General features: G+C 59.0%; 58 protein-coding genes (2 of these 58 only partly in view). 19 read left to right on the forward strand and 39 right to left on the reverse strand.

Annotation, left to right across the window (positions count from 1 at the left end; all coding sequences use genetic code 11):
• Window positions 1–240, reverse strand: the start of a protein-coding gene (locus AKG12_RS20745) for a methyl-accepting chemotaxis protein (protein WP_052820270.1). The gene continues 1,788 nt to the left of window position 1, outside the view; only the first 240 of its 2,028 coding nucleotides appear in the window; its start codon is at window positions 238–240; its stop codon lies beyond the left edge, outside the window.
• A gap of 352 nt (window positions 241–592) precedes the next feature.
• Here AKG12_RS20745 and rpmH point away from each other — a divergent pair, with 352 nt between their 5' ends.
• Genes rpmH through yihA form a run of 4 tightly spaced genes read left to right on the forward strand, consistent with a single transcriptional unit; the run spans window position 593 to window position 3,599 of the window.
• Window positions 593–730 carry a 50S ribosomal protein L34 gene (rpmH, locus tag AKG12_RS20750; RefSeq protein WP_003493611.1) on the forward strand — a complete coding sequence of 46 codons (138 nt, stop codon included), beginning with the start codon at window positions 593–595 and terminating at the stop codon, window positions 728–730.
• Window positions 731–766: 36 nt separating this feature from the next.
• Window positions 767–1,150, forward strand: coding sequence for a ribonuclease P protein component (gene rnpA, locus AKG12_RS20755; protein ID WP_052820271.1), 384 nt, complete (start codon window positions 767–769; stop codon window positions 1,148–1,150).
• On the forward strand, window positions 1,150–2,949 hold the full coding sequence (gene yidC / locus AKG12_RS20760; RefSeq protein WP_052820272.1) for a membrane protein insertase YidC: 1,800 nt from the start codon (window positions 1,150–1,152) through the stop codon (window positions 2,947–2,949). The genes rnpA and yidC overlap by 1 nt, the downstream gene beginning before the upstream one ends.
• Window positions 2,946–3,599 carry a ribosome biogenesis GTP-binding protein YihA/YsxC gene (yihA, locus tag AKG12_RS20765; protein ID WP_046799364.1) on the forward strand — a complete coding sequence of 218 codons (654 nt, stop codon included), beginning with the start codon at window positions 2,946–2,948 and terminating at the stop codon, window positions 3,597–3,599. The genes yidC and yihA overlap by 4 nt, the downstream gene beginning before the upstream one ends.
• Window positions 3,600–3,618: 19 nt before the next feature.
• Here the strand turns inward: yihA and AKG12_RS20770 are convergent, their stop codons facing one another.
• The gene (locus AKG12_RS20770) at window positions 3,619–3,996 is read right to left on the reverse strand and encodes a hypothetical protein (RefSeq protein WP_052820273.1); all 378 of its coding nucleotides are present in this window, start codon (window positions 3,994–3,996) and stop codon (window positions 3,619–3,621) included.
• Window positions 3,997–4,353: 357 nt separating this feature from the next.
• On the opposite strand from AKG12_RS20770, the gene argB reads away from it, so the two are divergent.
• Window positions 4,354–5,238: an acetylglutamate kinase gene (argB, locus tag AKG12_RS20775; RefSeq protein WP_052820274.1), complete on the forward strand. Its 885-nt coding sequence runs from the start codon at window positions 4,354–4,356 to the stop codon at window positions 5,236–5,238.
• 48 nt (window positions 5,239–5,286) lie between these two features.
• On the opposite strand, the gene AKG12_RS20780 is transcribed toward argB, so the two are convergent.
• Window positions 5,287–6,204, reverse strand: a complete 918-nt coding sequence (locus tag AKG12_RS20780) for an EamA family transporter (RefSeq protein WP_052820275.1) — start codon at window positions 6,202–6,204, stop codon at window positions 5,287–5,289.
• Window positions 6,205–6,309: 105 nt separating this feature from the next.
• On the opposite strand from AKG12_RS20780, the gene AKG12_RS20785 reads away from it, so the two are divergent.
• Both AKG12_RS20785 and AKG12_RS20790 read left to right on the forward strand, forming a co-directional pair.
• On the forward strand, window positions 6,310–7,023 hold the full coding sequence (locus AKG12_RS20785) for a pyrimidine 5'-nucleotidase (protein ID WP_046799360.1): 714 nt from the start codon (window positions 6,310–6,312) through the stop codon (window positions 7,021–7,023).
• Between the two features lie 126 nt (window positions 7,024–7,149).
• Window positions 7,150–7,740: an EF-hand domain-containing protein gene (locus AKG12_RS20790; protein WP_498757965.1), complete on the forward strand. Its 591-nt coding sequence runs from the start codon at window positions 7,150–7,152 to the stop codon at window positions 7,738–7,740.
• A gap of 41 nt (window positions 7,741–7,781) precedes the next feature.
• Here AKG12_RS20790 and AKG12_RS20795 read toward each other — a convergent pair whose 3' ends face one another.
• Window positions 7,782–8,039: a BQ00720 family protein gene (locus AKG12_RS20795; protein WP_003493591.1), complete on the reverse strand. Its 258-nt coding sequence runs from the start codon at window positions 8,037–8,039 to the stop codon at window positions 7,782–7,784.
• Window positions 8,040–8,095: 56 nt separating this feature from the next.
• Window positions 8,096–8,521, reverse strand: a complete 426-nt coding sequence (locus tag AKG12_RS20800; protein WP_046799358.1) for an Hsp20 family protein — start codon at window positions 8,519–8,521, stop codon at window positions 8,096–8,098.
• A gap of 206 nt (window positions 8,522–8,727) precedes the next feature.
• On the opposite strand from AKG12_RS20800, the gene AKG12_RS20805 reads away from it, so the two are divergent.
• On the forward strand, window positions 8,728–9,672 hold the full coding sequence (locus AKG12_RS20805) for a nucleoside hydrolase (protein ID WP_046799457.1): 945 nt from the start codon (window positions 8,728–8,730) through the stop codon (window positions 9,670–9,672).
• Between the two features lie 71 nt (window positions 9,673–9,743).
• Here the strand turns inward: AKG12_RS20805 and AKG12_RS20810 are convergent, their stop codons facing one another.
• Both AKG12_RS20810 and AKG12_RS20815 read right to left on the reverse strand, forming a co-directional pair.
• On the reverse strand, window positions 9,744–12,077 hold the full coding sequence (locus AKG12_RS20810) for a methyl-accepting chemotaxis protein (RefSeq protein ID WP_052820308.1): 2,334 nt from the start codon (window positions 12,075–12,077) through the stop codon (window positions 9,744–9,746).
• A gap of 165 nt (window positions 12,078–12,242) precedes the next feature.
• Window positions 12,243–13,109, reverse strand: a complete 867-nt coding sequence (locus AKG12_RS20815; RefSeq protein WP_404801030.1) for an LOG family protein — start codon at window positions 13,107–13,109, stop codon at window positions 12,243–12,245.
• Window positions 13,110–13,246: 137 nt separating this feature from the next.
• Here AKG12_RS20815 and dapD point away from each other — a divergent pair, with 137 nt between their 5' ends.
• The 3 genes from dapD to AKG12_RS20830 are packed head-to-tail and all read left to right on the forward strand — an operon-like array spanning window position 13,247 to window position 15,892.
• Window positions 13,247–14,101: a 2,3,4,5-tetrahydropyridine-2,6-dicarboxylate N-succinyltransferase gene (gene dapD / locus AKG12_RS20820; protein WP_046799357.1), complete on the forward strand. Its 855-nt coding sequence runs from the start codon at window positions 13,247–13,249 to the stop codon at window positions 14,099–14,101.
• 14 nt (window positions 14,102–14,115) lie between these two features.
• Window positions 14,116–15,312, forward strand: a complete 1,197-nt coding sequence (gene dapE, locus AKG12_RS20825; protein ID WP_052820277.1) for a succinyl-diaminopimelate desuccinylase — start codon at window positions 14,116–14,118, stop codon at window positions 15,310–15,312.
• Window positions 15,296–15,892 (forward strand): hypothetical protein, encoded by a 597-nt coding sequence (locus tag AKG12_RS20830; RefSeq protein WP_052820278.1) that lies wholly within the window; start codon window positions 15,296–15,298, stop codon window positions 15,890–15,892. Before dapE ends, AKG12_RS20830 begins: the two co-directional genes overlap by 17 nt.
• Window positions 15,893–15,907: 15 nt before the next feature.
• On the opposite strand, the gene arsC is transcribed toward AKG12_RS20830, so the two are convergent.
• From arsC to def, 4 genes are read right to left on the reverse strand one after another with little or no spacing between them, the layout of a single operon-like run.
• Window positions 15,908–16,315 (reverse strand): arsenate reductase (glutaredoxin), encoded by a 408-nt coding sequence (gene arsC / locus AKG12_RS20835; RefSeq protein ID WP_052820279.1) that lies wholly within the window; start codon window positions 16,313–16,315, stop codon window positions 15,908–15,910.
• Window positions 16,293–17,099, reverse strand: coding sequence for a tRNA pseudouridine(38-40) synthase TruA (gene truA / locus AKG12_RS20840; RefSeq protein WP_052820280.1), 807 nt, complete (start codon window positions 17,097–17,099; stop codon window positions 16,293–16,295). The genes arsC and truA overlap by 23 nt, the downstream gene beginning before the upstream one ends.
• On the reverse strand, window positions 17,099–18,034 hold the full coding sequence (gene fmt / locus AKG12_RS20845) for a methionyl-tRNA formyltransferase (protein WP_052820281.1): 936 nt from the start codon (window positions 18,032–18,034) through the stop codon (window positions 17,099–17,101). The genes truA and fmt overlap by 1 nt, the downstream gene beginning before the upstream one ends.
• A 50-nt stretch (window positions 18,035–18,084) precedes the next feature.
• Window positions 18,085–18,597: a peptide deformylase gene (gene def / locus AKG12_RS20850; protein ID WP_052820282.1), complete on the reverse strand. Its 513-nt coding sequence runs from the start codon at window positions 18,595–18,597 to the stop codon at window positions 18,085–18,087.
• Window positions 18,598–18,746: 149 nt separating this feature from the next.
• Between def and AKG12_RS20855 the strand changes: the two genes are divergently transcribed.
• Both AKG12_RS20855 and AKG12_RS20860 read left to right on the forward strand, forming a co-directional pair.
• Complete coding sequence (locus tag AKG12_RS20855) at window positions 18,747–19,940, forward strand: DNA recombination protein RmuC (RefSeq protein WP_046799350.1); 1,194 nt, start codon at window positions 18,747–18,749, stop codon at window positions 19,938–19,940.
• A 53-nt stretch (window positions 19,941–19,993) separates the two neighbouring features.
• Window positions 19,994–20,893, forward strand: a complete 900-nt coding sequence (locus tag AKG12_RS20860; protein ID WP_046799454.1) for a ribokinase — start codon at window positions 19,994–19,996, stop codon at window positions 20,891–20,893.
• Between the two features lie 12 nt (window positions 20,894–20,905).
• On the opposite strand, the gene trmB is transcribed toward AKG12_RS20860, so the two are convergent.
• The 27 genes from trmB to sppA all read right to left on the reverse strand — a co-directional run bounded on the left by trmB (window position 20,906) and on the right by sppA (window position 50,181).
• On the reverse strand, window positions 20,906–21,604 hold the full coding sequence (trmB, locus tag AKG12_RS20865) for a tRNA (guanosine(46)-N7)-methyltransferase TrmB (protein WP_046799349.1): 699 nt from the start codon (window positions 21,602–21,604) through the stop codon (window positions 20,906–20,908).
• A 111-nt stretch (window positions 21,605–21,715) separates the two neighbouring features.
• Window positions 21,716–22,978 (reverse strand): methionine adenosyltransferase, encoded by a 1,263-nt coding sequence (gene metK / locus AKG12_RS20870; protein WP_046799348.1) that lies wholly within the window; start codon window positions 22,976–22,978, stop codon window positions 21,716–21,718.
• 188 nt (window positions 22,979–23,166) lie between these two features.
• Window positions 23,167–23,586: a helix-turn-helix domain-containing protein gene (locus tag AKG12_RS20875; protein WP_052820310.1), complete on the reverse strand. Its 420-nt coding sequence runs from the start codon at window positions 23,584–23,586 to the stop codon at window positions 23,167–23,169.
• Window positions 23,587–23,719: 133 nt separating this feature from the next.
• On the reverse strand, window positions 23,720–25,309 hold the full coding sequence (gene lnt / locus AKG12_RS20880) for an apolipoprotein N-acyltransferase (RefSeq protein WP_052820283.1): 1,590 nt from the start codon (window positions 25,307–25,309) through the stop codon (window positions 23,720–23,722).
• A 221-nt stretch (window positions 25,310–25,530) separates the two neighbouring features.
• Window positions 25,531–26,676 carry a hemolysin family protein gene (locus tag AKG12_RS20885; protein WP_052820284.1) on the reverse strand — a complete coding sequence of 382 codons (1,146 nt, stop codon included), beginning with the start codon at window positions 26,674–26,676 and terminating at the stop codon, window positions 25,531–25,533.
• A 15-nt stretch (window positions 26,677–26,691) separates the two neighbouring features.
• Complete coding sequence (ybeY, locus tag AKG12_RS20890; protein WP_046799345.1) at window positions 26,692–27,198, reverse strand: rRNA maturation RNase YbeY; 507 nt, start codon at window positions 27,196–27,198, stop codon at window positions 26,692–26,694.
• Window positions 27,199–27,208: 10 nt separating this feature from the next.
• Complete coding sequence (locus tag AKG12_RS20895) at window positions 27,209–28,264, reverse strand: PhoH family protein (RefSeq protein ID WP_046799344.1); 1,056 nt, start codon at window positions 28,262–28,264, stop codon at window positions 27,209–27,211.
• A gap of 40 nt (window positions 28,265–28,304) precedes the next feature.
• Entirely contained in the window at window positions 28,305–29,708 is a 1,404-nt protein-coding gene (miaB, locus tag AKG12_RS20900) for a tRNA (N6-isopentenyl adenosine(37)-C2)-methylthiotransferase MiaB (protein WP_046799343.1), read from the reverse strand.
• Window positions 29,709–29,774: 66 nt separating this feature from the next.
• Window positions 29,775–30,569: a lyso-ornithine lipid O-acyltransferase gene (gene olsA / locus AKG12_RS20905; protein WP_052820285.1), complete on the reverse strand. Its 795-nt coding sequence runs from the start codon at window positions 30,567–30,569 to the stop codon at window positions 29,775–29,777.
• 30 nt (window positions 30,570–30,599) lie between these two features.
• Window positions 30,600–31,028, reverse strand: a complete 429-nt coding sequence (locus AKG12_RS20910; RefSeq protein ID WP_046799341.1) for a Fur family transcriptional regulator — start codon at window positions 31,026–31,028, stop codon at window positions 30,600–30,602.
• A 70-nt stretch (window positions 31,029–31,098) separates the two neighbouring features.
• Window positions 31,099–31,593 carry a GNAT family N-acetyltransferase gene (locus AKG12_RS20915; protein ID WP_052820286.1) on the reverse strand — a complete coding sequence of 165 codons (495 nt, stop codon included), beginning with the start codon at window positions 31,591–31,593 and terminating at the stop codon, window positions 31,099–31,101.
• Between the two features lie 68 nt (window positions 31,594–31,661).
• A complete protein-coding gene (gene tsaB / locus AKG12_RS20920) occupies window positions 31,662–32,330 on the reverse strand; it encodes a tRNA (adenosine(37)-N6)-threonylcarbamoyltransferase complex dimerization subunit type 1 TsaB (protein ID WP_052820287.1) in 669 nt (222 codons plus the stop codon).
• A 21-nt stretch (window positions 32,331–32,351) separates the two neighbouring features.
• Window positions 32,352–32,915, reverse strand: coding sequence for a NifU family protein (locus tag AKG12_RS20925; protein ID WP_052820288.1), 564 nt, complete (start codon window positions 32,913–32,915; stop codon window positions 32,352–32,354).
• Between the two features lie 142 nt (window positions 32,916–33,057).
• A complete protein-coding gene (locus tag AKG12_RS20930) occupies window positions 33,058–33,549 on the reverse strand; it encodes a universal stress protein (protein ID WP_046799337.1) in 492 nt (163 codons plus the stop codon).
• Between the two features lie 114 nt (window positions 33,550–33,663).
• Window positions 33,664–34,728: a tryptophan--tRNA ligase gene (gene trpS, locus AKG12_RS20935; protein ID WP_046799336.1), complete on the reverse strand. Its 1,065-nt coding sequence runs from the start codon at window positions 34,726–34,728 to the stop codon at window positions 33,664–33,666.
• 103 nt (window positions 34,729–34,831) lie between these two features.
• A complete protein-coding gene (locus AKG12_RS20940; protein WP_046799335.1) occupies window positions 34,832–35,236 on the reverse strand; it encodes a VOC family protein in 405 nt (134 codons plus the stop codon).
• Entirely contained in the window at window positions 35,236–36,825 is a 1,590-nt protein-coding gene (gene murJ, locus AKG12_RS20945; protein WP_052820289.1) for a murein biosynthesis integral membrane protein MurJ, read from the reverse strand. The genes AKG12_RS20940 and murJ overlap by 1 nt, the downstream gene beginning before the upstream one ends.
• A gap of 7 nt (window positions 36,826–36,832) precedes the next feature.
• The gene (locus tag AKG12_RS20950) at window positions 36,833–39,661 is read right to left on the reverse strand and encodes a [protein-PII] uridylyltransferase (protein WP_052820290.1); all 2,829 of its coding nucleotides are present in this window, start codon (window positions 39,659–39,661) and stop codon (window positions 36,833–36,835) included.
• 146 nt (window positions 39,662–39,807) lie between these two features.
• The gene (mutS, locus tag AKG12_RS20955; RefSeq protein ID WP_082178983.1) at window positions 39,808–42,459 is read right to left on the reverse strand and encodes a DNA mismatch repair protein MutS; all 2,652 of its coding nucleotides are present in this window, start codon (window positions 42,457–42,459) and stop codon (window positions 39,808–39,810) included.
• Between the two features lie 180 nt (window positions 42,460–42,639).
• On the reverse strand, window positions 42,640–43,521 hold the full coding sequence (olsB, locus tag AKG12_RS20960) for a l-ornithine N(alpha)-acyltransferase (protein WP_046799331.1): 882 nt from the start codon (window positions 43,519–43,521) through the stop codon (window positions 42,640–42,642).
• A gap of 97 nt (window positions 43,522–43,618) precedes the next feature.
• Window positions 43,619–45,862, reverse strand: coding sequence for a hybrid sensor histidine kinase/response regulator (locus tag AKG12_RS20965; RefSeq protein WP_052820292.1), 2,244 nt, complete (start codon window positions 45,860–45,862; stop codon window positions 43,619–43,621).
• A 55-nt stretch (window positions 45,863–45,917) separates the two neighbouring features.
• On the reverse strand, window positions 45,918–46,406 hold the full coding sequence (gene lspA / locus AKG12_RS20970) for a signal peptidase II (protein WP_046799329.1): 489 nt from the start codon (window positions 46,404–46,406) through the stop codon (window positions 45,918–45,920).
• Window positions 46,406–47,266 (reverse strand): TrmH family RNA methyltransferase, encoded by an 861-nt coding sequence (locus tag AKG12_RS20975; protein ID WP_046799328.1) that lies wholly within the window; start codon window positions 47,264–47,266, stop codon window positions 46,406–46,408. Before AKG12_RS20975 ends, lspA begins: the two co-directional genes overlap by 1 nt.
• Window positions 47,263–48,396, reverse strand: a complete 1,134-nt coding sequence (locus tag AKG12_RS20980) for a class I SAM-dependent rRNA methyltransferase (protein WP_052820293.1) — start codon at window positions 48,394–48,396, stop codon at window positions 47,263–47,265. Before AKG12_RS20980 ends, AKG12_RS20975 begins: the two co-directional genes overlap by 4 nt.
• A gap of 92 nt (window positions 48,397–48,488) precedes the next feature.
• A complete protein-coding gene (locus AKG12_RS20985) occupies window positions 48,489–48,830 on the reverse strand; it encodes a LapA family protein (protein ID WP_046799326.1) in 342 nt (113 codons plus the stop codon).
• A 65-nt stretch (window positions 48,831–48,895) separates the two neighbouring features.
• Window positions 48,896–49,225 (reverse strand): integration host factor subunit beta, encoded by a 330-nt coding sequence (locus AKG12_RS20990; protein ID WP_225245141.1) that lies wholly within the window; start codon window positions 49,223–49,225, stop codon window positions 48,896–48,898.
• 2 nt (window positions 49,226–49,227) lie between these two features.
• Window positions 49,228–50,181 carry a signal peptide peptidase SppA gene (sppA, locus tag AKG12_RS20995; RefSeq protein ID WP_046799324.1) on the reverse strand — a complete coding sequence of 318 codons (954 nt, stop codon included), beginning with the start codon at window positions 50,179–50,181 and terminating at the stop codon, window positions 49,228–49,230.
• Between the two features lie 247 nt (window positions 50,182–50,428).
• Between sppA and lptC the strand changes: the two genes are divergently transcribed.
• From lptC to ptsN, 6 genes are all read left to right on the forward strand, one after another.
• Window positions 50,429–51,094, forward strand: coding sequence for an LPS export ABC transporter periplasmic protein LptC (lptC, locus tag AKG12_RS21000; protein ID WP_046799323.1), 666 nt, complete (start codon window positions 50,429–50,431; stop codon window positions 51,092–51,094).
• A gap of 13 nt (window positions 51,095–51,107) precedes the next feature.
• Complete coding sequence (locus AKG12_RS21005) at window positions 51,108–51,671, forward strand: LptA/OstA family protein (protein WP_046799322.1); 564 nt, start codon at window positions 51,108–51,110, stop codon at window positions 51,669–51,671.
• Between the two features lie 33 nt (window positions 51,672–51,704).
• Window positions 51,705–52,490 carry an LPS export ABC transporter ATP-binding protein gene (gene lptB / locus AKG12_RS21010; RefSeq protein WP_052820294.1) on the forward strand — a complete coding sequence of 262 codons (786 nt, stop codon included), beginning with the start codon at window positions 51,705–51,707 and terminating at the stop codon, window positions 52,488–52,490.
• 153 nt (window positions 52,491–52,643) lie between these two features.
• The gene (rpoN, locus tag AKG12_RS21015; RefSeq protein WP_046799320.1) at window positions 52,644–54,194 is read left to right on the forward strand and encodes an RNA polymerase factor sigma-54; all 1,551 of its coding nucleotides are present in this window, start codon (window positions 52,644–52,646) and stop codon (window positions 54,192–54,194) included.
• A 234-nt stretch (window positions 54,195–54,428) separates the two neighbouring features.
• Window positions 54,429–55,001, forward strand: a complete 573-nt coding sequence (gene hpf, locus AKG12_RS21020; RefSeq protein ID WP_052820295.1) for a ribosome hibernation-promoting factor, HPF/YfiA family — start codon at window positions 54,429–54,431, stop codon at window positions 54,999–55,001.
• An 82-nt stretch (window positions 55,002–55,083) separates the two neighbouring features.
• Entirely contained in the window at window positions 55,084–55,545 is a 462-nt protein-coding gene (gene ptsN / locus AKG12_RS21025; RefSeq protein WP_046799318.1) for a PTS IIA-like nitrogen regulatory protein PtsN, read from the forward strand.
• Between the two features lie 81 nt (window positions 55,546–55,626).
• Here the strand turns inward: ptsN and grpE are convergent, their stop codons facing one another.
• Window positions 55,627–56,146, reverse strand: the 3' portion of a protein-coding gene (gene grpE, locus AKG12_RS21030) for a nucleotide exchange factor GrpE (protein WP_046799317.1). Its footprint extends 116 nt past the window's final position; only the last 520 of its 636 coding nucleotides appear in the window; its start codon lies beyond the right edge, outside the window; the stop codon is at window positions 55,627–55,629.

Consider the following 56,146-nt stretch of genomic DNA (forward strand, 5'->3'; position numbering starts at 1 on the left):
ATCCGCGAAGGGTGCGGCCTTTGCGATATCGGGGGCAGCGTAAACCCCGCGCGCCTCCATCACAACCGCGGTGACCAGCCGGTTGAGCGCCTCGCCCTTATAGGCGCGCTCTGCCGCCTTTTCATATGCGACCGTACGCACCCGGAATTCGCTGACCGCATAGATGGACAGTCCACCGATAGTACAGGCCACGAGGCTCATCAGCCCGACAAGAAGATTGATACGACCGCGAATTCTCAATTTCGTTCCCCCAACACAAGCCAGCCGCACGACGGAAAACAGGAAGCTGGCATAACTTTTCGCATCACAACATTTATCAATGCTGCGTTAAGAAAGAATTTCGGATTTTACCGATTGCCCGTTGGAATCAATCTCTATTGGCAGTCGGCGAAGGAGATGGCGGTGCGTTTTCCGCAAAAGGTGAACCGCGAAAACCCCTTCGGCAATTGACTTTGTTCGGCCTATGCCCTTATAAGCCGCGCACGCTCGGCCATTGAAAGCTCGCCCAGGCGGGGTTAGCCGTGCAAAAAACGAAACGCTCTTGCAAATAATTGCAAATTCAAGAAGGGCCGCACACCGCGGTATTAAATAAATGTCGAAGCGTACCTACCAACCGTCCAAGCTTGTTCGCAAGCGTCGTCATGGTTTCCGTGCCCGCATGGCTACCGCTGGCGGCCGCAAGGTTCTCGCAGCCCGCCGTGCGCGCGGCCGCGCACGTCTGTCGGCTTAATTGCCGAGCCTGTGGCCCGATGAAAGTCGCGGGCACATGAGCGAGACTAAAAAACACCCCGGCCGGCTTAAAAACCGGTCGGAGTTTCTTGCCGTTCAGGCAGGGGAAAAACGACGGGGAGGCACCTTTCTTCTGGAAGTGCTTGATCGGAAGACCCCGGAAACCGAACCACGGGTCGGTTTTACCGTAACAAAAAAACAAGGCAACGCGGTCGAGCGAAATCGCATGCGCCGCCGTCTCAAGGAAGCCGTCAGGCTTTCTGCCGGGGTCGCAATGAAGCCCGGTCATGACTATGTGATTGTCGCCCGCAGGGACGTGCTCAATACGGCCTTCCCGAAACTTCAGTCTCTCCTTACCGAGCGCATTGAAGGAACGGCGAAACCGAAACGGTCCCAGGAGACCCGCTCCAGGAAAGAATGATGGAAAAGAACCGCAATTACTTCATCGCGATAGCCCTTTCGGTTGTCATCGTCCTCGCCTGGCAATTCCTTTACATGAATCCGCGCATCGAGCAGCAGCGCCGCGCCGAAGAGGCCCGCCAGGCGCAGCAGCAGACGACGCAGCAACAGCCGGCACCCGGTGCCGCACCCGGCGCAACCGTAGAAGGCGCACCGCCCGCATCCTCCACGCAGGCCGCCGCCACGGCGACCCGGGAAGAAGCGATCGCCAAGACCCAGCGCGTCGCCATCGACACCAACGCCATTGCCGGTTCGATCAACCTGACCGGCGCCCGCTTCGATGACATCCGGCTCAAGGGCTACCATGAGACCGTCGATGACTCGAGCCCGATCATCACACTGTTTTCGCCCTCCGATACCAAGGACGGTTACTTCACCGAGCTTGGTTACGTCGGCGCTGCGGAAGTCGGCGGCGTTCCCGGCCCGACGACGGTCTGGACGCTTGCGAGCGGCGACAAGCTGACGGAAACCACACCCGTCACGCTCACCTATACCAACGAAAAGGGCGTCGTTTTCTCCCGTACGGTGTCGATCGACCCACATTACATGATCTCGGTCGCCGACAAGGTCGAGAACCCCGGCCAGGCGGCTATTTCCTTTGCCACCTACGGCCGCGTGACGCGCAACAACAAGCCGGCGATCCCGCCCGTCTTCGTTATCCATGAAGGCTTTCTCGGTGTCTCCGGCAAAGACGGCAGCCTGACGGAAGAGAAATACAAGGACGTTGAAGAGGCGCCGGTAACGGTTGCCAAGGCGACCGGCGGCTGGCTCGGCATCACCGACAAATACTGGGCCGCGGCCATCGTTCCGCCGCAGACGACGCCGTTTGAAACCCGCTATTCGCATATCACGGGCAATCAGCCGAGCTATCAGGCCGATTTCAAGAGCGACACGATGACGGTCGAACCCGGCCAGTCCATCGAGCTGAAGAGCCTCGTCTTCGCCGGCGCCAAGGAAGTGCCGCTGGTTGACCGTTATGAAACCGAATATTCCATTCCGAAGTTCGACCTTCTGATCGACTGGGGCTGGTTCTACTTCATCACCAAGCCGATGTTCAAAATGATGGATTTCTTCTTCCGTTATTTCGGCAATTTCGGCGTGGCGATCCTGCTCACCACCATCGTCGTCAAGGCGCTCTTCTTCCCGCTGGCCAGCAAGCAATATGCTTCCATGGCGAACATGAAGCGCGTACAGCCGAAGATGGAAGAGCTGAAGGCCAAGCATGGCGATGACCGCATGGCCATGCAGCAGGCGATGATGCAGCTCTACAAGGAAGAGAAGATCAACCCTGTGGCCGGCTGCTGGCCGATGCTGTTGCAGATCCCGGTGTTCTTCGCGCTCTACAAGGTCATCTACGTCACCATCGAAATGCGGCATGCACCGTTCTTCGGCTGGATCCATGACCTTTCCGCGCCCGACCCGACATCGCTGTTCAACCTGTTCGGCCTTCTGCCCTACGACGTGCCGCACTTCCTGATGATCGGCGTCTGGCCGTTGATCATGGGCATCACGATGTTCCTGCAGATGCGCATGAACCCGACGCCGCCCGATCCGACACAGGCGATGATCTTCACCTGGATGCCGCTGATCTTCACCTTCATGCTGGCTTCCTTCCCGGCTGGTCTGGTCATCTACTGGGCGTGGAACAACACGCTGTCGATCTCCCAGCAGGCCCTCATCATGAAGCGTCACGGCGCCAAGATCGAACTGTTCGATAATCTCAAAGGGCTGTTCAAGCGAAAGCCGGTGCAATCGAAATGAGTGAAACCGGCCCGGCAACCGAAAAGCCCCTTTTCGGGCGACCCTGGATATTCATTCGCGGCGTTCCCGCGATGAAATTCCTGCCGCCCGAAGGTCCGCCGGAGATTGCTTTTGCCGGACGTTCGAATGTTGGCAAGTCCTCGCTCATCAATGCATTGGTGGGCCACAAGGGACTTGCCCGCACCTCCAACACGCCCGGCCGCACGCAGGAACTGAACTATTTCGTTCCGGAAGGTTATTCCGGCGAGCCGGGCGACCTGCCGCCGATGGCGCTGGTTGACATGCCCGGTTATGGCTATGCGCAGGCACCAAAGGACCATGTCGATGCCTGGACGAAGCTCGTCTTCGACTATCTGCGTGGCCGCGCGACACTGAAGCGCGTTTACGTGCTGATCGATTCCCGCCATGGCATAAAGAAGAACGACGAAGAGGTACTGAGCCTGCTCGACAAGGCGGCTGTTTCCTATCAGGTCGTGCTGACGAAGACGGACAAGATCAAGGACGTCGGTGTTCCCCGACTGATCGGCGAGACGCTGGAGAAAATCCGCAAACGCCCCGCCGCCTATCCTGAAGTTCTCGCCACGTCGTCGGAAAAATCCTTCGGGCTGGACAGCCTGCGCGCCGAGATCGTCAGAACCGTCTCGCTGTAAGAGGCTTCCGCCCTTATCCTCAGGCGATGGTAAAAAGCAGAACGGCGGTCCACAGCATCGCCGTCAATGCCAGAAGCCGCCAGAAACGCACCGAATGCCAGACCTCCAGAAGCATGGCGGCGAACATGCTGCCATTGCGCAGAGGCTGGCTTTTGAAAGGCAGGCCTGATCGGGTTGGATCCCTTTCAAGCAGCGCAGCGACCGTCGCCTTTTCCCGATACTCGGTTTCCGCCAGATTATCCCGCCAGCGCCTGACCATGGCGGCGAACTGGCGGTCGCGTTTGACGCGTTTGGCAAGCTCCGCCATGCTTTCCGGCGGCAGGGCACCCAGCACATATTCGCCTGCGAGCACTTCGTCCCGCAAACCGCTTTGCTTGTCTCGATCCTGTGCCGTCATAGGTCTTCAAACTCCTCGGTCGTCCGGGCAGCATCGTTTCACGATGCGCGACACGTCCCTGTCGCCCTGCTGAATAACCCCTCCCCTGCTGCGAACAAGGCTGGTCCGATTGGTGCTTTATGTCAATCTTATTACGCGTTTTGCGCCGCTCAAAAACGGAATTTTACCAGGGGCAGACACAATAAGGCCCGGAGGTTATTTCATTCGTCAAAAGCAGACATCCGCCTGTCCTTGCAAACGTGCCGGCATGTCCAATCCATGCATCCTGCACTGCAAAAATCGATTCCGATTTCTGCACCGATGCTGTAGAGCGATGAAAGGCTCTTTTGGGCCGCAACCACAGACCGAGGTTTTTCCATGACTTCTTCCGAAAGCGAAACTCAGGCGCGGCTGCTTGCACAGGCTCTGCCCTTCATGCAGAAATATGAGAACAAGACCATCGTGGTAAAATATGGTGGTCACGCCATGGGGGATTCGACACTCGGCAAGGCTTTCGCGGAAGATATCGCCCTGTTGAAGCAGTCCGGCATCAACCCCATCGTCGTGCATGGCGGCGGCCCGCAGATCGGCGCGATGCTGACGAAGATGGGTATCGAATCGAAATTCGAGGGCGGCCTTCGCGTCACCGACGCCAAGACGGTCGAGATCGTCGAAATGGTTCTGGCCGGTTCGATCAACAAGGAAATCGTCGCGCTCATCAACCAGACGGGCGAATGGGCTATCGGCCTTTGCGGCAAGGACGGCAACATGGTCTTCGCCGAAAAGGCGAAAAAGACCGTCATCGATCCCGATAGCAATATCGAGCGTGTTCTCGATCTTGGTTTTGTCGGTGAAGTCGTGGAAGTCGACCGAACACTGCTCGATCTGCTCGCCAAGTCCGAGATGATCCCGGTCATCGCCCCCGTCGCTCCCGGCCGCGATGGCGCCACCTACAACATCAACGCCGACACCTTTGCAGGCGCCATTGCCGGCGCGCTCAATGCGACGCGGCTTTTGTTCCTGACCGACGTGCCGGGCGTTCTCGATCGCAACAAGGAACTCATCAAGGAATTGACGGTTTCCCAGGCACGCGCGCTCATCAAGGATGGCACGATTTCCGGCGGCATGATTCCGAAAGTCGAGACCTGCATCGAGGCCATCAAGGCCGGCGTGCAGGGCGTGGTGATCCTCAATGGCAAGACCCCGCATTCCGTGCTTCTGGAAATATTCACGGAAGGTGCCGGCACGCTGATCGTGCCCTGATGCGATTTAATGTGGCGGACGGCCAGCCTGTCCGCCACAGACGACGTTTCAGCCGAACACCAGAAGCGACAAGACCCCGACGACAATTAACAGGCAGCCGGAAAGTTCGAGCCTGTTGATCTTCTCCTTGAAGAACAGCACGGTCGAGGCGAAGGCAAAAAGCATTTCCACCTGCGCCAGCGCCTTGACCACGGCGGCCTGCTGCAAGGTCATCGCGGTGAACCAGCCGAAAGACGCCGTGGCGCCCACGAAACCGACAGCAAGCGACGGTTTCCACGCCTTTGCGATGCGCCGCAGCTCGTCCCTCTGCCGCCAAACGATCCACAAGAACATCGACACTGTCTGCATCACGATAACGATGACGAGGGTATAGCCCGCCTGAACCACCGCATCCGGCGTCGGCAGGCTGGGCGCGAGCGCCAGTGACGCCGAACGATAGGCAACCGATGACAGGCCGAAAAATGCACCCGAAGCGAGCCCGATACCGGCGGTACGGCTGAAGATGGAGGTGAGAATGGAAGCAGGCGTCACTTCCGTACGGGCCACCGAAATCAGCATGACTCCGGCCACCGAAACCGCAATGGCCGCTAATGTGCCGCCATTGACACTTTCCCCGATGAAAATGAGCGCAAACAGCGCAGCCTGCGCCGGCTCGGTGCGGGAATAGGCCGTGCCGACCGCGAAGTTGCGGAAGGAAAACAGGTGTACCAGCAGGAAAGTTGCGGCGATCTGCGCCATGGCCCCGACCGTCGCCCACACGGCGAAAGACATGTTCGGCACCGGCAGCGGCCGGCCTAGCCCAAAATGCAGAAAGGCGAGATAGGCAAGAGCAAAGGGCATTCCGAACACGAAGCGCACAAAGGTTGCGCCCGTGGTGCCCATCATGCCCTTGAGGTGCTTTTGCAGGGTCGAGCGCAGGTTCTGCAAGAACGCGCTTGCAAAGGTTATGCCTATCCAGAGTTCCATGGTTTGGCGGTATCATGCGCTGCAGGCCCCAGCCAAGCCCGATTTTCTCGCCAATCGTCGTCTTTTCGATTTTCTTCGGCATTCGAAACGGGCATAAAGCAGGCCATGGACACAAAGCCGAAAAACCTGCCGGATGCCGCCGATTTCGCCCATGTGAGCGAATGGGTCTTCGATCTCGACAACACGCTCTATCCGCATCACGTCAATCTGTTTTCACAGATCGACCGCAACATGACGGCCTATGTGGCGGAGCTTTTAAAGCTCGATCCCGAAGAAGCCCGTGTGCTGCAGAAGCGTTATTACCATGATCATGGCACCACGCTTCAGGGGCTGATGATCAATTACGGCATCAGCCCGGACGAGTTTCTGGAACGCGCGCATGCCATCGATTATTCGGCGCTGAAACCCCATCCGGAACTCGGCGAGGCGATCAAGGCGCTGCCAGGCCGCAAGTTCATACTGACCAATGGCAGCGTCAAGCATGCGCAGGCGGCCGCCGGCGCTCTCGGCATTCTCGACCAGTTCGAGGATATTTTCGATATCGTCGCTGCCGGTTATCTGCCGAAGCCGGCCAGCGCGACCTATGAGAAATTCGCAGCACTTGCGAAACTCGACACGAAAAAAGCAGCCATGTTTGAAGACCTGCCGCGCAATCTTGCGGCACCCAAGGCGCTCGGCATGAAAACCGTGTTGCTCGTTCCCTCCAATCTCGAGGGTGTCATCATGGAGCGCTGGGAAATTCCCGTCGAGACCGATGCGCATATCGACTACATCACCGACAATCTGACCGGCTTCCTGACGCGAACCATCGCCGGCTGACCGCGATAGCCGAGTTACGTCGCAACATTACCGAAGCTTCATCCACCTTACCGATGTTTAAGTGGTGAGGTTCGGTTGAGATCATTATCTTTTCTTCAGGGACACCAAAGAAAGGTAATGACGATGATGACCACGCGAAAAATCGCCCTCTCTGCTCTTGGCGCAGCCCTTGTGCTCAGCACGGCCGCAACGGCGAGTTTCGCCGCACCCGGCAAAGGCCATAAGGATCGCATGCCGATCCGCCAGGAAGCTGCCTTCGTTCACCTCCTGAAGGTTGCCGATACCAACAAGGACGGCAAGATTTCGAAGGAAGAATTCGCCACACGACAGGAAGCGCTTTTTACCGAGATCGACAAGGATAAGGACGGTTCGATCACGCCGAAGGAAATGCGCGAATATCGCCAGGCGAAAATGGAAGCTTTCCGCGCCGCCAATCCGCGCCCCGAGCGTGAGGACGCCAAAGCCGAAGAGGGCAAAGGCCCCGAGGGCAAGCGCGCCGAACGCGAACATGGCGGACGTCCTGGTCATCAGGGCTGGGGCAAGCATGGTGGCAAGGGTGCGGGCCTGGGGATGATCCGCTGGGCCGATACCGACGAGAACGGTCAGGTCAGCAAGGCCGAATTCACCGCAGCCGGCGAGAAAATGTTCGAGCGGCTGGACAAGAACAAGGACGGCGTCATTTCGATCGACGATATGCCGGACCGCCCGTTCCTTTGATCCATCAAGGAAAAAGCCCGCTCAAAAGCGGGCTTTTTTATTCAATGCAGGCTGACGGTCTTGAGATCGTCTTCCGCAGCCTTGAAAAACGTACTTGAGCGGTTGTCGGTCAGGAGGATCGGCGTACCATCCGCACCAAACAGCGCCCAGAGATCCAGTTGCGGATCGAGATCAGGCGCTTCCGGGAAACAGCGGCTTACGTCTTCCGCACGGATCTTGCGGATATATCCCACTTCTCCCTCGCCGATATGGGCGAGCTGGGATCGGGTGAGACGCGCATGCGCTTCTTTTAAAAGCATATTTCAGCCTCCTTCTTCACGCCGAGCGATTCATGTCCGATTCCGGCGTTCACGTTCTACTCTGAGACGGAAATATTAATTTTCTTTACCACGTTCGAAATTTCAGGCCGCACCAGATCGATGGAAAGAAGGCCGTTGCGCATGCGCGCTTCCCTGACCTGCATGCCATCGGCAAGCACGAAGACCCGTTGGAACTGGCGCGCTGCGATGCCCCTATAAAGGAAATCCCGCTTTTCCTGCTCCTGCTGGCGACCGCGAATGACAAGCTGGTTGTCGGCTGTCGTCACATCCAGATCATCCTGCGAAAACCCGGCAACAGCGATGGTGATGCGCAGGCGCTCCGGCACGTCTTCGGCCCCGGGCAGGCGTTCGATGTTATAGGGAGGATAGCCGTCATTGGCCTTCGCCATGCGCTCCAGCGTTTTTTCCATGGCATCAAAACCCAGCAAAAGCGGGTGGGTGAATGGCGTCATGCGGCTCATATCTTTTCTGTCCTTGCAACCAAGCGACGTTTTGCGGTCCCGCTTCCGGCAACCTTGCCGGTCAATCGTACCGGCTGAAACAATATGGGAAGCCAAACCGCGATGCGCAAGACGCGAGACCGGCGCGAAGGGGGCGCCGAGGAATGAGCTTGACAAGTGAGCATCCGCCGCTCGAAAAAAGCGCTCATCTCAACGGCGGGCAAGACATGGCAGAACGCAGAAAAATCATCATCGACACCGATCCGGGCCAGGACGACGCGGCGGCAATCATGCTCGCTTTCGCAAGCCCTGAAGAAATCGACATTCTCGGATTGTGCGCCGTCGCCGGCAACGTCCCGCTGAAACTAACCAGCCGCAACATCCGCATCATCTGCGAATTGTGCGGCCGCACCGATATTCCCGTCTATGAGGGCGCAGAGAAGCCGCTGGTGCGCAAACCCATCACTGCCGAGCATGTTCACGGCAGCACCGGTCTCGACGGCCCTGTTCTCGATGAGCCGACGATGGAGGCGCAGAAGCAGCATGCGGTCGATTTCATCATCGAAACGCTGATGCGAGAGCCCGCGGGCACGGTGACGCTCTGCACGCTCGGCGCGCTCACCAATGTAGCGCTGGCGCTCCTGAAAGCGCCTGAGATCGCCGACCGCATCAAGGAACTGGTGATGATGGGCGGCGGCTTCTTCGAGGGCGGCAACATCACGCCCGCGGCCGAATTCAACATCTATGTGGATCCGCAGGCTGCCGATATCGTCTTCCGTGCCGGCATTCCTGTTGTCATGATGCCGCTGGACGTCACCCATAAGCTCCTGACCACCAAGGCGCGGGTCAGCCGTATTCGCGACATCGGCACGCGCCCGGCCATCGCCATGGCGGAAATGCTGGAATTCTTCGAACGTTTCGACATCGAGAAATACGGTTCGGACGGCGGCCCGCTGCACGATCCGTCCGTCATTGCCTATCTCATCAGACCCGAGCTGTTTCAGGGTCGCGAGTGCAACGTCGAAATCGAGGCCACTTCCGAACTGACCATGGGCATGACGGTGGTTGACTGGTGGCACGTGACCGAACGCGCCGCCAATGCCCGTGTCATGCGCACTGTGGATGCGGACGGGTTCTTCGAATTGCTGACGGAACGTTTTGCCCGGCTCTGACCGTAACGCAGACATGAAAAAGGCCGCTGGCGATATGCCGGCGGCCTTTTTATTTGAAGCGGGAAAACCCGTCAGAATTCCGTCCAGTCATCCTGCGCCAGTGCGTTTGCACCGCTGGTTCTTGGACGTGGACGCGATGCTGTCGAGCGGGCTGTGGCTGCGGCCGGAGCCGAAGGTGCACGCATTGCAGCAGCCGCGGAGCGCAATTGCTGGCTGGGTTGGCCACCGGACACGGCGAAACCGGCGACAAGCGATTTCAGCGTTTCGGCCTCGCCGTTCAGCGTCACGCTGGCCGCGGTGGTTTCTTCCACCATCGCCGCATTCTGCTGGGTGACCTGATCCATCTGGGTAACGGCAGAATTGATTTCCTTGAGACCTACCGCCTGTTCGCTGGCGGAAGCGGAAATCTGCCGTATCAGCTGGTTGATCTGCAAAACCTGATCAGCGATGTTCTTCATCGTCTCGCCGGCCTTGCCCACCAGCTGGACGCCCTCGCCCACCTGGGTGGCCGATGTGTTGATCAGTCCCTTGATCTCCTTGGCAGCGGTTGCAGACCGTTGCGCCAGTTCTCGCACTTCCTGTGCAACGACCGCAAAGCCCTTGCCGGCATCACCCGCGCGGGCCGCTTCCACACCGGCATTCAGCGCCAGAAGATTGGTCTGGAAGGCGATTTCATCAATCACGCCGATGATGCGGGAAATTTCCGCCGAGGATTGCGCAATACCCTGCATGGAGTTGACGGCCTGCTGCACGACCTCGCCCGACTTGCCGGCGTCATCGCAGGCATGGCTGACGGCACCGGCGGCCTGCGCGGCATTTTCCGCGCTGGAATTAACCTGTGCGGTCAGCTGGTTGAGGGCGGCGGCGGTTTCTTCCAGACTTGCGGCCTGCTGTTCGGTACGGTGCGAAAGATCACTGGCGGCGCGGGTGATCTCACCGGTGCCATTGCCGATGGTGACAACCGTCGCATTGACGGTGGAGACGGTTTCCTCGAGGCTTGCGAGCGCCGAGTTGAAATCACTGCGCAGCTTCGCATAGTCGCCCGGGAACTCATCCTCGATCCGGTAGGTCAGATTGCCCTGCGAAAGCGCGTTGAGCCCGGAGCCAAGCACGCTGACGATGTGTTGCTGCACGCGGCTGTTTTCCGTGCGCTCGGATTCCGACCGCTGACGCGCCGTTTCCGCATTGCCACGCTGGACAGCGGCGTCCGCCTCCATTTCACGGATGCCGGCGAGTTTTGCGCGGAAGCCTTCCAGCGCGGTGGCCACAGCCCCCGTTTCATCCCGGCGGTCCTGCCCGGACACCGGTTCATCGTAACGGCCTTCGCTAAGCGTCCGCACATCCGAGACCAACGAGGCGAGCGGGTTGCCGACGAAATGACGCACGGCGAAATAAAGCGCGGTGATGACTGCGGCGAGAATGACGAGCGCACCGATGATCATCATATAGGTCTGCTCTTCCACCGGCGCGTTCAGCGCCTGGTGCGGAATATCCACCAGAACCACCCAGGTGGCATTGAGGCCGGGGACCGCAAAGGGATAGACGAGGCGGTTATAGGGCGCGTCGGTATCGAGGCCGAGGTTTTCGATCAGGCCCTGCTTGCCGGAAGCGAGCGCCGCTTGAACGGCGCTGGCGCCGTCTCCGTCATAGGCCTTCATGTTCTGCTCGGGCGTCGGCGGCACCAGCCATTGGCCGCCCTGCGACACGAGCGTCACGCGGCCGGTCTCGAAAGGACGCAGCGCCTGCAGCTTCTGCGACAGCGAGGCCAGCGAAATATCGACGCCGGCAACGCCAATCATCTTGCCGTCCGACATGACGGGATAGGCAAGCGAGGTCATGGTGGTGGGCACTTCCGTACCCTGCGCCAGATATGGCTGGGTGATGGCGCCCTTGCCCGTCTTGGCGGCGAGCGCCCACCATTCAGCGGCGTAGTCATTATCGAAAGTCGAGAACTGGATGTCACCCTTCTGGGTCTTCGACCAATAGGGGGCGAAGACGCCATTTTTATTGGTGCCGAGATCGAGCCTGTCGGCAATCTCCGTGCTCTGTCCGTCGAAAAGGCCGAGCTGCTCGCAGAACCAGCTTCCGAAAGCGAAAGCATTCTGCTCGACATTGGCCTTGAGGATGTTGACGATGCCAGGACGATCCATCGATTTCGCCTGATGCGCACGGCCGATGACACCGGCCATGGAACGCGCGGCGCTGCCGAGTTCGCCGACGTCGGCGGCGATGACGTTGGCGATGGCGCGCGCCTCGGTATTGGCCTGATCCATGGTCAGCGCGTGGACACGGTCGCTGGTCTGGGAAATGAGGAAGGAATTCGATGCGACAAGAACCGTGGTGATGGCACAGCCGGTCACGAGGATAAGCTTGGTCGCAAGCGACTTCACTTTGAAATTGAACATTTTGGCCTCGATCAAATCGTCTGCCGGGAGGCTGACGTCAACGGATGATAAATCTCCGTCATGGAGGCCCGTCCGCATGGACAGTGCGCTGCAGCGCGACGTGGCAAAATTAGAGTATGTTTGCTAATTAAGCCCTAAAATTTACTTCGTCGCGCCAAGCAAAAATCAGTGTTCGTAATAGGCCGAGATGATGTCCCATGCATCGTCAGCCGTTTCGGCGAAATGAAGCAATTCCATATCTTCCGGGGCGATGGTGCCGAAATCCGCCAGGAATTCGAAATTGACCACCGAGCGCCAGAATTTCTCGCCGAACAGGATGAGCGGAATGGGTGCCATGCGCTTGGTCTGGATAAGCGTCAGCGTCTCGAAGAGCTCATCGAGCGTACCGAAACCACCGGGGAAGATCACCACGGCCTTCGCCCGCATCAGGAAATGCATCTTGCGGATGGCGAAATAGTGGAAATTGAAGCTCAATTCCGGCGTGACATAGGGGTTGGGCGCCTGTTCATGCGGTAGAACGATGTTGAGACCGATCGACGGGCCGCCCACATCGGCAGCACCACGATTACCCGCTTCCATCACGCCGGGACCGCCGCCAGTGACCACGACATATTCGAGATGATCGGATTTCGCGGCATAATCGGTGCATAGCCGGGCGAACTTGCGCGCCTCATCGTAATAGACCGAGGATTGCTCCAGGTTGCGCTTCTGCGTCTCGTTACGCGCCGCCCAGGCCTCGCCACCGGGTTCGGGAATGCGGGCGCCGCCGAACATGACGACGGTGGATTTGATGCCGCGCTCGGTGAGCGCCATTTCCGTCTTCAGAAGTTCCAATTGAAGCCTGACGGGACGCAATTCCTCACGGCAGAGGAAATCCATGTCCACATAGGCAAGCCGGTAGGACGGGGAATCCGATTGCGGTGTCTTGGGAACGACCTCGGCCTGCTGCTTGTCCGCAGAGCTGCGCTTCAAAGGGTCCCATACCCCATCCTTACGCCGCAATTTGCCATTTTTCAGTCGTGTCATTTCCATGCCTTTCGTCTGACGCGCCAAATCACCCAAATCACATTGACGCCTTTCCAACACTCCCTTAGATCAAATGGCCAAAGCCTTCCAGCGGCGCGGGACCAGCCGTGACCACGACCACACGCGACTTTAAGGAATTTTCCATGAGCCTTACGGATCTCACCTCCCTCGAAACCATCATCGAAACCGCCTTCGACAACCGCGATGGCGTGAACGTATCGACGAAGGGCGAGGTTCGCGATGCGGTGAACACATCTCTTCAACTTCTCGATAGCGGCAAGGCGCGCGTGGCTGAAAAGCAGGCGGATGGCAACTGGAAGGTGAACCAGTGGCTGAAAAAGGCCGTGCTCCTCTCCTTCCGCCTGAACGACATGGAGATCGTGACCGGTGGACCGGGTGAATCCACCTGGTGGGACAAGGTGCCTTCGAAATTCGAAAACTGGGGTGAAAACCAGTTCCGTGCCGCCGGTTTCCGCGCCGTGCCGAACGCCGTCGTGCGACGCTCCGCCTATGTCGCCAAGAACGTCGTGCTGATGCCCTCCTTCGTCAATCTCGGCGCTTATGTCGATGAAGGCACGATGGTCGACACCTGGGCAACCGTCGGCTCCTGCGCGCAGATCGGCAAGAATGTGCACCTTTCCGGCGGCGTCGGCATTGGCGGCGTTCTGGAGCCGCTTCAGGCCGGCCCGACCATCATCGAGGATAATTGCTTCATCGGCGCCCGCTCGGAAGTCGTCGAAGGCTGCATCGTGCGCGAAGGCGCCGTTCTCGGCATGGGCGTGTTCATCGGCAAGTCGACCAAGATCGTCGACCGCGCTACCGGCGAAATCACCTATGGCGAAGTTCCGCCCTATTCCGTCGTCGTTGCCGGCACCATGCCGGGCAAGCCTTTCCCGAACGGCGAGCCGGGCCCGAGCCTCTATTGCGCCGTCATCGTCAAGCGCGTCGATGAAAAGACCCGCTCCAAGACCGGCATCAACGAGCTTCTGCGCGACTGATAAAAGCGACTGATATGACCACGACCGATCCCGTTGCCAATCTCGCCGCCCTCATCCGTTGCCCATCGGTGACGCCTGCGGAAGGCGGTGCGCTTTCCCTGCTCGACACCCTGCTTTCACCGCTTGGCTTTGCGGTTGAGAAGATGGTGGCGCGCGAGGCGGGAACGCCTGATGTGGAAAACCTCTATGCCCGGCTCGGCACGGAGGGTCCGCATCTGATGTTTGCGGGCCATACGGATGTCGTTCCTGTGGGTGACGAAGCCGCGTGGAGCCATCCGCCCTTTTCGGCAGAGATTGCCGGCGGGGAAATGTACGGTCGGGGTGCGGTGGACATGAAGGGCGGCATCGCCTGTTTTGTCGCCGCCATTGCCCGCCATATCGAAAAACATGGCAAACCGCAGGGCTCCGTTTCCTTCCTGATCACCGGCGATGAGGAAGGCCCGTCGATCAACGGCACCTCCAAGCTTCTGGAATGGGCGGCCGGCAAAGGCGAAACATGGGATGCCTGCGTGGTGGGCGAACCGACCAATCCCGACCAGCTGGGCGACATGATCAAGATCGGTCGCCGCGGATCGCTTTCCGGCCGGATCACCGTCCATGGCGTTCAGGGCCATGCCGCCTATCCGCATCTCGCCGACAACCCCATTCGTGGGCTGCTGCAGCTCACCCATGCGCTGATGCACCCGCCATTCGATCACGGCACGGATAATTTCCAGCCATCCAATCTGGAAGTCACGACCGTCGATACGGGCAATGTCGCTACCAATGTCATCCCCGCACGGGCGACGGCGTCCTTCAACATTCGTTTCAACGATACCTGGACAGTGGAAAGCCTGCGGACGGAAATCATCCGCCGTCTGGATGCCGCCGCAGCCGAAGGCGAGCTTCGCCCTGACCGCAGTCCGGTCAAATATGAGATCGTCTGGGCGGACCGACCGGCTCACGTTTTTCTGACGCGCAACAATGCGCTCATCTCGTCGCTCTCAGGCGCGGTTGAGGCCGTTACCGGTCAGGAACCCAAGCTCTCGACCACCGGCGGCACCTCGGATGCCCGCTTCATCAAGGATTATTGCCCGGTGGTGGAGTTCGGTCTCGTCGGACAAACGATGCATATGGTCGATGAGCGCGTGGCGGTTGCCGATCTCGAGACACTGACGCGTATCTACGAAACCTTTATCGAACGCTGGTTCGCCCATGCCGACGGCAAGTGAGATAAGGCTTTATCTGAAGGGCCTGTGGCTGCTGCTGCTCGGCGACCATACCGGTGCGCGCTATCTGGACCTGTCCGAGCGTGGCATGTGGCGCTCCTTCTATTCCGCCCTCTGGTGCCTGCCCGCCATGCTGGTGTCCTGGCTGTGGCTGCGCGCGGCCTTCCTTGCCGGTTATCCGCCGGGTACCGAAACCGGGCTGATCTTCTTTTTCCGTCTGGCAATGGTCGAAGCCATCTGCTGGATCGTGCCGCTGCTGTTGATCGGAATTCTACTCTTCGCTTTCGGCGCACGCGAAAAATTCGCGCCACTGGTCACCACCATGAACTGGCTGTCGCTGCCATTTTCTTACGCCTATGCGGCTCTGATCCTGATCGCGTTCTTCCTGCCGCCCCTGCAGGGGCTGATCGCCATTCTGTGGCTGGCACTGCTCCTGTCGCTGGTCTTCGCTTTTTCGCGGATCGTGCGGTTCTTCATCCGTGACCAGTCGCTGCTCGTCTCGGCCATCGTCATGACGCTGCTGGTGCCGGGCATGCTTCTCTCGGAGGCGCTGCAGCGTTTTCTTGGCGTCTACCCCGCCTAGCCTTTGCAAAACGCTTCACGAGCCGGAGCGGACGACCTCTCCGTCTTCCTTCACGAATTCACCTATGTCCGGGTTGGGCAGAATTTCCAGCACGACCTCTGAAGGCCGGCAAAGCCGCACACCCCTGGGCGTCACCACGATCGGGCGGTTGAGCAGGATCGGGTGGGCTTCGATAGCATCCAGCAGCGCATCATCCGGAATGGTTTCATCCTGCAGCCCCAGCTCCGCATAGGGCGTTCCCTTTTCGCGCAGCAGGGCCCTGAGCGGAAGCCCGATGCGTGTGGCAAGATCACGTATCTCTTCTCGTGCAGGCGGCGTTTTCAGATATTCTATCACCACGGGCTCAACACCGGAGGCCCGGATCATCGCAAGCGTGTTGCGCGAAGTTCCACAGGCGGGATTATGATAGATCGTCACCGTCATTGCTCATCTCCATGCGCAGGCGCCTAGGCTCAATTACGTCGGGATAATCGACCTGCATGAAATAGAGACCGTCCGGCGGGGCAACGGGGCCGCAGGCTTTGCGATCCCGCGCCTCCAGTGCCGCACGCACATCCTCCGGCGTCATGGCGCCTTCACCGGCCATTTTCAGCGTACCTGCGAAAGAGCGTATCTGGTTATGCAGGAAACTCTGCGCCGTCGCGCGGATTTCGATGAGGTCGCCGTTGCGCGTCACATCCAGCCGGTCGAGTGTCCGGATCGGGCTGTTCGCCTGACAATGAACCGAGCGAAAGGTCGTGAAATCATGCCGACCGACGAGCATCTGCGCTGCCGCGTGCATAAGCTCATGATCCATGTCTTTCGACACCCACCATGCGCGCTTGTGCTCCAGCGCCAGCCGCGATTTCCGGCAAATGATGCGATAGAGATAATGGCGGCGGGTGGCGGAAAAACGGGCGTCGAAATCTTCCGTTACGGCTGCGACGTCAAGAACCGAGACGGCCTCCTTGGCCATTGCCAGATGGGCGTTCAACGCATTGCGAAGCTTGTAAGGCTGCCAATCGCGAGAAAGATCGGCATGGGCCACCTGCCCGACGGCATGCACGCCGGAGTCGGTACGGCCCGCACCGCGAATGGAAACGTTTTCCCCTGTCAGCGACCGGACCGCAGCTTCCAGCGCGCCTTGAACCGAGGGGCCGTTATCCTGTCTCTGCCAGCCGAAATAGGGTGAACCGTCATATTCGACGATCATGCGGAAGCGTGGCATCAGCCGAGCCTCGTTGTGACGGGAACGGGGGTGCCGCGAACGAAATCGGCGGCCGACATCGGTTTGCCGCCCGCCTTTTGCAGGCGGGTGAGCCGAACGGCATCGCTGCCGCAGGCGATGGTGAGGGCTTCGTCCAGCACGGTGCCCGCTTCTCCCATGCCGCTCGCCAGCTCAGAGGCCAGAACCTTCACACGCTCCGCCTTGCCGCCAATATCCATTTCCAGCCATGCACCGGGAAAAGGCGAAAGGCCGCGAATATGGTTATGGACATCCTGTGCAGGGCGAGAGAAATCGATGCGGGTCTCACCCTTATCGATCTTTGAAGCGTAAACAACACCCTCTTCGGCCTGTGTGACGAGGGACAGGTCGTCTGCTTCCAGTCTGTCCATCGCCTGCCGCATCAGCCGCGCGCCTGCGAGCATGAGACTGTCGTGCAATTCGCCGGCGGTCATATTCTCGCCGATCGCGACCTTTGCGGTCAGCGCGACGGGGCCGGTATCGAGCCCCTTTTCCATTTTCATGACCATCATGCCGGTCTCGGCATCGCCGGCCATAATCGCACGCTGGATGGGGGCCGCACCCCGCCAGCGCGGCAGCAAGGAGGCGTGGCCATTATAACAGCCAAGGCGCGTGCCAGTGAGGATCGCTTCAGGCAACAGCAGCCCGTAAGCCACGACGACCGCCACATCTGCGTTGAAGGCCTGAAACTGCTGGCGATCTTCCTCGGCCTTGAAGTTCACGGGCGTCAGCACGGGCAGGCCCAAAAGTTCGGCCGCCTGATGCACGGGAGACTTCTGCAGATCAAGGCCACGACGACCGCCGGGGCGCGGCGGCTGGGTATAAACGGCAACGACCTCGTGACCCGCTTCCACCAATGCACGCAAGGTGGGAACGGAAAAATCCGGCGTGCCCATGAAGATGATGCGAAGAGCCATCGTCGCCCCCTGCCCTTTCTGCTGGTCGGTCTCTAGCTAAAGAGGACGGATCAGACCTTTGCGCGGGCCGCCTTGGTGAATTTCTTGATGACCATGTCGCGCTTCAGTCGCGAAATATGGTCGATGAACAGAACACCGTTCAGGTGGTCGATCTCGTGTTGCAGGCACGTGGCCAGAAGCCCGTCCGCCTCCACGGTCTGCTGCTTGCCGTCACGGCCGACATATTGCACCGTCAAAGAGGCTGGACGCTCGACTTCGGCGTAATAGTCGGGAATGGAGAGGCAGCCTTCCTCATAGGTCGAAATATCGTCCGACACCCTGAGGATTTCCGGGTTGATGAAGACGACTGGGGTCTTTTCCTCGCCCTCACGCGCAAGATCCATCACCAGCATTCGCCGCGCTACGCCGACCTGGATGGCGGCAAGGCCAATGCCCGGCGCATCATACATGGTTTCCAGCATGTCGTCGGCAAGGCGCAGCACTTCGGCATCCACCTGTTCGATGGGTTTCGATTGCTGGCGCAGCACGGGATCGGGCAAAATGATAAGCGGTTTGATAGTCATGGCTTCCCATAACGTATCTCTTGCGCGGAGGAAATAAAAAACACGAGCGGTCAAACCGCACCGGGCTTCCGCTCTCCCGGACTCATTTCCGCCGCAGGAATGTTCTTGTTTTGATCTTACGAATCACAAGAAATCTGCTAGATTTAATCATGAGCATAGATTTATCCGTTCTCCTCGATCCAGCATTGCGGGCCGGTTCCGTCGATATCAGCTTCGGCGCGCTGCTCGCGGCTCTGGTTTTCGCTCTCGCGATCACATGGCTGGTCACGACGAACCGCGTGAAAAAAGCGGGAGCCGACGGTGAAATTTCCGACCTCCTGAAAACCCAGTCCGAACTGCACGGCCGTATTGCCGCCATGGCGGAGACGCTTGGCACACGCCAGACCGAGATGAGCCAGACGCTTAACCAGCGCCTCGACGGCATGTCGCAACGACTGGGCGAAACGCTCACGGAACAAACCCGGTCGACGCATGAGAATCTGAGCCGTCTTCAGGAGCGCTTGGCGGTCATCGATGCTGCACAGGGCAATATTCAGGATCTGGCCAAGGATGTGGTCGGGCTACAGGCGATCCTTTCCAACAAACAGACGCGTGGGGCCTTCGGACAGGCGCGCATGGAGGCGCTGATCGCCGATGCACTTCCCGCAGGTGCGTTCCAGCTTCAGCCCACACTTTCGAACGGTTACCGGCCGGACTGTACGATCAAGATGCCGAATAACGCGCCGCCGCTTGTCATCGACGCCAAGTTTCCGCTGGAAGCGTGGAACGCACTGAAAGCAGATGAATCGCCTGACGCCAAACGCGCCGCCACCCAGCAGTTCCGGCGCGATATGGAAGTACATATTCGCGATGTGGCCGAAAAGTACCTCATCCGCGGCGAGACGCAGGATACGGCCTTCATCTTTGTGCCGTCGGAATCGATCTTCGCCGATATTCACCAGCATTTCGAATATCTGGTGCAGCGCGCCCATCGGGCTCGCGTCGTCATCGTATCGCCGTCACTTCTAATGCTGTCGGTGCAGGTCATCCAGTCGGTGCTGAAAGATCAGCGCATGCGCGAGCAGGCGCATCTCATTCAAGGCGAAGTGGCGCTGCTTATGGACGATGTGCGGCGGCTGGACGACCGAACACGCAAGCTGCAAGCCCATTTTGGGCTGGCGCAGAAGGACGTCGATATGATGCTGATTTCCTCCGACAAGGTCTTGGCGCGCGGCCAAAAAATTGAGGGCCTCGATTTTTCGCCGACGGAAAAAGAAGCAGCGCATGGGGAAATCGAGCAAGCCCGTCGCTTTGCGGATAACAGAGCCGGTGCGGCCAAATTGCGGGTAGTTGACGACGAGTGATCGTCTCGGGCAAAGTCGCCGTCTTGCTTGAATTTCATACGGACATGCCGCCCATGATTACTGTTTTCGGCTCCATCAACATGGATCTCATCGCCACCGCCAAACGCCTTCCCAAACCCGGTGAAACCGTGACGGGAGAGAGCTTCTCCACCGCGGCGGGCGGAAAGGGAGCCAATCAGGCGCTTGCCGCAAAGCGGGCGGGCGCCACGGTCAAAATGGCGGGCGCTGCGGGCGACGATACGTTTGCCGCACCGGCGCTGACATTGTTGCGTGATGCCGGCACCGACCTCTCGCTCGTCAAGACCGCGCCGGGCCCGACCGGTACGGCGATGATCCTTATCGGTGAAGGCGGAGAGAACATGATCTCGGTCATTCCCGCCGCCAATGGCGAAGTGTCGGCATCCGACGCCGCCAAGGTCGTGACGGAGATGTCGGCGGGCGATATTCTGATGCTGCAGTTCGAAATACCCGCGCCCGCCATCGAAGCGGCGCTGACGGCCGCGAAGGCGAAACGCATTACCACCGTCATCAATACTGCCCCGCTGACCGCCGACGGGCCACGCCTTGCCGGCCTTGCCGATATCGTCATTGCCAATGAAACCGAGTTCGAGCTGCTGATCGGCAAAAACGGGCTTTCCGGTTCGGAACGGGAAAACGAACTCAAGGCCTTACATGAAAAAACCGGCCAGACATTGATCGTCACGCTCGGAGCGGACGGCGTGATCGCCATTCGCAACAGCAAGCTTTACCGGGCGGCCGGTCTGAAGATCGTGCCGGTCGATACGGTTGGCGCAGGCGACACCTTCTGCGGTTATCTCGCCGCCAGCCTCGATCAGGGGATGGATTTCGAAAAGGCGCTGAAGCGTGCAGCCGTCGCAGGTTCGCTCGCCTGCACTCGCGCCGGCGCCCAGCCCTCCATTCCGCTTGCGGCGGAAGTGGATGCGAATATCTGAGACTTCAGCCGCTCAGCGACGAATAAAAGTGAGATAGGCCGAGCTGCGGCCTTCTCTTTTCGCCTTGTTCTCATAACGCGTACCCGGCCAGTTGGCATAGGGCGTGCGCCAGTCGTCAGCGGTCGCCGCCGTCCATTCGAAACCACCGTGGCGGGCGCAATGCTGCAGCGTCCAGTTGACGTAGGTATCGATATCCGACGCGAAGCAGAACTTGCCGCCGGGTTTCAGCACCCGGTGGAAACGGGCCAGATTGACGTCGGAGACGAAACGGCGCTTCCAGTGCTTTTTCTTCGGCCAGGGATCGGGGTAAAGAAGGTCAATGTGATCGATCGAAGCCTCCGGCAGCCAGTCCAGCAATTGCGTCGCATCATCATCGTAAAGACGGATATTCATCAGCTCGCGTTCACGCACTGTTGCGAGCAGCTTGGCCATTGAATTGACGAAGGGCTCGACGCCGATAAAGCCTGTCTCGGGGTTTTCAACCGCGCGATGGGCAAGGTGCTCGCCGCCGCCGAAACCGATCTCCAGACGGACCGATCTTACATCCGCGGGAAAGAGAGCCACCAGATTTTGCGGTGGCGCGCTCTCCAGATCGATTTTCAGCAAAGGCAGCAGATTTTCGATCGTGTCGATTTGCTGGTTGCGCAAAGGCTTGCCCTTGCGTCTGCCAAAAAACGCTTCCGTTGCGCGCGAACGCCGTTCTTCCGTCATGTCATACTCTCAAGAACAAATAGATTTAACCCGCACAGCGCCAGATGAATGGCACTATGCGGGTTACAAAGATGCAGACGGTATCTCTCAATCGCCGTCGAATGACAAGGCTTATGCGCTCAAGGCTTCCTTGAGCGGCTTCACCAGATCAAGCTTCTCCCAGGAGAAGGAGCCGTCACGGCCGGCCTTGCGACCAAAGTGGCCATAGGACGAGGTCTTGGCGTAGATCGGCTTGTTAAGATCGAGGTGACGACGGATACCCGACGGCGACAGGTCCATGACCTTGCGGATCGCGCCTTCGATCTGGTCTTCGCTGACCTTGCCCGTGCCGTGCAAATCAACATAGACCGACAGAGGCTGGGCAACGCCGATCGCGTAGGAGATCTGAATCGTGCAGCGCTCGGCAAAACCAGCGGCAACAACATTCTTTGCGAGATAGCGGGCGGCATAGGCAGCCGAACGGTCGACCTTGGTTGTGTCCTTGCCGGAGAATGCGCCACCGCCATGGGGGGCGGCACCGCCATAGGTGTCGACGATGATCTTGCGGCCGGTCAGGCCGGCATCGCCATCGGGCCCACCGATGACGAACTTGCCCGTCGGGTTGATATACCACTGGCAATCATCAGCGATCTTCAGGTCGCCCAGAGCTTCGCGGATATAGGGCTCGACAACGGCGCGAACCTTCTTCGAATCCCAGCTTGCATCGAGATGCTGCGTGGACAGAACGATGGAAACGGCCTCGGCGGCCTTGCCATCGATATAACGAACGGTCACCTGGCTCTTGGCGTCGGGTCCGAGTTTTGCCGCTTCGCCTTCGCCGCTTTTACGGGCGGTAGCGAGCAGTTGCAGAATACGGTGCGAATAATAGATCGGGGCCGGCATCAGATCTGGCGTTTCCTTGCAGGCATAACCGAACATAATGCCCTGGTCGCCGGCACCCTCGTCGCCCTGCTTGTCGGAAGCATTGTCGACGCCCTGCGCAATGTCCGCCGACTGCGGATGCAGGAGAACGTCGATCTTGGCCGTCTTCCAGTGGAAACCATCCTGCTCGTAGCCGATGTCGCGGATTGCCTTGCGGGCCGCGGACTTGAACTTGGAAGGATTGATGACCGGATGGCCAGAGGCGTCCTTGACGACCTTGCCGTCCTTGTCCTTCTTCAGCAGGGTATCGGGAACCCGAACCTCACCGGCGATAACGACACGATTGGTCGTCGCAAGCGTCTCGCATGCGATGCGCACGGTCCATGGGTCAACACCCGTCTTGGACGCTTCACGATAAATGAGATCTACGATTTCATCGGAAATACGGTCACAAACCTTGTCCGGATGACCTTCGGCCACGGACTCGCTGGTGAACAGGTAATTGGCACGCATGCGGGATTCCCCTCAAAGAACGGTCTTCGAGTTTGTTAGTCATTTCGGCCATGAAAGACAAGGACACAACCACATAAATATATCTTTATGTGAGAATTCCTTTCTAATCTGGCACAAAAAAACGGTCCTTGCGGACCGTTGAGTGTCCGGCGCCCTTGCCGGAAATTATGGGCATCATCTGTGGAGGCTTACTCCGCGTCTCCTTCGGCAGCGAGCGCCTTGACGAGATCAACGAGACGACGGCGGACCTTGGGATCGGCGATCTTCACAAAAGCGCGGTTCAGCTGCAGACCTTCAGCCGAGGACAGGAAGTCAACCACGTAGTTGGAGCTGGAGGCTTCCGCCATGCCGCTCGCGCCGCCAACCTGATCGCCGGGAGCATCTTCGAAAAAGAAGGACACCGGAACGTTGAGGATCGCGGAAATATTCTGAAGGCGGCTCGCACCGACGCGGTTCGTGCCCTTTTCATATTTCTGGATTTGCTGAAAGGTAATTCCAAGGCTTTCGCCCAGCTTTTCCTGGCTCATGCCCAGCATGGTTCTGCGAAGACGAATTCGGCTTCCGACATGAATGTCGATGGGATTAGGCTTTTTCTTATTCTCGGTCATCATGCGGTCCTGACACTCGGAAAGGGTTGATATCTCGCTTCATTACTATTCGAAGAAATGAGCCGGCATTTCGACAGCGTCTAAACTTGTTTTACGACTGACGTATTCACTATGCAATTGTGGGAGTTCCCGGTCAATTCTGACGCCGAGCAAAACTCCAGGCAGGAAATACCGCAACGATCAGCATGATTGAAAAAATCAACCAGAAATACGTCCGATGTGTGTCGTAAGTAAATGCGTCGTTGGACCCACCACTCAAAGTGGCGTCAACAATGCCAACCCGACCGTAATCCAACCCGGCGATAATGCGTCCATAGGGGTCTATGACAGCGGAAATTCCGGTATTGGCGCCGCGAATCACCGGCACGCCGGTTTCAACAGCCCGGACTCTGGCCTGAAGAAAATGCTGGTAAGGGCCAGGCGTGTCGCCAAACCAGCCGTCATTTGTCACGTTCAGAATTGCCGCCGAACCCGCCAGACCTGGCGTCATCTCACCGGGGAAAATGATCTCGTAACAGATCAGGGGATAGAAGGTCTTGCCGGAAGGAAGCGTCAATGGCGTGCGCGACGAGGCGGCCGAGAAACCACCCGGCAGGCTGATGACATTATCGATGCCGAACTCCCGCAAAACGCCTTCGAAGGGAACATACTCCCCAAACGGTGTCAGGTGAACCTTGTCGCTTGCCGCGATGATTTCGCCCTGGCTGTCGATCGCGTAGACCGAATTGTAATAACGCGGCGGCCGACCGGCACCCTGGTCTTCCATTCTGACAGCGCCGGTGAACAGGATTTGCCCGTCCTCCAGCGTTTTTGCGATTTCCACCAGAGCGTCGGGGTTCTGCGTCAGGATGAAAGGTACGGAGGTTTCCGGCCATACGACGATATCCGGGCGCTTTTTCCCTTCGCCGGGAGGCAGCGCCGTCAGCCGCAGATGTTCGCCAAAGATCTCTGCCCGGTCGGCGTTCAGCATTTTACGGGACTGATCGATGGAGGGCTGTACGATCCTGACGGTCAGCGCGTCCGCCGGTGTCTCAACCGGTGCCTGAAGGCGGTAGAAGCCGTAACCAAAATGGCCGGCCAGCAGCAGACCCGCCAGAGCGAGGCCCGGCCACATGCTTTTTTTTGTGCCGATCAAAGCGGGAGCGGCGAAGATAAAAACCGCAAGCGTGGTAACGCTGAAAAGTCCAAGCAGGTGCGCGGACTGCATCATGACCGGAATGGGCATGATGCCGTAGCCGATGGCGTTCCAGGGAAATCCAGTCGCAAGAAAACTGCGCAGCCATTCAAACAGGCCGAATGCGGCGGCAAGGGCGGCGATACGGCCGAGACCATCCGACCAGACGATGTTGGCCGCAGCGACTGCAAAACCATAAAACAGCGCAAGAAGAGCCGGAAGGCCGATGATGGCGAGCGGCAGCGCCCAGGCGAATTCGTCTGCCTCCAGCAACAGGGCATTGCCCAACCACCAAAGACCCGCCACGAAATAGCCGAAGCCGAAACACCAACCGATGCCAAAAGCCGGCAGGATGCGGCTGAATATGCCGCCGCCCGGCTTACCGGTGCAGCCGTCCACCAGCCAGACAAGCAGGGTGAAGGAGAAAAACAGCGCCGCGAAAAAACCGAATGGAGGCAAAGCCAGCGCACCAACCGCGCCTGCGGCAATCGCCATCACTGCGCGGCTTTTGCCACCGGCCAGCATTACCCTGCCTGCAAGACGCTCCATGCCATCTCCGTTTATGCGCGTCCGGAAAAGACCGCTCCCGGCAAGGCCGCGCCGCGGAATTTTCCCTCAAACCCGGAGTAACGGAAAAAAGATTCGCAGTCCACAGGAGTGGAGAAAGCCCTGATGATCCGCCGCACATTTCATCGGCCCACAGGAACATTCAAAGCGGGCGAATCCATATTGAACCAGCGAACCGACGGGTATTACCCCGTCGGTCCTGTTCAGTCGGCATTCTGCTGGTGAGTGATAAGGCGCACATCCGGCGCGGGCAGCGCAATTACCTCGTTCGTGCGGGCATCGCCTGGCGCGCGATCATCCTGCCCTTCCGAGCCGTGACCACGGACAATGCGGACGCCCTTGATGCGCCGTGTATCCGCATCGAGAATCTGGAACTCGAAACCGGGAACGGCCCTGACCACCTCGCCCTTGGCCGGAATACGGCCGAGCGCGAAGAAGATGAGGCCGCCGAGCGTATCGATTTCCTCCAGATGTTCGCGAACATCGAATTCCGGCCCGATCGCCTCGGCAAGTTCCGTAAGTTCGGCACGGGCATCGGCCACGAGCACATCCGGGGACAGGCGCGAAAACATCGCCTCGTCCTTGTCGTGCTCGTCATCGATGTCGCCCACGACCATCTCGACGATATCCTCGTGGCTGACGAGACCGTCCGTGCCGCCATATTCATCGATCACCAGCGCGAGCTGGGTTCTCTGGGCCTGCATCGTCTTCAAGAGATCGGAGGCCAGCATGGAGGGCGGCGCGAACAGAATTTTGCGCACCAGCCCGGCATCGGCAACCGTCTGTTCGAGATCGACCCGTGCCAGGTCGAAGTTCGGTCGCGGCGAACGCGGCGCCTTTACTTCACCATAAGCGACGCTGCGTGATCCCGCCCGGCGCTTGTTGCGCGCCTGCTTGGCGACATAGGCCAGCAGGTCACGAATGTGGATCATGCCCTTCGGATCATCCAGCGTCTCATCATAGACCGGCATACGGGAGCGTCCGGTTTCCTCAAAGAGGATCAGGGCCTCGCCAATGGTCATGTTCTGGTCGAGACCGTCAATATCGACCCGCGGGATCATGATATCTTCGACCCTGATCTCGCGGAAACGGAGGATATTGTTCAGCATCGCCCGTTCTTCGGGCGAAAAGGCGGTGCCAATTTCGGTGTCGTCCATCAGCGCGTCGGTCAAATCCTCGCGCAGGCGCTCGCCCTGAGACGGTCTTAGCAACCGTGCGATGCGCGACCAGATCGTCGATCTTGGCTTTGCATTGTAGTCTTGACGTAAATGACTACTGCCTTCCTCCGAAGAGGACTGCTCGCCGTTTTCTCTGCCCTCATTGGCAGGTCGTGCAGAATGTTCGTTCATGGCTCCAGACAATATTCAAAGCGGTTCCTGACCCGCGTATGGATCAGATAGGCCAAGCACCGCCAAAATGCGAGTCTCAAGCGACTCCATTTCTTCCGCTTCCTCCTCGTCCATGTGGTCATAACCAAACAAATGCAGGAACCCATGAACGAGCAGATGGGTCAGATGATCCTCGAAACTCTTGTCAAGTTCAAGGGCCTCACGCTCAACCGTCTCGCGCGCGATGACAATATCGCCCAGCATCGGGCCGGGCATACCACCCGGTTCCAGCGGAAAAGCGGGGAAAGACAAGACATTGGTCGCCTTGTCCTTGTCGCGCCACTCTGCATTGATTTCCCGAATATTTTCGTCATCGGTAAAGACCAGCGACAGTTCCACCGGCATTTTCGGGAAGGGCTGCTCCTCTTCCCGCTTCAGGAAATCAACCGCTGCATCCAACACTTTGGTGGCAAAGACAGCCAAGTCCTCTTCCGAGGACCAGCCTTCGGCCTCGACGCTGATTTGAATATCCAGAGCTGTCATTGTCTTTACGTCAGTTGCCCTTCACGAGGCTTTCATCCGGCACTGCCGTGTGGGATTCATAGGCCCTGACGATGCGCGCCACCATCGGATGACGCACGACGTCGACATCCTTGAAGCGCACGACCGACACGCCTTCGACATCGCCCAGGATTTGCAGGGCCTCGACAAGGCCGGATTTCACCCCGCGCGGCAAATCCACCTGGCTCGGGTCGCCGGTCACGATCATGCGGCCGTTTTCGCCGAGACGGGTGAGGAACATCTTCATCTGCATGGTCGTGGTGTTCTGGGCTTCGTCCAGAATAACGGCGGCGTTGGCAAGGGTGCGGCCGCGCATGAAGGCGAGCGGCGCAATTTCGATGACACCCGCCTGAATGGCGCGCTCCACCTTGTCACCCGGCATCATGTCATAAAGCGCATCATAAAGCGGACGAAGATAGGGATCGACCTTTTCCTTCATGTCTCCCGGCAGGAAGCCCAGGCGCTCACCCGCTTCGACGGCAGGACGCGACAGGATGATACGGTCAACCGCGCCTCGCTCCAGAAGCTGTGCGGCGTGCGCCACGGCCAGATAGGTCTTGCCGGTGCCGGCGGGGCCGACGCCGAAAACCAGTTCGGATTGCTCCAGCGCCCGCATATAGACATCCTGCGTCGGCGTGCGGGCAGCGATGGTCTTCTTGCGGGTGGAAATCTGCGCCATGGAAATCTTCGCCTTGCGCTCCATCGTCGGCAAGGTCAGTTGATCATCCGCGGCCATCGCCATGCGGATCGCGCCTTCCACATCGGAAACCTCGGCGGTTCCGCCCTTGAGCAGCCGTTCGTAAAGGAAATCCAGCGCCCGGCGAGCCTGATTGGTGGCGACGACATCACCGGTGATGGCGACGGAATTGCCGCGCGGGCGCGCATCGATGTTGAGGCGCTGTTCCAGCAATTTCAGGTTCTGATCGAACTGACCGAATAGCTCTCCAGCTATCCTGTTATTCTCGAACGTGAGGACGAAGTGATTGGCGTCGGTCGCGGCTTGGCGTGGCTGGCGCGATGAAGGTGATACCAATTCATGTGCGTTCAAGCGGTCAGGCTCCTGTCCCAATCAGTGTCGGCTCCTCACTCTAACTCTCTGCCACCTCGGCAAACAAGCTGTTTGGACCCGTTGCGGTGATTCGTACATTAACAATGTCACCGATTTTCAAAGTCTTTGCATCAAGATTCACCGATTGCAGCCAGGGAGAGCGACCTATCAACTGTTCAGGCATGCGGCCGGGCTTTTCCAGCAACACATCCATGGTCTTTCCGACCAGCGATTCCGCAAATTCCTTCTGTTGCCGCAGCAACAGGGCCTGCAATCGTTCCAGCCGCTCGGCCTTCACCTCTTCCGCAACCTGATCCGTGAGATCGGCGCCCGGCGTACCGGGACGGGTGGAATATTTGAAGGAGAAGGCCTGCGCGTATTTCACCTGCTCGACCATCGCCATCGTGTCTTCGAAGTCGCGATCCGTCTCACCGGGGAAGCCGACAATAAAGTCCCCCGACATGGCGATATCAGGGCGGGCGGCGCGGATTTTTTCGATAAGCTGGATATATTCCTCGCCCGTATGGCGACGGTTCATGGCTTTCAGAATGTTATCCGATCCTGACTGCACCGGCAGATGCAGGTAGGGCATCAGGATACGCAGATCGCGATGGGCGCCGATCAGCCGATCATCCATGTCGCGCGGATGACTGGTGGTGTAGCGAAGCCGTGCAAGGCCCGGAATTTCCGCCAGCCGGTAAAGCAGCTCGGCAAGGCCCCATTTCTCGCCCTTGGCACCCTCGCCCTGCCAGGCGTTGACGTTCTGGCCAAGCAGCGTGATCTCGCGCACGCCGGCATCCACCAGTTTCATCGCCTCATCGACGATCTGACGCACGGGACGGGAGACTTCCGAGCCACGGGTATAGGGCACGACGCAGAAGGTACAGAACTTGTCGCAGCCTTCCTGCACGGTCAGAAAGGCGGTGACGCCGCGGGTGCGCAACGTCGCCTTTTCAGCTACCGGCAAATGTTCGAACTTGTCCTCGACCGCATATTCGGTCTCGATGACGCGTTCACCGCCGCGTACCCGCTTCAGAGCGTCCGGCAGGCGGTGGTAGGTCTGCGGGCCAATGACGACATCAACGGCAGGTGCACGACGAAGGATTTCCTCGCCTTCCGCCTGCGCCACACAGCCGGCAACGCCGATCATGAATTCGCGGCCCTGCTCTTGCCGCGATTTTTTCATGTCGCGCAGACGGCCGAGCGCCGAATAGACCTTTTCAGCTGCCTTTTCGCGGATATGACAGGTGTTCAAGAGAACCAGATCCGCCTCACCCATATCCTCGGTCTGAACGTAACCATCCTTCGCCAGCGCATCGCTCATGCGGACGGAATCGTAGACGTTCATCTGACAGCCATAGGTCTTGATAAAGACCTTGCGGCTGTTAGAGCCTTCGCGGGCGATCATGTGTTGGGCGTCAAGGCCAAGCGTTTCCTGGGTCATGGCCGCTATTTAGTGTTTTTCCTAGCCAGATTAAACAAAAAAATCCCGGAAAGAGCGACGACACCGCTATTTCCGCCAGCCGCCGCGCAGACTGAAGGCCAGCATGGAACGGATGGAAGCAGCGATATCGATCGAAAGTCGTTTGCGGTTATCCGTGCTGTGAAATGGAACGCTCTCGCCGAAGGTCACGTCCACATCAATGGCGCCGGCCTTGATGATGCCAAGCAGATGCGGCACCAGCGTTATGCTGCCCGGCCAGGCGGCAATGACGCGGTGATAACGGCCCATGGCCATGCCATGCACCCGCGTATAGGCAATCGCAACCGGCTGCACATAAACCAGCTTGCCCGGCACCTGTTCAGCGGCGGTGGAGGCGGCACCGAACAACGAGGATTTCACCGCCAGCATTCGGTTCCCATCCGAAGTGGTGCCTTCGGGGAACAACACGACAATCTCGCCATCAGCCATGCGGGCAGCGATTTCGCTGACCTGCGCGCCGGTGCTGCGCTTCTGCTCACGCTGAACGAAGATGCTTTTCTGCAGCCGGGCGAGCCAGCCGAAAACCGGCCAGTCCCGCACTTCCGTCTTGGCGATGAACACCACGTCGGCAATGCTGCCGAGAACGAGGATGTCCTTCCACGAGGCGTGGTTGACCGCCAGCATCAGCGGCTTTGCCCGCTCCACCTCTCCGTGAACATGCACACGAATGCCGAGAACATGGCAGGCGATGCGATGCCAGAGGCGCGGAATACGGCGGCGCAACCGCCAGTCGAAGGCAAGGCCCAGCAGTTGCAGCGGCAGCAGGATGAGCGTGACGATCAGGAGAACGATCGCGATATAGGCTGTGCGCAGCCACATCATGAGTGAAACGCCCGCTTGTTCACCGGCGTCTCAGCGTTCGTCGGGCTTCAGCGGCACGCCGTAAAGCTCCAGCCGGTGATCCACCAGCTTGAAGCCATGCTCGCGGGCGATCTTTTCCTGAAGCGCTTCGATTTCCGGCGAATGAAACTCGATGACCACGCTGTTCTTCAGATCGATCAGATGATCGTGGTGCTCTTCAGGCACGGTCTCATAACGCGAACGGCCATCGCGAAAATCGTGACGCTCGATGATACCGGCATCTTCGAACAGCTTCACCGTTCTGTAGACGGTGGAAATCGAGATGCGCGGATCCACGGCGGAGGAACGGCGGTACAGTTCCTCGACATCCGGATGGTCGGCCGATTCCTGCAGGACACGGGCAATGACGCGGCGCTGGTCCGTCATCCGCATGCCGCGCTCGGCACAAAGCTCCTCCAGCGTTTTCGAAAGGTCTATCACGTCTTCTGGCCTTTTGAGTATTCCGGTTGAATTTTGCGGCTTTCGCCGAAAAAATGCCTGTCGCAGGGAACTAGCGAAGATCGCGGCGCATGACAAGCGCCGTCGACTTGGTTCCATCCCTGGAGGTGTAATAGGCCTTGCGCTCCGCAACCGTCTTGAAGCCGAGCTTTTTATAAAGCCCGAGAGCGGAGGTGTTGCTGTCGTCCACCTCGAGAAACATGGTTTCAGCGCCGCGCATCATCGCTTCGCGCACCGCCGACTGCATCAGGCGCCAGCCAAGACCGGTGTGTCCGAACTTGTCAGCCACGGCAACCGTCAGGATTTCCGCCTCGCCTGCAACTTCCCTTGCGAGCACGAACCCCCCGAGCGGCCTGCTGAAGAACGCGTTGGTCTGACGCGCGACGGCACCGAAAACCGAACCTTGCGTCAACAGCCCGGAAAACTCCCCGTCATTCCAGGCGCGCGGAAAACGCAGCGCATGCAGTTCCGCCACCGCGGCGCAATCCTCATGCTGCATCGGCACGATCTCGAAATAGGGTTTCCAGCTCAGATATTCGTCAAACATAATAGGAATCTGGCATCACAAGAATCGGGCATTACAGGAATCATTCACGGGCATGGATGAATGCCCTATCAGGCAACGTCCTGGCGTGCCAGCGCAAAACCGGTTTGCGGACGGGCATCCGGACCGCGCAGATAAAGCGGCGCAGGTTTCGGTTGACCCGCCTGCTTGCGCGCCGCCGAGCGCGCAACCGATGCAATCGGGAAATGGTCCGGCCCCGAGCCGATTTCCTCTCCTGCAAACAGCGGCGCGGCCGAACCAATCACGGCGCCGTCGAAACCGGAAAGAACGCCCCTGGCGTCATCCAGAGACAAAAGCGTCGCCTCAGCGAGCGGCGATCCATCCGCCGCGAAAGTCTGGAGATAGGCTTCGCCGCGCTTGGCATCCAGCCCGACGGCCACGGGCCGGCCGGGATTTGTCAGAAGATGATGCAGCGCGAGCGTTTCAAGCGTGGTGATGCCAACGGCCTTGACGCCTAGCGACAGGGCAAAGCCGCGCGCGGCGGCAACACCGACACGAATGCCAGTGAAGGACCCCGGACCGATGGTCACGGCGATGCGCTCAACCTTCTGGAGCGGAAGCTGTGCCTGCTGCAGGGCACCATCGATCACGGCCATCAGCCTTTCGGCATGACCCTTTCCGATCATTTCGCACACCTCGCCGAGCACCCTGTCGGAGGCGCTGTCATAAACGCAGGCGGAACAATCCACACCTGAGGTGTCGAGTGCGAGAACAATCATGTCGGGACCTGGCTTACGATGTCATACCGCTTCGACTTCGCGCACTTCCGGCACGAAATGGCGAAGCAGGTTCTGAACGCCGTGCTTCAGCGTGGCGGTGGAGGACGGGCAGCCGGAGCAGGCGCCCTTCATGTTCAGGAACACCGTGCCGTCGCGGAAACCGCGGAACGTGATGTCGCCGCCATCCTGCGCAACGGCGGGCCGCACGCGGGTTTCCAGCAGTTCCTTGATGGTGGCGACGATTGTCTCGTCACCCTCTTCGAAAAATTCGTCCTCTTCGTCCGATACTTCCGCCGCAATCGCCGTACCCATGATCGGGCGGCCGGACATGAAGTGTTCCATGATCGAACCGAGAATGGCGGGCTTGAGGTGCTGCCATTCCGCATCGTCTTTGGTGACGGTTATGAAATCGAAGCCGAAATACACGCCGGTGACGCCGGGAATCGTAAAGAGACGCTCTGCCAGCGGAGAAGCCTGCGCCTGCGAAGGATTGAGAAACTCAGCTGTCCCGCTTTCCAGCACCACCTTGCCGGGCAGAAACTTCAGCGTGGCGGGGTTAGGCGTGGCTTCCGTCTGAATGAACATCATCGTCTCCTTCGAGGTCGCGGTTCACGCCCCGTAATTTAGAATTCTTCCAAAATACGCCCGGCGAAGCTTCACTTCAAGCCCTGACATGATAATTACATTCAAGAAATCGTCAGCCCCTAAATCTTGTCCGAAACCCGGATCAGCAGAGCGCGTCGATTTCCTCGTCCGTCAGCGTATCCGGCAGGACAGTGACGGGAATGGGGAAGGCTGCCCCTCGCCCGGCGATGGAAGAAACGAGCGGCCCCGGCCCTTCCTTTGTCGATCCCGCCGCCAGCACAAGAATGGCGATATCGCGGTCTTCCTCGATCAGCCCGTGGATCTGCTCGGTGGCGCTGCCTTCGCGGATCACCGCTTCAGGCTCGATGCCGATTGTCTCACGCACCTTCTGGGCGATCTTGGCGAGGGTGGCTTCCGCCTCCTCGCGCGCCTCGGCCCGCATGATCTGCTCGACGCCCAGCCATTGCTGGAAATCGCCTTCCGGGATCATGTACAGCAGCACCAGCCCGCCATTGGAATTCTTGGCGCGACGACCGGCATAATGCACGGCCCTTTCGCATTCCGGTGTGTCATCGATAACAGCGAGAAATTTGCGACGATGCCCTTCCAGACGCGACAGCCGTGTTGAAACCATTCCGCACTCCCTCAATCCGCCGTGATCCGAGAAACCGCCCGACGGTTCGGGCGGAGATTATATCAAATCACGGCAGGCGCAAACCGCCCGCCGCATCAGCGCGGCAGCGACTTCTCAGCGCAGGAAGCCGATGATGTCACGCACCTCGTTCATCGTCTTTTCGGCAATGGCGCGCGCTCGTTCACCGCCCTCTTTGAGGATGGCGTCGATATGGGTCGGGTCATCGAGAAGGCGGCGCATTTCGTTATTGACCGGAGCGAGCACATTGACGGCAAGTTCGACGAGCGCCGGCTTGAAGGCCGAGAATTGCTGTCCGCCGAATTCCGCAAGAACGTCCGCCTTCGTCTTGTCGGAGAGAGCGGCATAGATACCGACGAGGTTTTCCGCCTCGGGGCGGCCCTTCAGACCTTCCACTTCGCTCGGCAGCGCGTCAGGATCGGTCTTCGCCTTCTTGATCTTCTTCGAAATCGCGTCGACGTCGTCCATCAGGTTGATGCGCGACAGGTCGGACGGGTCGGACTTCGACATCTTTTTGGTGCCGTCCTTCAGGGACATGACGCGCGGCGCCGGGCCGCCGATCAGCGGCTCCACCATCGGGAAATAGGCATGCACCGGCTCGTCGCCCACCTTGATATCGAGGCCAAGACCGGCGTTGCGGATATGGTCACCGAAATCGATGTTGAATTTCTGGGCGATATCGCGGGCCAGTTCCAGATGCTGCTTCTGGTCATCACCAACAGGTACGTGGGTGGCGCGGTAAACGAGAATGTCGGCAGCCATCAGGCTCGGATAAGCAAGCAGACCGAGCGAGACCTGTTCGGCATTCTTGCCGGACTTGTCCTTGAACTGCGTCATGCGCTCCATCCAGCCGATGCGCGCCACGCAGTTGAACACCCATGCCAGTTCCGCATGCTGCGGCACGGCCGACTGGTTGAAGACGATGTGCTTTACGGGGTCGATGCCCGAGGCGATGAAGGCGGCCGCAATCGAGCGGGTCTGCGCCTTCAGGTCGGAATGAACGAGCTGGGCGGTGATGGCATGCATGTCGACGACGCAATAGATGCAGTCGTTATCTTCCTGCAAAGCCACGAACTTGCGGATAGCGCCGAGATAATTGCCGAGATGCAGATTGCCGGTCGGCTGGACGCCCGAGAAAACCAGCGGCTTGAATACGTTCATTGTCGTCCTCGAAAAGGCTTGTGGAGGGCCCCGCCCCATGGTTGGAATTGCACGCGCGCTTATGCACCCGCAGCCCCCCGCAATCAAGCGGTTTCAGGGCATGTCAGCCACGCGGCTGAAGAAGATCCCAGCGATTTCCATAAGGATCGGCAAAGACCACGACGGAGCCGTAAACCTCGTGGCGCGGTTCCTCCAGAAAGCGCACGCCGCGGGCGAGCATGGTCTCATAGTCTCTTTGAAAATCGTCCGTATGCAGGAAAAACCCGACACGCCCACCGGTCTGGTTGCCGATGGCAAACCGCTGCGGTTCGCCATCAGCCTGGGCAAGCAGAACAGCGCAGCCATCAGCGCCTTGCGGCTTCACAACCAACCATCTTTTGCCATCGCCGAGAGGCTGATCGGAAAGGCATTCGAACCCGAGAACCTCGCAATAAAACGCCTTCGCCCGGTCGTAATCATCCACGACAAGCGTGACGAGCGCCACACGGCGGTTCTCAGCAAAGGACATCAGCCTGCCTCCGTCTCGACGTTCTTCTTGCCGCGCTTGCGGATGGCTCGCTTGACCATGCCGATATCGGCCCCACCCGAAACGAAGGCCAGCACGAAATAAACCAGCATGGCCGCGAAAACGAGAGCCATGATGGTGCCGGCCCGGACGAAAATCGACGAGGCCGAAGATAGCTCGAAGCTCAGCCAGGTCAGCGCATAGTGGACGAAGCCCGCCATGAGGGCGGCAGCCAGGAGCAGTCGCGGAATGCGGGTGAGCAGCGGAATATCCACCTGCCAGTGGCCGCGCCACAAAAGCATGGCGAAAAGCAACGCGGCATTCACCCACCCGGCGGTGATCTCGGCAATGGCGATGCCCGGACCACCGAGACGCGGAAACAGGGTCAGCGCCAGGGAGACGTTCACCACCACGGAAATTGCTGCGAAAATCATCGGTGTGCGGGTGTCTTCGCGGGCGAAGAAGCCAGGAATGAAAGCCTTTATCAGCACGAAAGCCGGCAGGCCAAGACCATAGATGCCGAGGATCTGCGCAACCGTGATGGTGGCCGACGGCGAAAAATTGCCGCGCTCATAGAGAAAACGGACAATCGGTTCCGCCATGACGAGAAGGGCAGCGGCAGCGGGCAAGGTCAGGAACAGCACGAATTCGACCGAGCGGTTCTGCAGGCTTCCGGCCTCGACCATATGGCCACCGCGCAGGGCGCGCGCCAGTTCCGGCAGAAGCACGGTGGCGACGGCGATACCGACCACGCCGAGCGGTAGCTGGTAAATCCGGTCCGCATAGGCAAGCGAGGAGATCACCCCTTCGCCGGCGGAGGCGATATTGGTGTTGATGAGCAGGTTGATCTGGGTGATGCCGCCGGTGATTGCCGCCGGCAGGGCAAGGACCAGAAGGCGCTGCACATTCTTGGTCAGCCGCGGCCTGCGGAAGCCGATGCGCATGCCGGCATTGCGCACGGCGATCCAGACGATGGCAAGCTGCACCAGACCCGCCACCATCACCCCCCAGGAGAGCGCATAACCGACCTGCAGGGGATCGTAATTCTTCCACCATGCCCAGGCGAGCACGCCGATGAGGATGATATTGAGGAAAACCGGCGCGATCGCGGCTGCGAAATAACGGTGCAGCGAGTTCAACATGCCACCCATCATCGCCGCCAGCGACATGCAGGCCAGATAAGGGAACATGATGGTGGCAAGATGCACGGTGTTATCGAACTTCACCGGGTCTTCGAGGAAGCCCGGCGCAATCACGGTGCGCACGATGAACGGCATCGACAATTCCATCAGAATTGTCAGGGCCAGAAGCACGGTGAACAGGACGCCGAAGACTTCCTCGGAAAAGCGCCTTGCGCCCTCCATGCCGTTCGCCTCAATTTCCTTGGCGAAGAGAGGCACGAAAGCCGAGTTGAACGCGCCTTCGGCAAAAAGTCGCCGGAAGGTGTTCGGAAAACGGAAAGCGGCGTTGAAGGCATCGGCCACTGGGCCGGTGCCGACGGCGGCAGCCATCAGGGTTTCCCGGAGGAAGCCGAAAATGCGGCTGCCCAGCGTGGCGGTGCCGACAGTGGCGAACTTGCCGATCAGACTCATGGGCGCTTCAAGCCTTTGCCGTGCGCGCGGCCGGCAGTGCCGCCACGTCGGGATGGGCGATGATGCCGTTCGGCATGCGGTCGCGCAATTCGTCTTCCTGCTCGCTCATCACCGCCTTCAGGCGCGTGGCGATGCTGGCCTGCCGATTATCATTCGTCACCTTTTGCCCGAAGAGATCAGTCACATAGAAGGTGTCGATGACCTTTTCGCCGAAGGTGGTGATGCGGGCGGAGTGAATATCGAGCGACAGATCGGCGATGACAGCCGTCATATCCGCCAGCAGGCCCGGCCGGTCGAGGCACTCGACCTCGATGACGGTGAACTTGTTCGACAGCCCGTTGGAAATGATGACCGAGGGCGGAATGATGAAGGCGCTTTTCTTCTTGCGGCTTTTTGTGCGGGTGGCGATCATTTCCGGCAGGCGCTGTTTGCCGGATAGAACCTCCTCGATGAGCTTGCCGACATTGTTGCCGCGCCGCGTCTCATCCTCGTCGATCGGGAATTCGCGATTGATAAGGATCGTATCGAGCGCCCGTCCATCCGATGTGGTGAAGATTTGCGCATCGGCAATGTTGGCGCCGGCCGCAGCGCAGGCCCCTGTTATGATCGACAGCAGGCGCGGATGGTCGGGCGCCAGCACGGTAATTTCCGTAATCGCGTGGAAGGAATGCGTGCGCACCATGGTCGACAGCGCCTTTTCCTGCTTGTCGGCCTCACGGATGAAGCGGGTGTGGCGCACCTGGTCTTCCAGCGCCACCGTCAGCAGATAGGGCTCGTAATGCAGCTTGGTATATTTGCGCCGCGCCTTCTGGCCCCAGTCATCGAGGGCGTCATATAGCGCCTGGCGGGCGATCTGCGCGCGTTCCTTGCGAGAGACTTCCGAAAAACCGCCGGAGAGAAGCAATTCGGTCTCATAATACAGCGAGCGAAGCAATTGCCCCTTCCAGCCGTTCCAGACGCCCGGGCCGACCGCGCGGATATCGCAGACCGTCAGGATGAGCAGCATCTTCAGCCGCTCCATCGATTGCACCTTGTCGGCAAAATCGGTGATGGTCTTGCGGTCGTGCAGGTCGCGTGTCTGGGCGACCATGGACATCAGGAGATGCTGCTCGATGAGCCAGACGACGGTTTCGGTCTGCTTGCCGGTGAGGCGGAAACGCTGGCAGAGCTTGCGGGCGACGCGAGCGCCGGCAATCGAGTGGTCCTCCTGCCGGCCCTTTGCCACATCGTGCAGCAGCACGGCGACATAAAGCGCCTCGCGTTCCTCAACGCCCGGCATCAGCTGGTTGGCAAGCGGATGGGCATCCACAGCCGTCCCCTTATCCACCTCCGACAATACGCCCACCGAGCGGATCAGGTGCTCGTCCACGGTATAGTGATGATACATGTTGAACTGCATCATCGCGACGATCTTGCCGAATTCCGGAATGAATTTGCCGAGAACGCCTGCCTCATTCATGCGCCGGAGCGTCAATGCAGGATCGCGCCGCGAGGTGAGGATCGAAAGAAACAGCCGGTTCGCCTCCTCGTTTTCCCGCAGTTCTTCATTGATGAGCGACAGCGAACGCGTGACGACACGCAAAGCATCCGGATGCAGTTCGAGGTTGTTGATATCGGCAATATGGAAAAGCCGGATGAGGTTGACCGGGTCGTTCTTGAAGACGTCAGGCTTGGCCAGCGCGATGCGCCCCCGGTCCTCGACAAATTCCACCGACCCCGGAATCTTGCGGACGCGGTGGGCGAAGCGGCTGAGAACGCCCGAAAGACCCGGCACATCCTTCGCCTGCCGGTCCTCCAGTGCAGCGCAGACGATGCGGGTCAGATCACCCACATCCTTTGCCACGAGGAAATAGTGCTTCATGAAGCGTTCGACGGCGGAAAGGCCGGGGCGCGGCTGGTAGTTCAGGGCGTCAGCAATTTCGCGCTGAATATCGAAGGAAAGGCGCTCTTCCGCTTTATTGGTGATGAAATGCATCTGGCAGCGGACGGCCCAGAGAAAATCATCGGCCTTTTCGAACAGCTTGAGTTCGGACTTTGACAGGACGCCGAGTTTGACGAGATCGGCGGTATCGCGGACGTGGTAATAATATTTGGCGATCCAGAACAGCGTATGCAGGTCGCGCAACCCGCCCTTGCCTTCCTTGACGTTCGGTTCCACCAGATAGCGCGTATCGCCCGCCTTGCGGTGACGCTGGTCACGCTCGGCAAGCTTGGCGGCGATGAATTCCGGGCCGGTGCCGGTGACGACTTCCGCCTCGAAGCGCTTTTCCAGATCGTCCGTCAGGGATTTCTTACCGCAGATCGCCCGCACTTCCAGAATGGCGGTTCGGATGGTCATATCGGATTTGGACAGGCGGATGCACTCATCCACTGTGCGGGTGGCATGGCCGACCTTGAAGCCGAGATCCCAAAGGAGATAGAGCACGAACTCGACAGCCTTGTGCATGTCGGGCGTGTTCTTGGCCGGCAGCAGAAACAGGAGGTCGATATCCGATCCCGGCGCCAGCGTGCCGCGGCCGTAACCGCCGACTGCCGCCACCGCGATCTGCGGGGCATCCTTTGGATAGGCATATTGGCAGGCAAGATCATAAAGCGTCTCGATCAGACGGTCCTGAAGCCAGGAAATGCGGCGGGCGCAATCAATGCCGCTGCCATCGGCTTTCAGCAGTTCGCGGACCTTTTCCCGGCCTTCGGTGCTGGCCTTGCGAAACAGCGGCAGCAGATCGGACCTGACATCGGCGATGCGCTTGCCATCTTCCTTGAAGATGATGTCACAGTCGCGCTTCAGCGCCGAGACATCGAGAATTTCGGAAAAATCCAGGTCCTTGATGGCCATCTATGCCGGTATCCATGTCCTGTGGGAAATCCCACCGCTTGCGATGGGAGTGTCCTATAGCGAGTTTTAAAGGCGATGGACAGGCAGTCTCCGCATCGAACCGAAAAGTGTCAGCGGTTTTCGGAAAATTCGATGCGCAAGAAAGTTCAAGCCTTGCCAAGTTCTTTCTTTAACGCATAGAGCGCGTCCAATGCCTCACGTGGCGTCATTTCGTCGGGATTGATCCCCTTCAATGATTCTTCAACTTTCGATGGTCCGGCCTTGCGAGTTTCCTCGCGGCGAACCGCGATCTGGAACAGCGGCAGATCATCGATCAGTTGGCTGGCCGGGTTCTTGCGGTCGGCATCTTCCAGTTTCGTCAGCACTTCGCGCGCACGCTCCACCACCGATGCCGGGAGGCCCGCAAGCCGCGCCACCTGAATACCGTAGGAGCGATCCGCTGCACCTGGTCCGACTTCGTGCAGGAAGATAACGTCGCCCTCCCACTCCTTCACCCGCATCGTGGCATTGGAGAGGCGGCCGAGTTTTTCCGACAGCACCGTCAGCTCGTGAAAATGGGTGGCGAAGAGGCCACGGCAGCGATTGACCTCGTGCAGATGCTCCACCGCCGCCCAGGCGATCGAAAGACCGTCAAAGGTTGCAGTACCCCGGCCGATCTCGTCCAGAATGACCAACGAACGATCCGTCGCCTGATTGAGGATGGCAGCGGTTTCCACCATTTCCACCATGAAGGTCGAGCGGCCGCGCGCCAGATCGTCGGAAGCGCCGACGCGGGAAAACAGCCGGTCGACGATGCCGATATGAGCAGCTTCCGCCGGAACGAAGGAGCCGATCTGCGCCAGAATGGCGATCAAAGCATTCTGGCGCAGGAAAGTCGATTTACCGCCCATGTTGGGGCCGGTGAGCAGCCAGATCGCACCGTTCTTGCCGCCATTGACGGCCGAAAGGTCACAATTATTGGCGATGAAGGGTCCAGCAGACTGCCGCCGCAACGCCTGCTCCACCACCGGATGCCGTCCGCCCTTGATCGCAAAGGTCATGGAAGCATCGACGATCGGGCGGCAATAGGCTTGTTCTGTAGCCAGATACGCAAGGCTTGAGGCAACGTCGATGACAGCTAGTGCGAAAGCACCGGCCTTGATCGCTTCCGCCTGCTGCACCACGGCCTCGACCATGCGGGCGAAAGCTTCCAGCTCCATTGTCAGAGCCTGCGCTGCGGCATTGGCGATGCGGCTTTCCAGATCGGCAAGCTCTGTGGTGGTGAAACGCATGGCGCCGGCCATGGTCTGGCGATGGATGAAGCGCGCCTTGGCCTCATCCGTCGCCATCATCACATCAGCATTGCCCGCCGTTACCTCGATGAAATAACCGAGAACGTTATTGTGCTTTATCTTGAGTGACTTGATGCCGGTCTCATCGGCATATTTCAGCTGCAGACCGGCGATCACCCGGCGCGACTGGTCGCGCAGCGCCCGCACCTCATCGAGTTCGGGATTGGCGCCGTCACGCAGGAAACCACCGTCGCGTTTCAGAAGCGGCAGATCATCGGCGAGCATCGAGCCGAGCATGGCTTCCAGCCCGCCCGGCAAGGCTTTCAGATCCTTGAGAGCCGTCGCCAGTTCATCCGGCAGCAACCCGCCATCGAGAACAGTCGCGATTTTTTCAGCCGAAGCCAGCCCCTGCCTGATAGCGCCGAGATCGCGCGGGCCGCCGCGCTCCAGCGCAAGGCGGGATAGTGCGCGCGGCATGTCCGCGACATGTTTCAGGGCATCGCGCAGGTCATCGCAGAGAGAGACGTCATCGATGAGATAGGCCACCGCATCAAGGCGGGCATTGATCTTGTCCGGGTCAGTGAGCGGCGACATCAGCCGCTCGGCCAGCATCCGTGCGCCGCTGCCCGTGACCGTGCGGTTCAAGGCATGCAGCAGCGATCCGTCCCTTTCGCCCGATAGCGTCTTCACCAGTTCCAGATTGGCGCGGGTGGCGGGATCGATGAAAAGGGTGGAGGCAGCACTTTCACGTTCCGGCGCGCCGAGCGGCGGGCGCTCGGCGATCTGGGTCTTTTCGACATAGGCGACGGCAGCAGCGGCAGCGGCCATTTCCACCCGCGAAAAGGTGCCGAAACCATCGAGCGTCGATACGTTGAAATAACGGGCGATGCGCCCTTCCGCCGTGGCGCTGTCGAAGAGGATTGCGGGCTGCGGCACAGCCACGCGGCCAAGCACATCGAAGACCGGCCGCAGTTCCTCGTCATGGAACAGGCTGTCGGCAACGATCAGCTCGCGCGGGTCGATACGCCAGATATCGGCGAGAAGCCGCGTCAGCGTGGTTTCCGCCAGACGGAAGACGCCGGTGGAAATATCGATCCAGGCCAGCGCAAACTGCGCCTCGGCACTGCCGCGAATACGGGCAAGCGCCATCAGATAGTTGGATTCCGTCGGCGACAGCAGCTTTTCTTCGGTCAGCGTGCCGGGCGTGACGAGCCGCACCACATCACGCCGAACCACCGATTTCGATCCGCGCTTTTTCGCTTCCGCCGGATCTTCCACCTGCTCGCAGACGGCGACACGATAACCGCGCAGGATGAGTTTCTGGAGATAATCATCCGCCGCATGCACGGGAACGCCGCACATGGGAATATCGTATCCCATATGCTGGCCGCGTTTCGTCAGCGTGATGCCCAGAGAACGGGAGGCTTCGACCGCATCGTCAAAGAACAATTCGTAAAAATCGCCCATGCGGTAAAACAGCAGCGAACCCGGATTGTTCGCCTTGATCTCGATATATTGTTCCATCATCGGAGTGGCCGAAGCGCGGCTCTCCTCCGTGATCAAGGAAGCGGTTGTCAGAACGTCCGTCAATGGCCTGCCGATGTCATATCGTGTTGCGGAAAACGAGCGCCGACACTAGCGGGAATGTCCGCCCCAAGACAACACGCGCAGGCCCGCTGCCCACAGGAACATCCGGCAAAAAGCCGGTCAGCCGTTGATGCGCTCGGCCTCGCCGCCGTAATAGCTGATATAGCGACCGGCAATGGACGTGACAGGCAGAACCACCAGGACGTCTGTCGTATTGAAGGCATGGTCCACCACCGCGCCGGCACCGAACATGGCGCCCAGACGCATATAACCCTTGATCAGCGGCGGCATGGCATTCAGCGCCTTGCGGGTATTCAACGCTTCCGCCGGCATCAGGTCCATCTCGCGGTAAAGCTCGGGAAGTGCAGAAGCCTCCCACTCGCCCTTTGCAACGCAATTATGATGCAGGAAGGAGAGCGCCAGCGCATGGGTTTCCGGCTGCACGCCGGGGAAGGAGGCGCAGCCGATCATGGCATCCATGCGATGTTTTACCGCATAAGCCCAATTACCCTGCCACAGAAGCTCGACCGTGCGCTTGGTGCGATATTCGGGCAGCACGCAGGAGCGGCCAAGCTCCATGAAACGTTTGCCCGGATGGCGCGCAACCAGCCCGGCAATGTCGAATTCGCTGGCGGAATAAAAACCATTATTGGCGAGCGCCGTTTCCTGGCGCAGCAGACGGTAGGTGCCGACGATCTGGTCCTCGCTGTCACCTTCGATCGCCTTGTCCAGTACGAGCAGGTGGTCGCAGACACTGTCCCAGGCGTCGATGTCGCGCTTGCGCCGCATCGCGTCCGCGGGAAGGCGCGCATTCATTTCCTCAACGAAAACCTTGTAACGCACGGATTGCGCGGCATCGATCTCGCGCTCATTTCTCGCGAGCCGGGTTTCCAATGTACCGATACGACCGAAAAGACCCTCATTACCCTGAGTCGACTCAGGACGTGGGGGAATGACAACATTGTTTTCACAAATGTCGTGATTGAAGATTTCGGCAACCATGGGGAATCGCTCCGCCACCAAAGAATTTTCCTGTCATAAATCACTAATTGACGACAGAATAGTGACAAAATGAAGCCAGCGCGAGTCTGTCAAGCTATTATGGGGAAAGGCGTTTCGCCTCCAGCATACGACGGATTTCCTCGACCAGCTGTCTTGGGTCGGTTGGCTTGGCCAAAACCTTGGCCGCACCGGCTTTTAGCAGGATTTCGGCCGTGTCGGCACGTGCATCGCCACTGAGCACGATGACGGGAATATTTCTCTCACCCTCCAACGTGCCGAGAAGTTCTGGCAGCACCTCAAGCCCCTCGCCACCCGGCATATTGAGATCCGAGATGATGAGGTGGGGCAAACGGGCAGCACCCGGCGCCAAAGACTGACGTAGCGCCTGAAAATCATCGACGGCACGAACGATATAGCCGCTCTTCTCCAGGACCGCCCGGATGATGCGCGCATTGACGGCATCATCCTCTGCCACGAGAATATCGACGCCACTTGCCCCTTCCTTCAGCCGAGATGAAAAGCCCACATCGGGGTGGTTGTCGTTCAGCGCGTCACGGCGCTCTATGCCGCGCAGGCGGCCACAGAGGACGTCGATCAGTGATTTTTCGCGCAGCGGCCGGATCAGCCAGGCGTCGAAGGAGACATGCATGGTCGAAGGCCGCTCCTCCGGGCTTACCAGCAGCGTACGGCGAATATTCTGCTGCGGCCAGTCCTTCAGGGCATCCCTGAACAGGAGTGAAACGCGCCGGTCGACGATAATATCGGTGAGATCGGCGCCGAAGTCAGCTGCCCCATCCTGGAACCTTTGCAAATCTTCCGGCTGATGGACGAGAACACATTTACCGCCAAAGGCCTCTATTGCCTCCATCGTCACCGCTGCGGCCACCCCCTTTGGCGCAATGAGCAGGACATTCGTGTGTTGCAGGCAGTGGCGCCGGCCCGGATCCGGCATTGCAGCAGGCGCGCCGCCCGGACGGAACGAAAGCGTGAAGATGCTGCCCCTGCCCCTGTGGCTCGAAACCGTGAGGCTGCCGCCGAATTCCCGCACGATGCGGGCGGAAATCGCAAGCCCTAGGCCCGTGCCGGCGCTTCGCTGCGACATCGGCCCTGCCTGCTCGAATTCACCGAAGATACGGGCCTGTTCTCTCTCGCTCATGCCCGGACCGGTATCCTCAACCGTCATCTGCAATTCGCCCTCGACCATGCACGCCCGGATGACAACCCCACCCTCTCGGGTGAATTTGACGGCGTTTCCGAGAAGATTGAACAGAACCTGCCGCAGTCTTGCCGGATCGAAATCGAGATAATCGGGCACGTCAGGGCTGACGAAGGAGGTGATTTCAATCCCTTTTTCGTGGGCGCGGTGCGCCAGCATCTCGACAATGCTCTCGATCAACCGCCGCAGGTTTTCCGCCCGAGGATTGAGCTTGAAGCGGCCCGCCTCCATGGTCGAATAATCCAGCAGATCCTCAACGAGCTGCACCAGCGACTGGCCGGACTGCTTCATGCCGTCAAGATAATTACGCTGCTCTTCGTTGATCTTCGTTTGTGACAGCAGATGATTCATGCCGAGCATGCCGGAAAGCGGCAGGCGGATTTCATGGCTTACCGTGGCAAGCAGCCTCGCCTTTTCCGCATCGGCCTTTTCGGCGCGTAAGCGGGCGTCTTCCCTTTCGGCAAGCGCAAGCCGCTCTTCCGTCACGTCTCTGGCGATGCTGCTGATGAGAAGACGGCTGCTGGCCAGATCGCGGGTTACCACATCATGCCAGGAGAAGATGCGCTGTCCGAAAGGGGTGGCGATCTCCACGTCATAGGCGTGAACCTTGTCGCCCGGACGGAAGGCAATGCCGATTTCCTCACAACTCAACCCTTCAGGGGCCGAGCATCCCGTCATTTCGCGAAAGATCCTGTTTGCTTCGACGATGCGCCGATCCAGATTGCGGATGACGACGATATCACCCATGGACTCCTGCATCTCGGCGATCAGCGAGCGGTTCTGCGTCTGCCGCAGACGAACATCCAAATCGTCGGCCAGCGCAACTTTAAGTGGGACGGTTTTGCCGAACAGCGCGTAGAAAAGGACACCGACGAGCATGACGCCAAAGAAGGATGCGAGGGCAACGGTGACCGCATAGGGCACTGCAAGCGCAATCAGCGCGGCGGAAAATGCACCAACCGACAACGAAATGGCAACGTATAGGGAAATCGGCCCTGAGCCGATCTCGTGTTCCGCGCCGGCATGCTGCCTTGTTGCGTCGATACGATCCCCCGGCTGCACCGCTACAGGCGCCAGCCCGAGGCCGTCTGAAACTTTTTCCCGAAGTTTTGCCAGTTCGCTCATATGCAACCGCTACCACGGCAGCGGTTTTGATATGTTTGGTGGAAACCCTAAAATTTTACTTTTTAGCCGCCCGGGCGTGCAGAAATTCGTCAAGAATGACGCAGGCCGCACCAATGGTTATGAAACTGTCAGCCAGATTGAAAACGGCGAAGGACCATGTCTGCGTATGAAACAGGATGTAATCGATGACGTGTCCATAGAGAAAACGGTCGAGAAGATTGCCGGCAGCACCCGCGATGATGAAGGCAAAGCCGAGATGGGCGAAGGTGCGGTCCGCCGCCGTCTTGCGCCATAGCCACAGCACGAAAACAACGATAACGAGCCGCATGCTGACGATGAACCAGCCCTGCATGTCCGACAGCATCGAAAATGCGACGCCGAGATTATAGGTGCGGTAAAGCGCCAGAAACGGAATGACTGGCACCATCTCCTGCAATGGCAGATAGGCTTCAACCAGTTGTTTGACGATCTGGTCCAGCACGAGCGCGGCGACGATCAGCGCGAAAGCCGGGCCGAATTTCGAAAACAGTGCCGCTTTGGCCATTACTTCACCGGTGCCAGTTCGAGGAGATGTCGCCGTGCTTCGAAAAGCATCACGGCGGTTGCGATGGCCAGATTGAGGCTGTCGGCACGACCCTGCTGGGGGATGCGCGCCAGTTGATCCGCCTTGCCAGCCAGTTCCGGCGGCAGGCCGGATTGCTCGTTACCCATCAAAAGCACGACCGGCTTGCCGGCATAGTCGATCTTTCGATAATCCACGGAACCCGAGAGATGGGTGGCGACGACGCTGACCTGCGCCGATTTCTTCCAGGACAGGAATTCTTCAACCGAGGCGCGAGCCACCGGCATGGCGAAAACCGAACCCATGGTGGCGCGAACTGTTTCCAGCGAGAAGGGATCGGTGCAGTCGCCGACCAGAATGACGCCCGAGGCGCCAGCCGCATCGGCGGTGCGGATGATGGTGCCGAGATTGCCGGGATCACGCACTCGGTCGAGCGCGATATAGGTCTCGCCCTTTTCCGGGCGAATATCCCTGAGCGAGGCCCATTTCTGTTCGAAAATGCCGACGACCATTTGCGGATTGTCGCGGCGGGTGATTGAAGCAATAACCTTTTCGCTGACTTCGAGCACCAGACCGCCTGACGCGACGGTCTTTACCGCGGCCTGCTCCACCAGCGGCTTGCCCTTGGCGGCCTTGGCATAAACCAGCGTCTTGATCGTCCAGCCCAGTTCGAGGGCATCGATGACCAGCTTCAGGCCTTCCGCCATGAAGGTACCGGTCTCTTCCCTGCCCTTTTTCTGGGTGAGCGCCTTGATATCCTTGATGATGGGATTGGCAAGGCTGGTCACTTCCTTGACCTGGCCAACCCGGCGCGTCGTGTTTTCGCGCATATCCTTCATCATTTCGGCTCCCAGCGACTGAACAGCGATGTGGAAAGCACCCGGCCCGGCGTCTTGCCGTCAAGCCCTGCCTCACGAATGACGAGTTCCCCTGACGCGACGACGCCACCGGCGCCGCGCATGGTCTCGCGCATCAACTCGTGCATCGAATAAAAACTGGCCCTGATGGAATAGGCCGTCAGCACCAGGCCGAGCGCCTTGGGTGAGAGGATTTCCCGGCAGATATCCAGCATCAGCGGCAGATGGTCGAACAATTGCCAGACCTCGCCATGGGTGCCGCGGCCGAATTTCGGCGGGTCGGTAAGAATGATGTCATAGGTGCTGCCGCGACGCTCCTCACGCTGGATGAACTTCATCGCATCTTCGCAAATCCATCGGATCGGCGCCTGTTCAAGCCCGGCAAGCGCCTGATTTTCCTTGGCCCAGCCAATCGCTTTCTTGGAGGCATCGACATGGGTGACTTCAGCCCCCGCAGAGGCCGCAACCAGCGAGGCGACGCCGGTGTAACCGAACAGGTTCAGCACTTTCAGCGGCCGGTCAGCCGTCTCGACGGCATGTTTCAGCCATTCCCAGTGGACGATCTGTTCCGGGAAGACGCCGACGTGACGGAAGGCCGTGAAGCGGCCCAGAAATTCAACGCCGAGCAGGGACAAGGGCCAGGTTTCGCCGAGCGCCGTCTTCGGAAAGCGCCAACGGCCCATGCCGTCCTCATCCGTATCGCCGCTGAAAATGGCGTCGGCATTCTGCCACACCCGGTCAGGAACCGACGGTTGCCACAAGGCCTGCGCCTCGGGACGGACGACGCGGTAGTCGCCATATTGTTCGAGCTTCAGGCCATTGCCGCTGTCGATCAGGTGAAAATCGCCCGCACCGCTCGATTCCAGAATGACCGGAACCCGTTCTGCGGGACGTTCCCCGGTGCGCTGCTTGAGGGGCCGTGCAGGCGCCTGCTCAACCGCCGGTGCGGCAGCAACCTTTTCCTTCGGTTCAGGTTTCGGCACGCTGCGAACCGCGTCGGGTTCGCGCTTTTTCGGTGCTGCTTCCGCGCGTCGCGCCGGCCTTGCGGCATGAACCTGTTTTTTCTCGCTCCCGGCCCGTGCACGATTGCCCGGCCGGCTGTCTTTTTTCTTCAATGGAAATCTTTCCGCTTCTGCCCGCGTCTTATGGCGCAGCAAATAGCATTCCGCACGCCGCTCGACTAGAGCCGGAACGACTGTCGGCTATATCACTTTGCCGGGAGTTGCCCCGCATTCGGAAGCTGCGCGGCTGCAGTCGCCTTCTGGCGGTTCGCCTCGTCATGCCAGCGAACGGCTTCCCTGGCTTCGATACGGGCGCGTTTGCGATGTTTGCCCTGCGCAAACCATGTGGCTGCCGATCCCAACAGCACGCCAGCAATGACGGCCAGAAACAGGAATACAAAGAACGGCGCGGTGAAGGACAGAACGCCGTCATCCGGACGGAAGGGATTGAGTGCGAGCGTCACGGCCTGACGGTTGGCCACGCACAGGATGACGAGGATAATCGCCAGCGGAAGCAGGATGATGAGGTTGATGATTTTTTTCGACATCCGACATTACTCCATCGCTGCGGGGTTCCGCCGGCTCCGTTTCCGGCATCCTGCGTCCGGGACGATCAATCGTCCTCTTCTTCGTCACCCATTCCGGGGTTCAGGCGCTCACGCAGCTCCTTGCCCGTCTTGAAGAAAGGCACCCATTTTTCCTCGACGAAAACCGATTCGCCCGTGCGCGGGTTCCGCCCCGAACGTGAAGGTCGGTTTTTCACCGAAAATGCGCCGAAACCACGAAGCTCGACACGATTTCCACCCGCCAGGGCATCGGTGATTTCATCCAGCACCGCATTGACGATGTTTTCCACGTCACGGTGATAAAGGTGCGGGTTACGCGCAGCAACGATCTGCACCAGTTCAGATTTGATCACGGTTGCCCCCTGAAAGAATTGGATTTTTAACGTGGCCCAACCTGCCAAACGGAAACAAGACCGTCAAGAAACAACTTGTCCGCACCGAGCTGGCCGGGTCCCGCAAAGGGAATTAAATCGTCATATCCCAGAAACTTCGCTATTTGCGCAACACTGAAAAACGAAAAAGGCGAGCGGGACGACGGCGCGCGCCATTCGACGATCGGCAAATCCTTGGCGACACCGTGTGTTTCGAGATAGCCGCGGATTTCCTTTTCGCCACCGAGCGTATCAACCAGCTTATTGGCGAGCGCCTGCCTGCCGGTGAAAATCGATCCATCCGCCAGTTTCAGCACATCCTCACGCGGCAGCTTGCGACGATCGGCCACAAGGTCGACAAACCAGCCATAGCTGTCCATCACCATGGCGCGGATCATGGTCTTTGCCTCTTCAGGCGCTTCGTGGAATGGCGAAGGTTCCGCCTTCAACGGGGAGGACTTGATTTCCTGCAGCGAGACCCCGAGCTTGTCCATCAGCTGGCCGACCTGGGGATATTGAAAAATCACGCCGATCGAACCGGTGATCGAGGTTTCCCCCGCGACGATGACATCGCCGGCCGAAGCGATCATGTAACCGGCGGAGGCGGCCAGAGTGCGGACGTCGGAAACGACCGGCTTCTTTTCCGCAACGCCGCGAATAGCCTTGAAGATGCGCTCACCGCCATAGGTGGTGCCGCCCGGCGAGGATATCGACACGATCAGCCCTTTGACATTGTCGCTCTTGGCGATCTTGTCGAGCCGTTCCAGGAGTTCTGTATTGTCCTGGATCAGGCCGGAAATCTCGACGCGGGCGATATGGGGCTTGGCGCTTTGCTGCGGCTCGGTCCAGAAAAACCGGTAAAGGCCGAAAATACCGACGACAAACAGCAAAACAGCGGCAATCCGCCAGAAAGTCAGCTTGCGGCGCAATCGCCTGCGATCCGCTATCGCCATATTATCCATCGAAAACCTCTGCCATCCGGCCTTTGACGCCACGTGTGCTTCACGGCCATATGGTTCTTCTAGCGCGAAGCCGCAAGGAAACAATAAGGAAACCAGAATTACGATAAAATTCGCATTTCCCTTGCACCTTTCCAGACAAAAACCATATTGGCAGGACAAAGCACTCGTGCCAAACACATTAAGATAAACATACAAGCTTCAATTGCGCGCCAAAAATGGCGCCCAGGAAGTTTCCGGACCCACTCTTATGCTTGAACGACTCCGCGAACCCGCGCCAGCATTTCCGCTGCCCAATGACCAGAACGGCGCTTATGAGCGCGCTCTGCGACATTCCGCGCGCGTGAAGCGGTTGAAAATCATCCTGCCGCTCAGCGCAGCGGTGATTTCGCTCGCCTTCATCGCCGTTTCGCTCATCCGCACCTGGGCGCCCGACGAGGTTTCGCTGGAAAGCGCAAGGATCGAAGACGGCAAGATCGTGATGGAAAAACCTGCCGTTGCCGGCCGCAACGAGAAGGGGATCGATTATTCCATGAACGCCGACCGTGCGTTGCAGGATATCGCCAATCCCAACCTGATGACGCTGGAGAAAGTTCTGGCCGCAGTGCCTGTCAATGACAGCGTCGCACAGGTGATCGCCAAGGAAGGCATTTTCGACCGGGCCACCAATACGCTGAAGATGACGGCACCTTTTGACATCAATCTCAGCAATGGCATACAAGCGAAGTTCCAGTCTGCGGATGTTGATTTGAAGGCCGGAAAAATGAGCAGCAAAGAGCCCGTTTCGATCAAAACAAACGACGGTGCCATTGTTGCGCAATCGATTGATATCGCCGATAATGGCAAAACGATTACATTTTCGGGGCAGGTACGGGCACGTATCGCTGCATCCAATATCAAAAATGAAGCCAAGTGAGAGCCCGGTCCAGATGATGCAAGTTTCCCGTCCCGTTTCCCTTGGCAGATCCGCAGGCGTTGCAGCCGCAGGTCTTGTTTTCTCCTGTCTCGCAACCGTGGCTTTCGCCCAGAGCACCACCAGCAATATGCAGGGTGTAAAGCTCTCCAGCGACCAGCCGATCGCAATTGAAAGCGACCAGCTTGAAATCCGGGATCAGGAGCGCAAGGCCTATTTCACCGGAAACGTGAAAGTTGTGCAGGGCACGACCACCCTTCAGGCCGGCAAGATGACGGTCAACTACAAGGGCGAGGGTTCCTCGCTCACCAGCGGTGACGCCAATATCGAAAAAATCTTCGTCGATAATAATGTCTATCTGACGTCCGAGACCCAGAAGGCCACGGCCGATCACGGCGAATTCGACATGGCGGCGCAGACCTTTATCCTTACGGGCAAGCAGGTCGTTCTGTCCGAGGGCACCAATGTCTTCACCGGCTGCAAGCTCACTGTCTTGATGAATTCGGGACAGGCGAAGCTTGAAAGCTGCGGCGGCCCCGTTCGGATCATGCTCGATCCGAAATCGCAGAAAAAACAGTAGTCTCACCTCGTGAAGATACCTTCGATCTCAAAAATGTTTGGCGGTGGGCGCAACCCATCCGTGGAAGCGGCATCACAGGCCGACAAGGCCCGTTATGAAGGCACGCTGATCGCGCATGGTCTGACGAAGACCTATAATACGCGCCGGGTGGTCAACGGCGTGTCGCTTGTCGTGCGCCGCGGCGAAGCCGTGGGGCTGCTGGGTCCGAATGGCGCCGGCAAGACAACCTGTTTTTACATGATCACGGGCCTCGTACCCGTCGATAGCGGCAAGATCGCCATCAATGGCAACGATGTGACCGGCATGCCGATGTACAGGCGTGCGCGCCTCGGCGTCGGATATCTGCCGCAGGAAGCCTCGATTTTTCGCGGACTGACGGTCGAGGAAAACATCCGCGCCGTGCTTGAAGTCCACGAACCGGACAGTGCCAAACGGAACCGCAAGCTCGATGAGCTGCTGGAAGAGTTCCACATTGCCCAGCTGCGCAAGTCGCCGGCAGTCGCTCTGTCGGGCGGTGAACGCCGTCGCCTTGAGATCGCCCGCGCTCTGGCGACCGATCCGACTTTCATGCTGCTGGACGAGCCTTTTGCCGGTGTTGATCCCATTTCGGTCAGCGACATCCAGAATCTCGTCAGACACCTGACCGCACGCGGGATTGGTGTTCTCATCACCGACCACAATGTCCGCGAAACGCTCGGCCTCATCGACCGTGCCTATATCATCCATGCCGGTGAGGTTCTGACCCACGGTCGCGCGGACGATATCGTCAACAATCCGGACGTACGCCGGCTCTACCTCGGCAATAATTTCAGCCTTTAAACTTGCGGGCGCGAAAGATTCTTCATCGCGCCCCGCGCCGACGCTTGACCAAACAAGATAAAAAAGCAATTTTTGGGCCAAGTTTCTTTGCCTTCTCAAAATTTATGAAAACTGTGGCAATGGAGAAGCTGTAAGGGGAGTTTCGCGTCCGCTATGGCATTGTCTGCCAGCCTTTTGCTGCGTCAAAACCAGTCTCTCGTCATGACACCGCAACTGATGCAGTCCATCCAGCTGCTTCAGATGACGCATTTCGAGCTGACGCAGTTTATTGCGCAGGAGGTGGAGCGTAATCCGCTGCTGGAAATTGCGGCAAACGACGGCGATTTGGGCAGTGACATCCCTGATACTGCGGATAATTTCGGCGATGCCGACGGCGAAGCTTCGGATAAAAACCCTACGGTAACGGCCGACAGCGACGACTGGTACGGCGACCGCGCCGCAAATCTCGGCGAACAACTCGATACCAGCTTCGAAAATGTCTTCCCTGATGATGCCGAGCCCAGAAAGGCCGATGCGCCCGAACTGGCAAGCCAGTGGAAATCCATGCCCGGGCAGGAATCCGGCGAAAGCTATGATCTTGACGATTTCGTCGCCGCGAAACAGAGCCTTGGTGACCATCTCAGTCAGCAATTACCGCTGGCCATATCCTCCACCGAGGACCGCATGATCGCCGATGCGCTGATCGGCCAGCTCGACGAAACCGGATATATCGCAGCGGATGCCGTCGATGATGTCGCCGACCGGCTGGGAACAGCGCCGGCGGCGGTGGAGCATGTTTTAAAGACCCTTCAGGGCTTCGATCCTCCGGGCGTGTTTTCCCGTTCCTTGAGCGAATGTCTGGCAATCCAGCTCGCCCAGAGGGATCGGCTCGATCCGGCAATGCGGGCCTTGATCGACAATCTGGAGCTTCTGGCCAAGCGCGACTTCGCGTCCCTGAAAAAACTCTGCGGGGTCGATGAAGAGGATCTTCTCGACATGCTGGCGGAAATCCGGACGCTCAATCCGCGTCCCGGCGCGGGTTATGATTCGACCGTTTCGGAGACGATCGTCCCTGATATCATCGTTCGAGCCTCCTCATCCGGCGGCTGGCTTGTGGAGATAAATCCCGAAACCCTGCCGCGCGTGCTCATCAACCAGAGCTACTTTGCCGAGGTTTCGAAACACAAGGCGCGCGCAGGAGAGGACCAGGATTTCCTCTCCGAATGCATGCAGACCGCTCACTGGCTGACCCGCAGCCTCGACCAGCGCGCCCGGACGATCATGAAGGTAGCGACCGAGATCGTGCGCCAGCAGGACGCCTTTCTCGTCAATGGTGTCGATCATCTGCGCCCGCTGAACCTCAAGACGGTGGCCGACGCCATCAAGATGCACGAATCCACCGTCAGCCGGGTGACATCGAAGAAATACATGCTGACGCCGCGCGGGCTGTTCGAACTCAAATATTTCTTCAGCGTCTCGATCAGCGCGGTTGAAGGCGGCGACAGCCATTCGGCGGAAGCGGTGCGTCACCGCATCAAGACCATGATCGCACAGGAGGCCGCCGAGGCGGTGCTTTCCGATGACGACATCGTCGACAATCTGAAAAAGAGCGGGGTTGATCTCGCCCGCCGCACTGTCGCCAAATATCGTGAGGCGATGAACATCCCCTCCTCCGTCCAGAGACGCCGCGAAAAGAAGGCGCTCGCGAGGTTGTCAGTCTTCTGAGCGGTGCGCGTGATCACGTTTGGAGCGCTTTTTTGCCGCACCATTGACTCTTATCACGCCAGGGGCTAGAAGCCCGCCGCACACGTAAGCAAGGTCATTTGTAACGGATTCATCTCCACCGTCCATGGGCGTAAAATTCGAATGGAGGCTTTTTAAGGTCTTCGAAACGCTTGGATGCGCGCGCGGCTTGACGTAAGCTGGTACTCGCAAATCACTACAAAAAGGAAAATTTCCATGAGTGTGCGTGTATCTGGTAAACATATGGAGATCGGTGAATCTTTCCGTCAGCGGATTGAGGACAATATAGGTCTGGCAGTTACCAAATACTTCGATGGGGGGTATTCAGGCCAGGTAACCGTGGAGAAGTCGGGATCGCGTTTTGCCGCCGACTGCAAGCTGCATCTCGATACGGGCATTGTATTGCATGCGGCGGGTCAGGCAAATGATCCGCAGGCAAGCTTCGATGCCGCCGCAGAGCGGATCGAGAAGCGCCTGCGTCGCTACAAGCGCAAGCTGAAGGACCATCACAACGGTTCGAATGGCGTGTCGCAGGAAATCGCCTATACGGTGATGGATGCTGTTCCCGATGAGGACCATGAGGTTCCCGAGGATTACGCACCCACCATCGTCGCGGAGAGTTCGAAACAGATAAAGACAATGTCCGTTGCCAGCGCCGTGATGGCGCTCGACATGACGGACGAACCGGTTCTGCTATTCCGCAGCCCGGGCAAGGAATATCTCAACATCGTCTACCGACGTCATGACGGCAATATTGGCTGGATCGACGCGGAAACGATCAAGAGCTGAACAGTCTGACAAGACGTGGGAGGCAGAACGCGAAAGCGTCTCTGCCTCCTGCATCGTCTCGATGGCATGAAGGAAAAAGAGAATGGCGTTGGCAGATTTGCTGCAACAAGATGCGATTATTCCCGCCCTCAAGGTGAATTCCAAAAAGCAATTGCTTCAGGAGCTGGCCGCAAAGGCAGCCAGAATTACCGGAGTCTCGGAACGGGAAGTTTTCGACGTCATCCTCCAGCGTGAAAAGCTCGGCTCCACTGGCGTCGGCCATGGCATCGCCATTCCGCATGGCAAGCTCGCCAGCATTCATCAGATCACGGGCGTCTTCGCGCGTCTTGAAACACCGGTCGATTTCGAAGCGCTGGACGACCAGCCGGTCGATCTGGTTTTCCTTTTGCTTGCGCCTGAGGGCGCCGGTGCGGATCACTTGAAGGCACTGTCTCGAATTGCGCGCGCCCTGCGCGACCCTGAACTGGTGGCCAAGCTGCGCGCCACCGATTCCGACACGGCAATCTATGCTTTTCTCAATCAGGAACAGGCGACGGCGGCATGATCCGTCGCCACTGATCTCAGGTTTTCATGACAATAAAAAACGCGCCTCAAGGGCGCGTTTTTTATTGCGGGAAGAAATGCCTCAGGCATCCTTTTCATTGAGAGAGGCCGTGCCAGGCTCTGCCGATGCAGCAGTTTCCGCCTTCGGGCCACCCTTGGCGACGCCGACCATGGCGGGGCGCAGGACGCGGTCACCGATGGTGAAACCGGCCTGAATAACCTGAAGCACAGTGTTGTTCGGAACTGCCGGGTTGGGAATTTCGAACATGGCCTGGTGGAAGTTCGGATCGAACTTCTGGCCCTCGGCGTCGATCTTCTTGACGCCATGGCGCTCGAGCGTCGACAACATCGAACGTTCGGTCATCTCGACGCCTTCGATCAGGCCATTGAGACCGGCTTCGCCATTGGTCTTGAGCTCATCGGGAATAGCCTCAAGCGCGCGGCGAAGATTGTCGGAAACGGCGAGCATGTCGCGCGCAAAGCCGGCCAGCGAATAGGCCTTGGCGTCCTTGACGTCGCGCTCGGTGCGGCGGCGAAGATTGTCCATTTCGGCGGCAAGGCGCAGAAACTTGTCGCGCAGATCGGCATTTTCAGCCTTCAGC

Source organism: Agrobacterium sp. SUL3 (assembly GCF_001263295.1).
Lineage (GTDB): Bacteria > Pseudomonadota > Alphaproteobacteria > Rhizobiales > Rhizobiaceae > Agrobacterium > Agrobacterium tomkonis.

Bases quoted from the DNA above. Each gene is read 5' to 3' on its own strand.
- rpmH (WP_003493611.1), top strand. From the start codon at position 593: ATGTCGAAGCGTACCTACCAACCGTCCAAGCTTGTTCGCAAGCGTCGT.
- rnpA (WP_052820271.1), top strand. From the start codon at position 767: ATGAGCGAGACTAAAAAACACCCCGGCCGGCTTAAAAACCGGTCGGAG.
- yidC (WP_052820272.1), top strand. From the start codon at position 1,150: ATGGAAAAGAACCGCAATTACTTCATCGCGATAGCCCTTTCGGTTGTC.
- yihA (WP_046799364.1), top strand. From the start codon at position 2,946: ATGAGTGAAACCGGCCCGGCAACCGAAAAGCCCCTTTTCGGGCGACCC.
- AKG12_RS20770 (WP_052820273.1), bottom strand. From the start codon at position 3,996: ATGACGGCACAGGATCGAGACAAGCAAAGCGGTTTGCGGGACGAAGTG.
- argB (WP_052820274.1), top strand. From the start codon at position 4,354: ATGACTTCTTCCGAAAGCGAAACTCAGGCGCGGCTGCTTGCACAGGCT.
- AKG12_RS20780 (WP_052820275.1), bottom strand. From the start codon at position 6,204: ATGGAACTCTGGATAGGCATAACCTTTGCAAGCGCGTTCTTGCAGAAC.
- AKG12_RS20785 (WP_046799360.1), top strand. From the start codon at position 6,310: ATGGACACAAAGCCGAAAAACCTGCCGGATGCCGCCGATTTCGCCCAT.
- AKG12_RS20790 (WP_498757965.1), top strand. From the start codon at position 7,150: ATGACCACGCGAAAAATCGCCCTCTCTGCTCTTGGCGCAGCCCTTGTG.
- AKG12_RS20795 (WP_003493591.1), bottom strand. From the start codon at position 8,039: ATGCTTTTAAAAGAAGCGCATGCGCGTCTCACCCGATCCCAGCTCGCC.
- AKG12_RS20800 (WP_046799358.1), bottom strand. From the start codon at position 8,521: ATGAGCCGCATGACGCCATTCACCCACCCGCTTTTGCTGGGTTTTGAT.
- AKG12_RS20805 (WP_046799457.1), top strand. From the start codon at position 8,728: ATGGCAGAACGCAGAAAAATCATCATCGACACCGATCCGGGCCAGGAC.
- AKG12_RS20810 (WP_052820308.1), bottom strand. From the start codon at position 12,077: ATGTTCAATTTCAAAGTGAAGTCGCTTGCGACCAAGCTTATCCTCGTG.
- AKG12_RS20815 (WP_404801030.1), bottom strand. From the start codon at position 13,109: ATGGAAATGACACGACTGAAAAATGGCAAATTGCGGCGTAAGGATGGG.
- dapD (WP_046799357.1), top strand. From the start codon at position 13,247: ATGAGCCTTACGGATCTCACCTCCCTCGAAACCATCATCGAAACCGCC.
- dapE (WP_052820277.1), top strand. From the start codon at position 14,116: ATGACCACGACCGATCCCGTTGCCAATCTCGCCGCCCTCATCCGTTGC.
- AKG12_RS20830 (WP_052820278.1), top strand. From the start codon at position 15,296: ATGCCGACGGCAAGTGAGATAAGGCTTTATCTGAAGGGCCTGTGGCTG.
- arsC (WP_052820279.1), bottom strand. From the start codon at position 16,315: ATGACGGTGACGATCTATCATAATCCCGCCTGTGGAACTTCGCGCAAC.
- truA (WP_052820280.1), bottom strand. From the start codon at position 17,099: ATGCCACGCTTCCGCATGATCGTCGAATATGACGGTTCACCCTATTTC.
- fmt (WP_052820281.1), bottom strand. From the start codon at position 18,034: ATGGCTCTTCGCATCATCTTCATGGGCACGCCGGATTTTTCCGTTCCC.
- def (WP_052820282.1), bottom strand. From the start codon at position 18,597: ATGACTATCAAACCGCTTATCATTTTGCCCGATCCCGTGCTGCGCCAG.
- AKG12_RS20855 (WP_046799350.1), top strand. From the start codon at position 18,747: ATGAGCATAGATTTATCCGTTCTCCTCGATCCAGCATTGCGGGCCGGT.
- AKG12_RS20860 (WP_046799454.1), top strand. From the start codon at position 19,994: ATGATTACTGTTTTCGGCTCCATCAACATGGATCTCATCGCCACCGCC.
- trmB (WP_046799349.1), bottom strand. From the start codon at position 21,604: ATGACGGAAGAACGGCGTTCGCGCGCAACGGAAGCGTTTTTTGGCAGA.
- metK (WP_046799348.1), bottom strand. From the start codon at position 22,978: ATGCGTGCCAATTACCTGTTCACCAGCGAGTCCGTGGCCGAAGGTCAT.
- AKG12_RS20875 (WP_052820310.1), bottom strand. From the start codon at position 23,586: ATGACCGAGAATAAGAAAAAGCCTAATCCCATCGACATTCATGTCGGA.
- lnt (WP_052820283.1), bottom strand. From the start codon at position 25,309: ATGGAGCGTCTTGCAGGCAGGGTAATGCTGGCCGGTGGCAAAAGCCGC.
- AKG12_RS20885 (WP_052820284.1), bottom strand. From the start codon at position 26,676: ATGAACGAACATTCTGCACGACCTGCCAATGAGGGCAGAGAAAACGGC.
- ybeY (WP_046799345.1), bottom strand. From the start codon at position 27,198: ATGACAGCTCTGGATATTCAAATCAGCGTCGAGGCCGAAGGCTGGTCC.
- miaB (WP_046799343.1), bottom strand. From the start codon at position 29,708: ATGACCCAGGAAACGCTTGGCCTTGACGCCCAACACATGATCGCCCGC.
- olsA (WP_052820285.1), bottom strand. From the start codon at position 30,569: ATGATGTGGCTGCGCACAGCCTATATCGCGATCGTTCTCCTGATCGTC.
- AKG12_RS20915 (WP_052820286.1), bottom strand. From the start codon at position 31,593: ATGTTTGACGAATATCTGAGCTGGAAACCCTATTTCGAGATCGTGCCG.
- tsaB (WP_052820287.1), bottom strand. From the start codon at position 32,330: ATGATTGTTCTCGCACTCGACACCTCAGGTGTGGATTGTTCCGCCTGC.
- AKG12_RS20925 (WP_052820288.1), bottom strand. From the start codon at position 32,915: ATGTTCATTCAGACGGAAGCCACGCCTAACCCCGCCACGCTGAAGTTT.
- AKG12_RS20930 (WP_046799337.1), bottom strand. From the start codon at position 33,549: ATGGTTTCAACACGGCTGTCGCGTCTGGAAGGGCATCGTCGCAAATTT.
- trpS (WP_046799336.1), bottom strand. From the start codon at position 34,728: ATGAACGTATTCAAGCCGCTGGTTTTCTCGGGCGTCCAGCCGACCGGC.
- AKG12_RS20940 (WP_046799335.1), bottom strand. From the start codon at position 35,236: ATGTCCTTTGCTGAGAACCGCCGTGTGGCGCTCGTCACGCTTGTCGTG.
- murJ (WP_052820289.1), bottom strand. From the start codon at position 36,825: ATGAGTCTGATCGGCAAGTTCGCCACTGTCGGCACCGCCACGCTGGGC.
- AKG12_RS20950 (WP_052820290.1), bottom strand. From the start codon at position 39,661: ATGGCCATCAAGGACCTGGATTTTTCCGAAATTCTCGATGTCTCGGCG.
- mutS (WP_082178983.1), bottom strand. From the start codon at position 42,459: ATGATGGAACAATATATCGAGATCAAGGCGAACAATCCGGGTTCGCTG.
- olsB (WP_046799331.1), bottom strand. From the start codon at position 43,521: ATGGTTGCCGAAATCTTCAATCACGACATTTGTGAAAACAATGTTGTC.
- AKG12_RS20965 (WP_052820292.1), bottom strand. From the start codon at position 45,862: ATGAGCGAACTGGCAAAACTTCGGGAAAAAGTTTCAGACGGCCTCGGG.
- lspA (WP_046799329.1), bottom strand. From the start codon at position 46,406: ATGGCCAAAGCGGCACTGTTTTCGAAATTCGGCCCGGCTTTCGCGCTG.
- AKG12_RS20975 (WP_046799328.1), bottom strand. From the start codon at position 47,266: ATGATGAAGGATATGCGCGAAAACACGACGCGCCGGGTTGGCCAGGTC.
- AKG12_RS20985 (WP_046799326.1), bottom strand. From the start codon at position 48,830: ATGTCGAAAAAAATCATCAACCTCATCATCCTGCTTCCGCTGGCGATT.
- sppA (WP_046799324.1), bottom strand. From the start codon at position 50,181: ATGGATAATATGGCGATAGCGGATCGCAGGCGATTGCGCCGCAAGCTG.
- lptC (WP_046799323.1), top strand. From the start codon at position 50,429: ATGCTTGAACGACTCCGCGAACCCGCGCCAGCATTTCCGCTGCCCAAT.
- AKG12_RS21005 (WP_046799322.1), top strand. From the start codon at position 51,108: ATGATGCAAGTTTCCCGTCCCGTTTCCCTTGGCAGATCCGCAGGCGTT.
- lptB (WP_052820294.1), top strand. From the start codon at position 51,705: ATGTTTGGCGGTGGGCGCAACCCATCCGTGGAAGCGGCATCACAGGCC.
- rpoN (WP_046799320.1), top strand. From the start codon at position 52,644: ATGGCATTGTCTGCCAGCCTTTTGCTGCGTCAAAACCAGTCTCTCGTC.
- hpf (WP_052820295.1), top strand. From the start codon at position 54,429: ATGAGTGTGCGTGTATCTGGTAAACATATGGAGATCGGTGAATCTTTC.
- ptsN (WP_046799318.1), top strand. From the start codon at position 55,084: ATGGCGTTGGCAGATTTGCTGCAACAAGATGCGATTATTCCCGCCCTC.